This is a genomic window from Moorena sp. SIO4A1 (genome assembly GCF_010672065.1).
Lineage (GTDB): Bacteria > Cyanobacteriota > Cyanobacteriia > Cyanobacteriales > Coleofasciculaceae > Moorena.
This window is the reverse complement of record NZ_JAAHHX010000040.1, coordinates 1-57,671: the sequence shown is the minus strand read 5'-3', so window position 1 is coordinate 57,671 and position 57,671 is coordinate 1. Positions and strand designations below refer to the sequence as shown.

Sequence of the window (57,671 nt, the reverse complement as noted above, 5' to 3'; positions counted from 1 at the left end):
AATTTGGGGGGCTAGGAGGGCAAAATCATACCATCATTAAGCAACGCCAATAATCTCATGGCTGGACAATAGGGTAAGCGATTACCCTATTGTGTGAATCCACAGGTGTATTAAAATAAATCAGTTTCCTTTGAAAAAAACTCCTATAGAAAAAGATTTCGAGGAAATGAATTCGAGGTAAAACCTCTTCTAGCACTTCAAAACAAAATATCCCAACTTATCAACTATGTATACTATGATCGCCATCATAATTTCCTGGTGTGGGATATGGGGGTTACTTTGGGACATACCTATTCAACCTTTTTGGCGATCACTAATGACAATCTTTCTAGGCTTATTCCTACTCTATATTGATGATTTGAAATTGGACGAACTAAACTAGACTAACTAAGTAGTAGGACACAATTAGAAATGCTATACTGAGAATTATTAATCACAACTCAGCACTCAGGTTGAGCTAGGTAAACCTTGGTACGATACGTCAAGTAAACTAAACCTTTGTGATCACACCAACTGTTGTACAATTCCTGCAAATCAGAGATAAGTTTCTGGTGAGCTAATCCTTCCCGTGGGATATAGGAGACACTCTTAGCACGACCAATCAGACCATCTTTATCTAAGGCTTGCTGATAAGAAAAGGTGTAGGAACAGACCTTAGGAAACAATGGACTAGCGAGCAAGGGGTCTACCGAACACATACGGGACTCAGCCGGATGATGATTGGAGGCGATTTGCACTAGATGAGTATAGCCTTGGGTAAAATCATCTTGACGGTTGCGGTCATTCCAGACCACAGCTAATTGTCCAGTAGGCTTCAGGATACGGCGAAACTCTAGCAAACTTGGCTCTGGATCAAACCAATGGAAGGATTGAAAGCAAGCCACTAAGTCAATGGATGCATCAGGTAAGTTGGTCTGTTGAGCAGTTCCATCCCGGAATTCAACCAATGGATGGCTGGTAGCAGCTTGTCTCATCTGAGTATTGGGTTCGATGGCAATAACTCGAACTCCCCGTTGAGCTAGTAGCCGAGAGGAAATTCCTGTTCCTGCACCAATATCCGCAGCTACCAGTTGCCCTCTGTTCTCAAGTCCTTCCAGAATCTTGTCGATAGCTGCAGCTGGGTAACTGGGTCGGTATTTCGCATAATCTGCCACCAGTTCAGAAAATCGACTCTCTGGGTTCATCTGGTGTAATGGTGTTGTCTCAAGGTTCGTTTCGGTCATGATTAATACCAATCAGGATTTAGGCAATCACTGTACTTGTAGGGTAGGGTACTAGTTGTGTGGCCAGATTAGCAATTTTGACAAAGATTTACATAATCCGTGCATTGAGATGATTTTAGGCTTCGATCCAGGACGAGATAAATGTGGTGTAGCAGTAATGGAAAAAGAGGGTCAGCTGCTAACCCATGAGGTAGTCGCTTCAGGAAATGCGATCGCAAAACTCCAGCAACTGTGTCAACAATTCCCCATTGAAACCATTGTGATGGGAGACCAAACTACTGCCAAGAGATGGAAACGGAAAATCCAGGAGGAATTACCAGCATCAGTACCTATTGTCCTGGTAGATGAGCGCTACAGTAGTTTAGAAGCTCGCCCACGCTACTGGCAAATGTATCCTCCCAAAGGGTTCCAACGCCTTATCCCCCAAGGAATGCGCCAACCTCCTCGACCCATTGATGATATTGTGGCAATTTTGTTAATCGAGCGCTATATAATCAAAAGCAAAAGCTAAAAGGCATATCGTCTTCTTTCTTTGGGAATTACCTATTGAAAGCATGCTCAAGCCTCTTCTAATTTTCCCCTATTATCCCTTCTGAGACTATAGCATTTCTCATAGTAATGAGGTACAAATTTTTCCCATTCTCTACTCCCTACTCCCTACTCCCTACTCCCTACTCCCTACTCCCTACTCCCTACTCCCTACTCCCTACTCCCTACTCCCTACTCCCTACTCCCTATTCCCTACTCCCTACTCCCTACTCCCTACTCCCTACTCCCCAGAACAAAAGTACCTCAACGACTTGATAAATGCTATAGCTCAGCTCGAATGGTAAAAGCATAGTTTCCTCCTGGTTCGAGCTGGTAATCCCACTGTTCTAAAAATCGGCCAAGGGGTTCCTGAATCAAGGCACGGCCCAAAGAGGGGGTGACTAACAGCTGACTGACCCGAAAATGCCACTTAAACTCCCATTCATAGTCTGCGGCTTGGACTTCCCCTTCAATCTTGCCCTGTTGCCAGCAGTGCCGCGTAATTCTGACGTAGGCAGTGGTTTCAGGCAAACCCTTTGCACTCACAATGGTAAAAAATCCTAATCTGCTTTAAAGACATAGGTTAGCAGACCTGTTGGCAGATAAGTCAATAGGGATCAACCCGAATGTGATAGCAGTGTGGGTGGTTGATGACCAAGGAACCCAGGGGGTGCATGTCAGTTTTGTTAATCCCTGATTCAGATCCCCCGTTTCCCTTAATAAGGGGGACTTTTCAATCTAATTCCCCCCTTTTTTAAGGGCAGGGCTGTTTCAAAGAAAAATAAGTTAACGAGAAAAGGAGATAGGGGGATAGGGGGATAGGGGGATAGGGAAATAGCTCAAAATTTTCCGAAAAATCCCCAAATTTAGTCATTAAAATCTGACTAATTAGCCGGCTTCAATCAACTCAAATGACTAACAATTCGTGATTCGGCTTTTGAGTATGGTTAGATAAATTTGGCCAAAATCACGACTATTCGCGCTCCTTTTCTCCCCATCTCCCCATCTCCCCATCTCCCCATCTCCCCATCTCCCCATCTCCCCATCTCCCCATCTCCCCATCTCCCCATCTATTTTTGGCCAGAATGAAACAGCCCTACTTTTTTAAGGGGGGTTAGGGGGGATCTATGTACCTAATTACAAAGTTGACATGCTCCCAACCCAGGTGCTGATGGATGCTTTTTACGAGAAATTAACAAAAGCCGAAAGCCCCCTCTTTTTAAAGCGGGGATGAAGGCGAAATAGCTACTTTAGTCGCCGTTAATAAAAATATTATACCAAAGTCCGAAAATCTGATCTTATTTGATTTAGAATAAGATCAGGATATGAAAAGGTCTAAAGCGCTCCGCGTGACCTACGGTCAATGATTGTTTTAGAGTTCAAAGCATACGGCAAACAAAAACAATATTTTGCGATAGATGAAGCCATTTGCACGGCTCAATTTATTCGTAACAAATGTCTTCGCTATTGGATGGACAATAAGGGAGTCAATAAGGCTAATTTAAGCGCACTTTGTGCAATTTTAGCTAAGGATTTTCCGTTTGCTAATGAATTAAACTCTATGGCTCGACAAGCTGAAGGGGTGACGAAATAGCCTGAACAGCTTTAAATGTAAAGTTTTCACCATTTTGTGGTAAAAAAAAGATAGGTCTATTTTTTTCAACAAGACCTACCTATTGACAATCTTGCCTACATCCAAAACCACTTAAAAAGTCAACTTAATAGAGCCGAATACCTGTTCCGATACTTTTTAGCTACCAAAATCTACTTTGCAGATTTTAGCCCACTAATGCAAGCTGCTCTCGCAGCCAGGGGGTATCTCCCAAGGCCAAGATAGGTTTTGTTCCGCTCAAGGCGCATAAATCTGTGTTTAATAGAAAACGCAACCACTATCATGGTTTGCTTTGGTTTTCGGCTTCAATTCAAGGAACCAGAATGTTTTCTTTGACACTAGATTCATAATCAAAGTCTAACATATTTTTGGAGATACTGCAAGATATTTGTATAAAATCGTCAACAGTGGCTAGCCTTCTAATTCTGCTTAGTCTCCTACAGACAATTAAGGCTCTTCCGTACTTGTTATGCTAAATCAACACTTTGGCCAACGGCCTCAGTCCCTGCTCCCTTTCAAGCAAAAGACTATGTCCTAAACCATGCTTCCCTTGCTATAGTTTAATGCAACCTCGTTGAATTGACACTCCCCGCGTCTAATGACCGGGGAGTGTCTAATTGACCAGAGATTATTTAGCCAGAGATTATTTGGTAACTAATTAACCGGAATTACCTGATTTCGACATCACCAAATTTATCCAGCAGTCACGAGCTGACCTAAGACCTGCTGCACTAGGTCAACCAGTCTCTAAGCCGTCGAGCCACTTGCGGACGGCGTAGCTTACGCATGGCCTTGCTTTGAATCTGACGCACCCGTTCCCGAGAGAGATTGAACATGCCTCCTACTTCTTCTAGGGTGTAGGGTTCACTGCTGGCTAAACCATAGCGTAGAGAAATCACATCTTTTTCCCGCTCAGTCAGGACATCACTGAGAACTTCCCAAATCTCCTGGCGCATCATGGATTCATTCATCTTATCTTCGGGCAATCGTAGATCATTGTCTTCGAGCAAATCCATCAGTTCTGTGTCTTCCCCTTTACCAACTCTGTGATTCAAAGAAAGGGAGCGCCTACGCAATTCTAGTAACTGACGCAAATGGGAGAGGGAAATTTCTAGGGCTTGAGCAAGTTCTATTTCATTAGGATTGCGCTGGAGTTGCTGTTTAAGTTCCCGCTGAGCTTTTTTAAGTTTATTGAGCTTTTCTACAATGTGGATTGGTAGACGAATAGTTCGGGCATCATTGGCAATAGTACGAGTAATCGCTTGACGAATCCACCAATAAGCATAGGTAGAAAACTTGTAACCCTTATCTGGGTCAAACTTTTCTGCTGCTCGGTTTAAGCCCAACGCACCTTCTTGAATCAAATCTAGAAATGGTACACCCCGATTAATATATCGTTTAGCAATTGAAACCACTAACCGCAAGTTCGAGCGAATCATCTTGCGTTTTGCCACACGACCGCGATATAAATTCCCCTCCAACTGACGTTCTGTCATCTCGACCGCTGCAGCTACCTCAGCCTTGGTTGGTTTACGGTCTAACTTTTCGTGTAAGCTGTTGCGGAGTTGGTCGATTTCTACTAGGAACTTAACCCGACGGGCTAAATCTACTTCTTCGTCTGGCTTGAGCAATGGGTAACGAGCCATTTCCTTGAAGAATGCACCCACTGTGTCATCAGAGCCGCTTTTCCGGAAATTATGGGAAGTAGAGACCACTAGTTCATCGTCTTCGGTGAATTCGACCGCTACACGCTGTAAATCTGTTTCCTCTGGCTCAATGTGGTCAGTAACATAAAAATCCTTCTCTTCCGTAGACGGCATTGTATGAGTGTGGTTTAATTCTGTAATATTCATAGGGATGTGTGAGTTGCAAGTGTATTTTAAGTTTGTTAAAACCCTTGCCTTGAGGGATTGAGGCTGTCTGTTGCTGAAAATTGGCCGTTAATGAAAAGTCTATTATCAAAAATTGGTGTTGCTGGTTTCACAAAGAAGTTAATACTCTAGACAGAGCAGCCAAAACACGCTCCATACCCTCAAAGCTCAGTGACCCAACCTGCTTCAAGTAGTTGATGTGTGATTGACGTGATTATAAATTAATGGTTTTAAGCTTACCAGAAGCAGTTTGGCTAATTGTATCTGTAATTACGAAATGTTTAATTACATATATTTTAGTTAAACTCTAGGGTGACGGCAGGAGAGATAATTCTCTTCCCATTGCTTTTATTATTGATTTTGACTCTGGAAACAGAATCTCACATATTTTAGAATTTTCCTATCTATCAATAGTGATAGAATAGGAGCCTTCCCAAACTAAAGCTGCCCTATGTCTAATCCTCCTTTAGGTCTACTGTTAGCTGAGCCTAGAGCACTTTACTTTTCTGGTGGTGGCCAAGAAAAGTGGGTTGAAGTCCTAGTAGATTGTCCAGGAGTCCAAGGTATATATACTTATCGTAATGCATTGGATGTTTCAATCAATCCTGGAGATGTTCTGAGTGTGTCATTCGGGACTCAACAGCTAGGAGCGATCGCTATTCGGATTGTAGACTCTCCACCCCCAAACTTACCACTGGAGAAAATTAAGGACGTAGAGGAGGTGATCAGTCCCGGTTTCTTTCCAAGTTCCTACTGCCAACTGTTAGAGCGGGTGGCTCAGTACTACTGCACTCCTCTAATCCAAGTGATTCGGTCTGCTTTACCTCCAGGACTGTTAGGGCGATCGCAGCGTCGAATTCGCCTCAATTCCTCGGTCTTGCCTAAAGAGGCTCATGTCTTTGTCAATAATTCAGCAGCAAGTAAGATTTTGGAGATTCTCCAGGCTAAACCCAATGGGGATTACAGCTGGCAATACCTCCAACGTCAGGTAAAGGGGGCTAAAGCAGGATTACGTCACCTGCTCAAGCGAGGTTGGGTAGAAAGTTATCTGGAAGCTCCTAAGCCAACTCGTCCTAAGCTCAAGAAAGCTGTGACTCTGGTGGGTAATCTCAATCGGCCTGATCTGACTCGACGGCAACGGGAAGTATTGGAGGTGCTACGCCGTCGTGGAGGAGATTTGTGGTTGAGTGAACTATCACAAATTTGTAATGTTAGTTCGTCAACTATAAATTCTTTGGAAGATAAGGGATATGTGGTGATTGAGCCTAGGGAAGTATTGCGCAGTGCGACTTCACCAACCATGGCTACAGATGCCCCCAAAAACTTGACAAATGCCCAATCCCATGCATTAGACCTGATTAATAATCTCGATGGCTTTGCCCAAGTGCTGTTGCATGGGGTGACTGGGTCTGGGAAAACGGAGGTCTATCTACAAGCGATCGCACCAATCCTAGCGCAAGGGAAATCCGCTTTGGTGTTGGTGCCGGAAATTGGCTTAACTCCTCAAATTACTGACCGTTTCCGGGCTCGCTTTGGTGATAAAGTTCGGGTTTACCACAGTGCCTTGAATAAAGGGGAGCGCTATGATACCTGGCGACAGATGATCCCAGGTGAGCCACAAGTGGTGATTGGCACTCGTTCTGCTGTTTTTGCCCCTTTGCCCCAGTTGGGATTAATTGTTTTAGATGAAGAACACGACTCCAGCTTCAAGCAAGACCAACCTATTCCTACCTACCACGCTCGCACCGTTGCTCAGTGGCGAGCAGAATTAGAAAATTGTCCCCTGATTTTAGGTTCAGCTACTCCTTCGGTAGAAAGCTGGGTCAGTATTAAGGTGATGGGGGGAGCGAGAGATGGTCAGATCGGTAGTGAAATTAATCCCCTGACCTCTTCAGCTCCTGAGGTTCAACCCTTCACCTGTTCACCTCCTCAGCATCCAGAACTTAGCACTCATTACTTATCCCTACCGGAACGGATTCAATCCAGACCCCTGCCACCGGTGGAAATTGTGGATATGAGGCAGGAGTTACAAGCTGGGAATCGGTCGATTTTTAGCCGTTCTCTCCAAGACAGCTTGAGACGACTAAAGGAACAAGAGAAACAGGGGATTTTATTTATCCCCCGCAGGGGACACAGTACGTTTGTGTCTTGTCGTAGTTGTGGTCATGTGCTGGAGTGCCCTAACTGTGATGTTTCCTTGTCCTATCACTATACCCATGAAGGGGCTACTCAAGTATTGCGGTGCCACTATTGTAATTTCGGACAACTCCATCCCCGTAGTTGTCCAGAATGTAGTTCTCCCTACCTGAAATTTTTCGGTAGTGGTACTCAGCGGGTTGTTCAAGATTTGGCGAAGCTGTTTCCAGAGTTGCGAATTATCCGATTTGACAGTGATACCACTCGTACCAAGAATGCTCATCGCACTTTGTTAACTCAATTCGCTAATCGGGAAGCTGACTTGTTGGTGGGAACCCAAATGCTGACCAAAGGATTAGATTTGGCTCAGGTCACACTGGTGGGAGTGGTAGCAGCAGATGGACTACTGTATTTGTCAGACTATAGAGCATCCGAGCGGGCATTCCAAACCTTAACTCAGGTGGCAGGTCGTGCCGGTCGTGGGGATGACCCTGGTCAGGTAATTATTCAAACTTATTCCCCAGACCATCCTGTGATTCAGGCTGTCAAAACTCATAATTATCAGTCGTTTATCTCGGACGAATTGGAACAACGGGCAGCACTGAACTATCCCCCTTATGGTGATTTGATTCTGTTGCGCATAAGTGGATTGGATGCTGTGGCGGTAGAGAAGGTAGCGGAGGATTTAGCCGACAGCTTAGATACTCCTGAAGCCGAGTACGATATCCTAGGACCAGCACCAGCTAGTGTGATCCGGGTTGCTCGTCGCTATCGATGGCAGATTTTGCTTAAGTTTCCTCCTACTGTGCCCGCAAAGTTACTGAATTGGCGGGAATTACAGGATATGTGTCCTCCAGATATTAGCTTGACTATTGATGTTAATCCGTTGAATATAAGCTGAAAGGTATAAGTTAGTTGAAGGTTTAAAGTAGGTTGAAGGTTGAAGGTTTAAAGGTTGAAGGTTGAAGGTTGGTTGAAGGCTTAAGGTTGGTTGAAGGTTGAAAGTTAGGAGTTGAAAGTTGAAAGTTGAAAGTTATAGGGAACCTAAATAAATTGTGATAATTTCGATTCCCGATTACCGATTCCCGATTCCCGATTCCCGATTCCCAATTCCCAATTCTTAATTCTTAATTCTTAATTCTTAATTCCCGATTCCCGATTCCCAATTCCCGATTCCCGATTCCCGATTCCCGATTCCCAATTCCCAATTCTTAATTCTTAATTCTCAATTCTTAATTCCCTACTCCCTACTCCCTACTCCCTACTCCCTACTCCCTACTCCCTACTCCCTAATTTGTGAATACTCCTGCTCACGCCATCGTCAATCTCCTGATTTTAGGAAAAAAAAGAAAGCCGGAAAATAATTTACCAATTGTGTTCGGTGCGATCTTACCGGATTTGCCAATGGTAATTTTTTACGGATATGAGAAACTCCTCAGAGGAATTCCTGAAAACGTAATCTGGTCTGAATCCTATTATAACCAAAGCTGGCAAGTATTTTTCGATATTTTCAATTCTTTTCCACTAATACTAATAGGTGGCTTGTTAGCCTACTATTTTCGTCAAACCTTTCTGATTGCTATGTTTGCTAGCATGGCTCTTCATGGGTTAGGAGATCTTCCTCTCCATGCTGATGATGCCCACCGTCACTTTTTTCCATTGTCAAATTGGCGCTTTGAAAGCCCTGTGTCTTATTGGGATTCTCGTCATTATGGTCATATTTTTACTCCCCTAGAAGTGTTGGCTGTGATAGTGGGATGCTTTGTATTGTGGAGACGCCATACTTCGATGACCGCTCGGATTATTATTGCGATTGTACTTACTGTTTATTTTGGTTATGGAGTTTATGCTGTCTTAGTTTGGGGTTAATAGTTAAGCTATCAGTTATCAGCGGCGTTGCTGAATCAAGGGTTGGTTTTCGATTAATCTGACAGTTTTATCGAAGGGTCATAGAACCTATCCTGACAGTTCTACTCACCTTCGTTACCTCAACATCCTGACTTTGGGCAATTGATACAGGGTTAGCTGCCTTGAAAAAGTCAGAAATATTGGCTATACTTCTGACATAATATATTTCGTGAACTTTATATTCATAGCTTTCGTAAGATGCAGGGTATAGCAAAAAAAATCCAGAACAGAGTTCGTGGTCATGGTCGCGGTGGTTGGGTCTGCACACCCAAAGATTTTGTAGATCTCGGCAGTCGTGATGCTGTAGATAAAGCGCTATCTCGTCTGGTGAAACAAGGATTTTTGCGCCGCGTTGGTCGCGGTTTATATGACTATCCACGCACCAGCAATATCTTGAAGCGTCCTGCCCCACCCAACATTGATGCCGTTGTGGAAGCTCTGGCACGTCGGGATGGTATATCAATCATGCCAGATGGCATTGTTGCAGCCCACCAGCTAGGTCTGACCAATGCCGTTCCCGCCCAGAACAGCTACATAACGAATGGTTCGAGCCGAACTTTACAAGTTGGTGGGCGTACCATCAAACTACGTCATGTCTCTCAACGGTTAATGGCATGGGCTAACCGTCCTGGTGCGCCTGTGGTTAGGGCCTTATATTGGCTGGGCGAAAATATCGCTGCTGATAAAGATGTGGTTAATACCCTACACAATCGGTTGTCTTCAGACATCAAACAAGATCTCGCAGAAGGTATTAAGCTGTTACCAACGTGGATGACACCCGTTGTACGTCAAGTTAGTGAGGGTGAAGGTGTCTCCTAGTGAATCCAGCATTTGAAGAATTTCTCAATTTACCAGCACAAGACCGTAACGATGTTTTTGAGTCAACAGCCGATTCCCTCAATACCAGGTCATCCTATATAGAAAAGGATTTTTGGGTGTGCCTGGTGCTGGATATCCTTTATAATGGCTTACCCCAGGAACACCCCAGACTATTGTTTAAAGGCGGCACTTCCCTTTCCAAGGTTTATCAACTCATTAGTAGATTTTCCGAGGATGTAGATTTGGTGGTATTCAGGAGCGATCTGGGTTTTGCCGGGGATAACGACCCCTCTGCTCTTGGAATCTCTAGCAAGCGGCGAAAAAAACTAGCGTCCGAACTAAAACAAGCTGCTTCAAGGTATATCTGTGGCAAGCTTAAAGATGACTTATCACAAGTTGCTGGGGTAATTTCGCCTGAGAGTCGCATTGTACTCGATGAAGACGATCCAGATAATTCAACCCTGCTGTTTCAGTATCCGAGCTTATTTCCATCCGATAGCATTGCTTACGTTCAACCCCGTGTCAAACTAGAAGCAGGCGCACGGTCAGCGCTCATTCCCAATCAAAATCATACTATTACCCCCTATCTATCCGAGATACTTGAAGAATGGAATTTTTCCGTAGCAAATGTAACGACCATCGACCCTCAAAGAACTTTTTGGGATAAAATCATGATATTACATGGTTGGTCTTGTGGTTATCGAGACGAACAACGCCTGCCCAATGATCGCCAGAGACTGTCACGTCATTATTATGATGTAGCAATAATTTCCCGTCAGGAAGCTGGTAAGACAGCCATTGCCAATCATCAATTAAGAGAAGATGTACGCCAGTACACCAAAAAACTGTTTAATCGAAGCTGGATGAAATTAGACGAAGCGATTCCCGGCTCTCTAAAACTCTTACCGAAAGGAGAATTACTAAAAGCTCTCATTACTGATTATCAGGCAATGCAGGGCATGATGTTAGGTACTGCTCCACCCTTTGATGAAATCATAGAAGCAATTTCAGCCTTAGAAATAGAAGTTAATCAGGTATCGTGAGAACACTTTGAACTTTTGTCTTTTATAATGACAAGTTTTGACCACCCACCAAGAATTCTATTTTTATATGGTGCCCTCTCCTGTTCCCTGCTCCATGCTCCCTAACCCCTAAGCCACCACCAGCTGGGAAATACCAGTAAATAAAGTAAAATTTACGGAATTCAGTATAATCACAGTGTAGATACTGAATTAGAGTCAAAGTATCAAATTCTATTTTTCACAGGTCTTGAACTAACCATCAATGAATGCTGGACATACCCCTGGTTATCTCCTCAAAAAAATAAACGAAGCACTGTGTAATGCTTTCCCTAATAAAACTAAATTAGAAATGATGGTGCTTTATGAATTAAATATAAATCTGAACGAGATTGCTAGCGGTGGTAATTTAAAGGAAACCGTTCACAAATTAATAGAGCATTGTCAGGGTTACAATCAGTTAGAAGAATTAATTCATGGAGCACTTGAAAACAATCCAAATAATGTTCATTTAAACGCAATCCAGGAAAAGTTTAAAATTACGACTAGTTTAGTCAATATATTGGGGCCTTTAGAAAAAACCGTTATCAAACAAATGCAACAGGCTTACAGAGATTGTTGTCCCAATTTGAGAGATAAAATTCCTGGCACTTTTTATGATATTCTCAAAAAGTTGGATGATATACATCAACCAACTGATGATGAAAAAAGGATTGTAAAATTTGTCGATCGTTTATTAGTAAATGGAAAGATTCCCACCTCAGAGGCTCAGCAACTAAAGCAATGGTTAGAAAACAATGCCAATAACGTTTCTAATTTATTATCTCACCAACAAAACTTCAATTCACAACCTGATCTGATTGTCAAGCCAAATTCGAGGGAAGAAAGTTTAAAGCGAGTCAAACCCGAAGGTTTAAAGCAGTTTTCCTTTGAAGTAGTAACAGTTAACCGTAGAGGAAGAATAATCAAGCGAGAATCCCAGCAAGCGGGTTATTTCACTCAAGATCTGGGGAATGGAGTAGACCTAGATATGGTGTATATCCCACCAGGAAGCTTCTTAATGGGTTCCCCTGAAAGTGAGAAGGGGAGTTATCACAGCGAAAGACCTCAACACCAAGTAAGCATTCAACCCTTCTTCCTGGGGAAATATCCGGTAACCCAGGCGCAATGGCGAGCCGTAGCCAACCTGCCAAAAATTAAGCGGGACTTAAAGCCAGACCCTTCGAGATTTAAAGGAAAGAATCGACCAGTAGAGCGAGTAAACTGGTACGATGCGGTGGAATTTTGTGATCGCCTCTGTGAATATACAGCAACGGAATACAGATTACCCACTGAAGCGGAATGGGAATACGCCTGTAGAGCTGGAACTACTACACCATTCCATTATGGAGAGACCATAACCAGTAGATTCGCTAATTATAACGCTTCAAATACTTATGCAGAGGAAGCACAAGGGGAATATCGAGGAAAAACCACCGACGTAGGAAGTTTTCCCCCCAACGGCTTTGGCTTATACGATATGCACGGCAATGTTTGGGAGTGGTGTGCGGATCCTTGGCATGGTAATTACGAAGGAGCTCCTAGAGATGGAAGTATCTGGAGTCAATTTGATAATAATACTGATTATTATACTTTGCGGGGCGGCTCCTGCCTCGTTCCTAGGGATTGCCGTTCTGCCTCCCGCCTCATCTGTAGCGCGCGCGATCTCATCTACTACATTGTCGGTTTTCGTGTGGCTAGGGGTGTTGGGAGAACTTAGCCCTTTTTCCTTTTTGTATTTTTATACTTTTATACTTTATTTCCGCCGTATGAGATGGATTTGATAACTATATTTTAAAATCAAGGCAATATAATCCTCTCAGCAAACAAACTCTGCAATCGCTCTAACTTACCACCCTTTTGATACAATAAATCCCCCTTACCTAACAAATAAGCTGCTTCAGTATTACTGCCACCAAAAATAATCTTTGAATCCGCTTCAGAGGCTGTGCGTAAAGCAATTCGCCCAGGTAAATTAGACCGAATAATCGGAGTAACAACGTTAGCATCTGGCCGTTGAGTAGCAACAATCAAATGAATCCCAGCTGCTCTAGCTTTTGCTCCTAAACGCTTAATACTTAATTCTAAGTCTTTGCGGATTTCTTTTTCTGCCATGAAGTCAGCATATTCATCAAATATACAGACTATCCGAGGTAATGGTAAAATTTGTTTATTAATCAATTGCTGATTATAAGCATCCAGGTGAGGACACTTGGCTTGTTCAAATTTCCGGTAACGCTGCTCCATTTTGTCAACTAATTGCTCCATCAATTCGATAGCGCGATCGCTATCTTTAACGATTGGTGACAGCAACCATGGCATGTCCTCAAATTCTGGGAAAGTGACACGCTTGGGATCAACGAGAGCAATTTTGAGCTGTTGAGGAGAATGCTGATAGAGTAGGGATAGCAGAAGCGATCGCAAAAATTCGCTCTTGCCACTTCCCGTTGTGCCCCCTACCAAAAAGTGACAGGTATTGGGATCAGATAAATCCGCTTCTACCAATTTCCCCTCTAAATTTACTCCAATCCCAATCATTGGAGGATTACTTGAGTTTTGCGTAAGGCTAATATAGTCATCAAATCTAGCTACTTCTCTATCCTCATCCTTCCGTGGTAAATCCACACTGACATACCCAGCTTCGGGAGTAATCAGGGGAGGATTCTCCAGACCTAACTGTACTTTTGACACTCCCCGGTCATTAGACGCGGGGATTCTTGCTTCGTAGACTCGACTTGCTCAGCCTGGTCGGAACCAAGAAGAGTAGAGGCCAAATCTCCACAAGCGTTTCGGGGAACCCGTTCACGTAGCGTGGCCTACGGCCTCCGCTACGCGAACGGGTCAATGACCCAGGTTCCGGTATGCCCTACCGTACCCAAGGCTCTTTGGAGGATATTTATAGCGGCATTGTGGTCTCTATCTAGCTGACAACCACACTTACAGGTGTGAGTTCTAGTTGATAGAGACTTCTTTACAACCTCACCGCAATTGGAACAATTTTGACTTGTATAAGCAGGGTTCACTGCAACCGTTGCCCTGCTAAACTTAGTCCCAAAGTACTCCAACCATTTCCTAAACTGGTACCAACCTGCATCATTAATAGACTTGGAAAGACAGTGGTTTTTAACCATATTACGAACCCTCAAATCTTCGTAAGCGACCAGGTCGTTAGACCGGATTACGCAGCGCGCCAGTCTCTTGGCGTGCTCTTCACGTTGCCTACTTATTTTGAGGTGCTTCTTACCTAGTTTCTTAATGGCTTTTTTACGGTTGGATGAGCCTTTCTTTTTTCGGGAAACCCGACGTTGATAAAACTTTAAGCGTTTTTCTCCTATTCTATAAAACCTGGGGTTCGGCTCAGTATTGCCATTGGAATCTGTATAGAAGTCCTTTAGCCCTACATCTAGTCCTAGGTTTTTGCTATTAGGTTTCAAAGTCTCATTATTGTCAGCCTGAACACAAAACTGAACATAATACCCATCAGCCCGCCGGACTATGCGAACCCGCTTAATCTGCTTCTTATCAAATCTCCACAAGTCCCAAGTACCCTTGAGCTTGAGTTTCCCTATCCCTTTCTTGTCACTGAAGGTTATTGACTTTTTGTCAGGGGACAACTTCCAACCGGACTGTTTGTACTCAACTGAGCGGCAATGCTTTTGAAACTTAGGAAAACCCTTTTTTCCAGGTACTTTTTTCTTGCAGTTGTCGTAGAAACGGGCGATGGATGACCAGGCTCTCTCAGCACTGGACTGACGAGCTGTGGAGTTCAAATCATTGGCAAAGGGGAACTGTTTGGCTAAGACCTTGCAGTATTTACTGAGGTCATACTTTCCAATCCCCTTGTTATCAATCCAGAGCCTGATACAGCTGTTACGGATGAATTTGACCGTCCGAATAGCTTCATCAATGGCTGAGTATTGGTGTTTTTTGCCGTAGGCTTTGAACTCTAGGACAATCATCTGGTATCGACCTCTCCCGCTCTTGTTTTATTCTAGCACGACCAGCGACAAATTTTGGAAGTTTCTAGAATATTTTCCTCACGGCGGCTAAAGCCGCTGCGTTCACGAAGTGTCGCCTACGGCGAGCCTTCATCCCCGGTCTAAAGACACGGGGATGAAGGCTTTGGGGGATTTTTGTACATCCTTGGATCGATTCTGTATTGATATGACTTTTACCCCACGATTGGGTTTTAGCTTGATCCGGACAAATGCTGGAGCAACTGTTGCGTTGACATAATTTACACTAATTTTAAAGTCTTCTAGAGTACTCACCAATTTTTGCCCGGTCTGATCAGCATCAAGAGTTTGGCGGGATGGTGCCTTGACTGGCTTTTGTTCAATATCAGGAGTTGGTCGGGATGGTGCCTTGACGGGCTTTTGCTCAGTTTTCACCTCCTCAAAAAAGGTTTGGCAGGTCTGCTGTTGGGGACAAATGTTGCATAGGTGAGGCTGTCGTGTTGGTGGTGGTGGCTCCAGGTTGCCCTTACCCATTGCTGGAGTGCAATAGTTTTTTATAGTTTCCCCATCTCCCTCCTCTTCGACCTGGGCAGGTTTCCAACTCAGCCATTGGCGCATCTGTTGTAATTTATGGGGAATGAGCTGATGCACTGTATCCTCTAGCTCTTCCCGGGAATAGTAGTATTTTTGGAATTCCGGTAAAACACAATAAACTCCTGCATCTATTGCTACTCCTTTTTTTTGGTGGAGCATGTAACTATAGAGGGCTACTTGAGCTAGGTTAGCGGATGGATCTACGGGTTGATAGGTTTTATAGTCTACAACACAATAGCGATCGCGCTCACAGTCGAAGATTAAGCTATCGAATTTTCCATTAACTCGTTGCTTGGTACCATCAGGAAAGGTGAAGTTGTAACTCAGGTCTATTTCTTGAGCAACGAAGGTTTTACTAATTACTTCCTCTGGCTGACAATAGCCTCGATTAGTAACTAGCAGTTGAGTCCAATGGGGGATTAGTGATTTTAATCCTTGCCACAGTTGAAGTAAGATCGAGGCTATATCTGGATTGGTATTGATGTTGGGGAAAACAACTAGCTCATACAGTAGCGCTTGCATCTTAGAGCTAATTTGGCTTTGGTCTAGCTGACTTGCTGTGGGGGAAAATAAGGCTTGAAATCGGGAATCTTGCTGGAGTTTGTCAGTACACTGTTGACATAGCTTATGGAATACTTTCCCAATACCTGGTGAGTTGGATGGTGGTATAAATAGGGTTTTTCCACCAAAGTGATGACTCAAATAAAATAAACGAGGACATTCAATGGCTACCCTAACTTGGGTAACACTGAAGCAAGGGGATTCCGATTGTTGCGTCCGTGATTGTCTTTTGACCATCTGCTCTGGATTCCAGCTATTTTTATCACTAATTTCTAGTAAACGGCGATGGACATGGGCTAGATAGACTGTGTCCATTTTTGCATACTTTAGCTGTTTTTGGCTGAGCGGACGTTTGCCCCAATCACTGCTTTGCTCTTCTGTATCGACATTAGCGAAATTGCATAGTTCTATCGCTAGGGTTTTTAGTTTATGGTTTGATACCTGTAATGGATTGGGTAGTTTCTTGTTGGTCAGCTTTCTAGCTATTTGATAGGTACAGGTGATATTCTTAGCTTGCTCTTTCCCCCCTAGATAGCGTAAATCAAAGCTAGCGTTGTGAAAGACTTTTTCAATGTTAGGATTGACTATAATATGGTTGACAAAGTATTGCACTACTTCCGGTTTGTCTAATACATCTAAGATGTAAGCTTTGTCACCATTTATATCTGTCGAATCAGCCAATACCTGAATCAGAGATAATCTGGGATTAGGGGTATTCCAGTCAGCCACTTCTGTATCTAACCACAGAATTTTGGCGGCTGATAAATTAAGGATTAACTCTCGGATCTGGGCTGGTTGATTCAGGTACATTGGCGCTTGTTATCCGAATTGTTACTATGGTAGAATGATACAGCAGTTTTCAATCGGGTTAGGTACAAATTCTTGGGTTTTAGGGAACAGGGAACAGGGAACAGGGAACAGGGAACAGAGCTTGTAGCTTGTAGGGTGGGCAAAAACAGTTTGCTTGTTTTGAGCATTCTAGATTATATTACTTTGCCCACCCTACTGTGATGTAGTTCATTAGCTTGTAGGGTGGGCAAAAACAGTTTGCTTGTTTTGAGCATTCTAGATTATATTACTTTGCCCACCCTACTTGAATTGGCCTGATTGCTGATTGCTGATTGCTGATAGCTGATAGCTGATAGCTGATAGCTGTTCGCGTAGCGTGCGCGTAGCGCTTATGCTGATTGCTTAAGGTACCAAATATACTGATTGTGTTTCTGGGGAACCATCCACAGGGATAAGTTTTAGTTCATTTTCCTGACAAAGTTCCTTAATCTGTTGTTTAATTTCTATTTCTTTGAGCCGATTAAATTGACGGTGAGTAGTTTCAATTAAAACCTTAAGACCAATTAATTGGTCTTGTTTGAGCACATTTAACACAAATTCTTTAACCGGATTAAGGGGGACTTTATTATCTGCTATCGAAAAAATATTCAAATCCTTTAGTAAAGGACAATCCTGCAAAATTCCCGATTTTAGGATTAGATCCTTTAACTCTTCCAGTGTTATTGTTTTATCAGCAAGAACTAAGTCTTGGGAACAAGCCCCATTAACTAAGGTATGATAAGTGGCTAAGTAATGGACAGAGGAGATATCGTCTAATTTGAGGTGATGATGGTCATAACCATTAAATAGTTGGCTGTAGAGCTTGTACCCTTTAGTATCACGTTTTATGCTAATTTTTGTATGGCGAATTAGGTATAAGGTTTGGCAGCGATTGCTTTTTATAGCGTTATCACAGGCATTCATCAGATGATAGAAACTGCGACCATTACTAGTTTCTCCCCAGACTACTCCGATCCGTCCCTGGGATGATGGCAGCTGGTAACTTAGGGAATAACTGGCAAAGGTTTTGCTACTGGACAAAAATTTTGGTTTAATCCCCCTAACCTCCAGAGCTTCTAATGCCTCTGTTAACATCCCAATCAATTCCGATTCATCAATATCTTGGATGCGGATAATTGTCGTCTGGTCAGTTTTTTTAAATTCCTTCTGCCATTTCAATTTCAATGAGGCTAGGATTTTTTCTTCTATTGGTATTGATTCGCCAGCGGTATCATTTTCGGGAGTTGAGTCAGTGGTTGATAACTCTGAGTTAACTCCCTGAGTTTTATACCTTTGAATTAGCTGATTTCCTAGTTTCAAGGTCTGGCGGGGAGTGGTTTTGCCACCAGGAAATTCTTGTTCTAAGTCTTGCCGAGTTAAAGGGTAAATCGGTGAGGTGGATTTTGGTTCAGCTTGCTGATGTAACGGATAGAGTATGCTTGCCCAGAGGGATTCCGCTTGCTCTAGGGTAATGTTTTTGAGCAGAATTTTAGGATTAAGTCTAGCGATATCAGCCTGTTGAATTTTTTTATGATTCCTTCTCCAGGTATTAGTGACTATGCTAATAATAATCAACAAGTTATTGGGAAAGCGAGTATTAAGGGTAGAGTTGACATTAAACAGCGCTTGTAGATCCAGAGAACCATCGGGCAAACGAGGAATATTATCCAATTGATCAAAACACAGCACAATCGGCTTGGTGGATGACGAAATTCTCCCGAAGTTGATTAAGATGTTCTGAGCATCGTCTTCGTTATCTATAGACCCTCTGACCCCAAGGGTTTTCAGGTCCTCTTCATCTAAATCTTCTCCCCTTAACCATTGATAAGCTAGGTGATACAGTTCTGGATTAGTGAGGTCATAGAGCACTCCAAAAAACTCTTTACTGCGATGAATTCCCCCTGGATAGCTAGCTCTGAGGTCAGCAATAAACCGTTTTCGCTCATTCAGCAGCCAACCGGTTTTTTTAAAGGCCGGGAGACTCTTTAGCCACAGCAGCAACTGAGACTCTTGTTCTCCTTCTGGGACTTTTAGCATACTGTCAACAGTTTCCCTAAGGATATAGCGCCAGATGCGATCGCTATTTGCCCAAGGACCGATATAAGCAAAGAATGCTTGTTGATTGAGCTGCTGTTTGAGCCGTTTTAATAGATAACTTTTCCCCGAACCCGAATCACCAGCCAGTAAGATAGTGCGGGGTCGATGGTCTTGAGTCACCGCACTGAGGGTGCTGGTTATCTGATTAATTTCATGTTGATGAATCGATTCGACATCCTTAAGGGCTGAATTTTCTGGATCTTCCCAAAAATTACCCGTAGCAAAGGTCACGGGGTCAAAGGGATTTAGGGCTTGTTTAATTATTTCCTGGATCGTTGCCATCTCTTTAATTCCATCTTCTATAGAGTGGACAAGGATAGAGGATTAACAAAAAGGCAGCCTCAGGTTATTGTATGATACTATCAATTATCCTATCTTTAGTATCATAATTTACTGCACCATAATGAAAAATAGCCTAGCCCCGGTATTTTGAGGAATACCAGCTTCAATTTGTTCCTCTGTATACATGTTAGCTTCTTGCAAAGCACTCATATCAATTTTATCCTCTGCTTGCAAGCTATACAGTGCTTTATCTAATTGTTCCCGAGACAAAGGCGGTTGTAACTTTTGGCGCAAATGAAACAGTGGCAAATAGTTTTCCGTACCCAGTTCCTGGTCTAAATTCTTGATAATTTGTAATATTTCTTCATGATTAGGGGGATTGACTAGAGCGGCAGTCGAATTTCCATCTGATTCTGAGATTGTACTGGTTGAGTTTGGCAGCTGTTTCCGCAGGAAATCGATGTAATCCGCTAACATGGTTTTAGACAGATTGATATTGCCACGACCAACGGGTTTATAATTATTTAATAGGTACTCAATACCGGTTTCAGTAATCCAGACATCTTTGAATTTAGTTTCTGCTACTGTGATATAACCCCGTTCTATCAAACCTTCCATGATTTCCTTGCGGGTCTTAGCAGGCTTAACGTTTGTTTTGGCGGGAGTAGTCGGTTCTGTTTCACAGGCTTTGATAATTTTGCGTTCTTTCGTGCTCATTGGTACTTCAGCCTGATCTTGGTTGAGGAGTTCCTTGCCTGCATCAGTGATCTGAATTTTGGTGATTTCTTGATTAGAGTCAATCAAATTGCGATCGCATAACTCCCGACAAATTCGATCTCGTTCCCCCGCTGAGGTTTTAGAATTGGGTTTCGCTTCGGTAATCAATGCCCGATAATCCGGTTTGCTCAGTAGCTTCAGTAAAAATTTTAGTTGGCTGACTTCCAGTTCAATAGCTTCCATGTTGATTGTCTTTACCTCACTTTTGTTCAAGATTAACCTAAATCTATTCCCTATAACCACTTAGTAGTCAAGGATTTTCGCAATAAATTCTACTTTCAGCCCTCAGCGGACGGGCTCTGGACCCTCAACTATCAGCCCTGAGCAGAATTCTTATTATATAAGCCTTTCGCTTTTTTCAATAGTATCTTGTAAGCATTCAGCTATCAGCATTCAGCTATCAGCTCTTAGCTCTCAGGTTATGCGCTACGCACACGCTTGGCCTTGGCCTATGGCCACGGTAAGCTCTTGGCCACGCTAGGGGAACAGTTTTTGAATAAAATAAGCTGACGGCTGACCACAGAAAGCTGACGGCTGACGGCTGACCGCTGAATGCTTACAGTATCTTTATTTCCGTCGTGCCGTACTAGGGTCAATCCTTACCGATATTTAGACTTATCTCAAGTCTGGTTGAATACCCATAATTAAGGAGGCGCGGGGAGGGTAGGGAGGCTGGGAGGTGTGGGGAGATAGGGAGATGGGGAGATGGGGAAATTTTTATTAAGGGTAATTATCGTGAGATCATATCAACTGAAAGTCGCTAGTACATGAGTATTCACGGAAAACTCTCAAAACGCTGATACCCGAAATGCTGATAGCTAAGCTACAGTCAATTTTATTACCCCTACTCCCTACTCCCTACTCCCTACTCCCTATTCCCCTAATAACGTCGAGTTTTCTGAACCCCGTAAACTAGTCCTGTACCAATCGATAACAAGATCAGTAGCCACAGGATACCACCAGGAATAAAGGTAAGAATACCAAAACCTCTGAGCAAGTAAACCATAACGGTGATAGCGAGAAGAGCGCCAAAAAAGTAGGCAATTATCAAAGTTTCAGATTGAGAATAGGAACTCATATATAGCAAAGGGAGTAGGGATTAGGGAGTAGGGAGTGGGGAGCAGTAATAATAAATATCTCCTATTTTTGATGTTATCAGAAATCAGCAAGATTGTTCATGAGATATTTATAAGTGCTACTTTAGGTGCGAGCTTTTGAATAAAACAGGTAAGCATTCGTTTAATCTCTGTTAGGTCTGCTGTCAGGAATTCATAAAGCTGACAGCTGACAGCTGACGGCTGACTGCTTACAAATGCTAGCTCAATAATCAATTATCACTAAAATACCCCAACATAGAGTTTGCTAAAATGGCTGCTTGAGTGCGATCGCGTACATTCAACCGACTCAAAATATGAGTAACGTGGTTTTTCACTGTCTTTTCAGAAATATACAACGTCTGAGCAATCTCTCGGTTGCTAGCACCGGTAGCAATTAGTCGTAAAATTTCCTGCTCTCTGGGAGTTAGTTCCTCCCAACCCGGAGGTGGACTCGGAGTTGGGTCTCGCATTTGAGTAGCGACTTTTTTGCCTATACCAGGGCCTAACTGAGTATAACCTTTTTGGACAGCTCGAATTGACTGGGCTAATTCTTCGGGAGGGGTATCCTTCAGCAAATATCCGGCTGCTCCGCACTGTATGGCTTGGGTAACGTACTGGTCATCATCAAAAGTAGTTAGTACTAATACCTTTGTATCTGGGAATTGCTGACAAATTTCCCGAGTTGCAGCCACGCCATCCATCACAGGCATCCGAATATCCATTAGTATAACATCTGGCTGTAAAGTTTTTACCAAACTAATTGCCGTTTGTCCATTCTCGGCTTCACCGACTACCTGTAAGTCTTCTTCTAACTTCAGCAAGGCTTTTAATCCACGCCGAATTAGACTCTGGTCATCTACTAGTAAAATACGAATCATCAAGGATGAATAATTATATAGTAGTTGTCAATTCTGTGAGGTACTTATTTTTAGGGATTAGGGAGTAGGGATTAGGGAGTAGGGATTAGGAAAAAAATTAGCAAAATTCATCTATAATTGCTAGATATAGCGTTTGTATTTGAGATGTAAACCTGTATGATATTTTTTGATTTTTAAATAAAAATCAGGACTCTTTACCCTGTTCCCTGTTCCCTGTTCCCTGTTCCCTTTGCGATATGGTTACATCTCAACTGAAAACGCTATAGCTTAAACCTTTGGTAAAGGAAAATGAGCGATAATTTTGCAGCCAGCTCCTGGTGCTGTTTCAATTTTAAAGGTTCCTCCTAAGGCTTGGGTGCGTTCTCGCATTCCTTGTAAACCAAAACCGCTTGTGTTCTGGTTTAGGGAAAATCCAATGCCATTGTCTTTAATAATTAATTGTAAATCTGTTGCTGTCTGAATTTGGATGTCTACTTCAGTAGGTTTAGCATATTTAAAGATATTTGTCAACCCTTCTTGGACAATACGGTAAACTGCGATTTTGATGTCGCCAGGGATTGAACGCTTTAGGTTAAGATGGTATGTAGGTGAGATAGCTGTGGACTTTTGGAAGTCGTCGATTAGGGATGCGATCGCATTTTCTAGAGATTGCTCTTGTAACGGATTTAAACGCAAGGAAGCAACGGATTGACGTACATCCTTCAGAGCAGTTTTCCCGAGTTGTTTCGCTTCTAAGATAAATTCTTTGGCTTCAGCAGGGTCAGATTGTAATAGTCTTAAAGCCGCTTCCAAGTGTAAATTGAATACAGTTAAAGAATGTCCTAAGGAGTCATGAATTTCCCGAGCAATACGGTTACGTTCTTGCAGCGTAGCAATATCTTAAATCCGAAGGGCATAGTCACGCAGTTGAGCATTAGCCTGTGCCAGGTCTTGCCGACTTTTTCGTTCTGAAAGTACAGTATCCACTAATAGCTGCAAAACGATTAAGACCAAGACAAATATCAAGACAGAACTCAACAAGATAAATAGTAATCGCTCCGGAATCAACCCTGTCGGTGGTTCTCTGAACACAGGAGGTGGTCTAAACCGAGGACGATGCCTCATAGCATGATGCTGAAATCGAACCATTTGCCTCATTAGGAATAATATAACCGCAAATCCAGTCATCACTAAGCGACCTTGGAACTCAAAGATAAAACAGTTGCGAACAACTAATATAATTAACATCAGTTGCAACAGCCGAATGTGTCCCACCATGGACGCTAATAGAATTACCCCAATTTCGGCGGCAGTGTAAAGTATCTTATAAATAGGCTGATTTGTTGGTAATCTCAATCCCATTAACCCAAATACTCCCAGGCAAACTAAATTGAGTAGTGGCGACCTAGGTAGCGGGGGAAAAGGAAGTTTTAGTAATTCCACCAAAGCGGTAATGATCAGCAGTATCCACTCCAGGTAGAGCAAAAATCGAATTGGGTGGTTAGTAATTTGAATAGGATGGCGCATTCACAATTGTTGTAAACAACCAATAACAAACAACCAACAACCTTAATCCATGTGTCAAAGGTAAAGCAAGACCCATTGGTCATATCTAGCCTAGGACTAAAGTCCTAGAGGAATTCAGGTCTTTTGCCTCATGTGGTTTCACCCTAGCCCTTTTTAGGATAGAGACATCAAACAGAAATCAGCTCACGTCAAAACAGTTAAAAATAAAAACAAGTGAACATCATGAACATCAAGCCCTTTTCTCTACTTGCAGGTATCGCAGCAATTACCCTCACTAGTTTTCCCATGGCAGTTAACGCCGAAGAAATGCCTCCATTTTTCTCCAAACTTAACATCACTGACCAGCAAAAAGAGCAGTTTGAAAACATCCGTAACAATACTGAAGCTAAAATTGAGGATATTCTCACTCCGGAGCAACAACGGCGGTTCCAAACTATAAAAACACTGCGCCGTCAACTCCGAGAAGCAAGGGAGGGTATGAATCTCTCTCAAGAGCAGCGAGACCAAATGCGCGAGATTCGCAAGTCAGCACGAGAAGAGATGAGGGGTATTCTCACCGAGGAACAGCGCCAACAAATTCGTCAAGAAATGCGCTCACGTCGAGGTAAGCGCGGATTTGGAAGGTGATTTTTCTAGGACTAGATTATCTCTTGGAATACAAATTACCAACTCTCTCGATCTAACTTGTTAATTGTCAATTGTTAATTTCAAAACCATTAACAATTGACAAGTTTTCTTGTAAGCATTCAGCTATCAGCCGTGAGCCTTTGGCTCACGCTTCGCGAACAGCCGTCAGCACTGATCCTGCTCTGGCGGACAAAGCAAGTTCCGCAGTTCTTCGGGAATCTCCTCAAAATGCTCCAACAAAAAATCCATCAGAGCCAGATGACGCAAGTCCGATGGTTGAGGCCGCAGATAATTACGACCCCGGCTAAACCAGCGCCCCACTGTCGCCACCGAACGGGAGCAAATCATGGCCATCATTGAGTGAGTGACTGGCCATTTGCTGTAGAATTGCCTTGGTGTCATCCCGAGTTGACAGGAGCTGTATTGTTTAATTAGCTCTTGCTTGGCCTGAGTTAAAGAAGAATCAGGTTTGCTCATGATGCTACCTCCAGCGCTAAAGAAACCAAATTGTTTTCCCAGGCTATATCTGTTACTGTCCAAAGGGCACTTGGAGATTCAGAATCCAGCACAATCAGATAGCACCACATCCAGCAACAACAATGATTTGCCCAGCTGTAGAATTTGCCAATAACGATACCGAAGTCAGTATCACTGTCAGCTAGGGGTTTCCAATAGATCCGTTCGCCAATATCAAAACAGGAAGCACGAGCATGATCCCTAAACTCTTCTGGCAGTGCTGTTGACTTTGGCAACTGCTTGAGTGTTAGAGTAACTAGGTCACTGAGGATGTCTCCTTGGTGATGTTGAAAACCATGGAAATAGGGAGCTAGCCAGCTAGGGTTGAGACTGGTAGTGAGTTGCTGAATTAGTACTGCAGCAATGGCATCAGCTTCAATGGGCTGGATCGGGAGCCGGGTATGGAAGCCAGTTTCACTGCAATCCCTGAGCTTCGCGAGTAATTCAGTGATGCCAAAATCCCTAAGAGCTTGCTGATATCCATCGACCTGGGCTTTGGCACAGCTTTGGTTGTGTGTCTGTGGATCTTTGTTTAGATTATTTGTCATTATATAAATGGCCTTCTTGATTGCAAGAGCCAGTGGCAGACCTTGCCGGGCAAAGCTATGGGTCTGCCATCTCGCTCCCGGTTGGTTACGGCTCGTCTCGGTGGACTTGCTGTATCAACCTATTTATGATATTATGATAAGTTTAACCATTTGTCAAGTGGTTGGATAAATTTACTATAGCGCCACCCATTTAAATTATCGGTGCGCCAATGCAATAGTTTTTTGGAAACTTGGAACTAGGGTAATGGCTGGAATGCGAGCACTGCTACGACCTAGTCATTAATAGGATTAGCCAAACCTATCGCTAACCACTGAACTTATTGCTGCGCTAATGCAATAGTTTTTTGGAAACCTGGAACTGAGGTGAGTTCAAATCATGCGATCGCACTATATAGCACTACGCATTAAGCTTAGGACATTCCTAAACTCAGCAAACTTAGTCATAGCTTACTTCTGACTTCTGACTTCTAACTTCTGACTTGCGCGTAGCGCTATACAGAATTTTTTCCCTATTCCCAGATCCGCTGTTCCCTCCTCACCCAATTGAAAACACACCTAGTAATTAATACTTAAAATGTCATCCCTTGCATCTTCCCCAAAATTCTGTTAAAATAACAGTATCGTTAACGCAATGGTTAACTAGCCATGATGATTTCCACCGCACAAGCCGCCGATTTACTAGGTGTTTCCGCCACTCGCGTTCGTTACCTTCTGAGCAAAGGCAGAGTTAAAGGAGCCTATAAAGTGGGTAGAACTTGGGTGATTCCTCTGTTTGATGGCATGCCAGTAGTCACTCCCGGCACTCGCGGTCCAAAGCGGAACTGGTCAAAGCGCAGAGAGTACACTAAAGCTGTGATTCATGTTAACCAGAGGGTAATTCGCAACAATCTCAAGACAGGGGAGCGCAACCCTGTGATTACCGTCAAACGAGGCTCTAAAAACACTTATGGTCATACCGTGGAAGTCAATGGACCATGTCGAGTCATGTATCGCCCCGATGATCCCCTTAAATGTGGAGCAAGGGTGTGGATTGAGACTATCTCTGATTTTAAAGTAATTTGATCTATACAAACATCATCACTGCTATTCTAAAGACTAATGGAAAGACCAGGGAAGTCGAAAGAGTATAGGTGATCGTATGAAACGCTTTTATTTATATTCAAGTTTGTTGGTTGCTAGCTTCTTTCTACTATTGCTTGGGGAGGAGGGATTAGCACTTATTGTCAAAACCAATCGTCGATTGTCAGGTTTTTCCGTAGATAGCCGCAACTATATTTATCTCGAAAGTGCTAGAAACCATGTCACAAAGGTTCCTACCGCCAAAATCCAAATTTTCGATGTAGCCACTAACGCTTGTGTCAAGAAGGGTTGTCTAGAAACTAACTATAACTACTCGGATTCCAATCTCACTCCTAAAGACGCTGAAGAGAGTTTACTCAGGAAAACCCAAAGAATAAGACAGAGCTTAGGACTCAATCAACTAAAAGTAGGACTAAAACTGCCAATTATTGAGCGTTCCATTCAACCCAATGGCACTGAAACCGTTAAGGTTTTGGTGGATAAAGAAAAAGACCCACTAGAGATTCGTTTAGAACAAATTTATATTCCCTCAGTTTTGTCTGGAGGAATGTCTAATATAGACCGGGCTTCAATGCAGCTAGTCATTAATTACAATTATCGCCAACTCACCCTAGGTAAACTAAACAATTACCGTGAAGCTATCAGGAAATATTCGATCAGAGAAGTTCGCTTATCCCCCAATAGACAGCACATAGTTGTACTGATCAATCTCCACCAAGCCACCTATAACGCTGACTTTCAGACAACCTTCATTCAGAGTTTTCCCATCTAAACTACTTTAGCCAATAGCCATGCATGCCTTTTGCCTTGCTGTGTAAGCATTCAGCTATCAGCTATCAGCTATCAGCTATCAGCTAATGCGCTACGCGCACGCGTGCGCGTTCAGCTTATGGGCTATGCACATGCTTATTGATGAGGAAAGCATTTGAATAAAACAGGTAAGCATTAGAATAATGCTGAGTTAAGTCGGCTGACGGCACCTCAAGTAGCGTGAGCTTTTAGCTCACGGCTGACGGCTGAATGCTTGCCTTGCTATGATGCATTTTTAATGGACAACAGCTTATACCAAGTTGCGCTCAAACGTACAACTTTCTCTTCCCCCAATCTCCCAATTTCCCCATCTCCCCATCTCCCCATCTCCCCATCTCCCCATCTCCCCATCTCCCCATCTCCCCATCTCCCCATCTCCCTATCCAACCAATCTACTATCTTTGAATGCAACTCGGTATTAGTTGTGAAGCGTGCCATCAGGCATAATTGCCCCACTGATAAAGCTATTGCTCAAATCAACATCACTCAGGTCTACGCCAGTCAGTTTAGCATCCTTAAGTTGTGCCCCATGGAGATTAGCACCACTTAGGGTTGCCTTGGTTAAGTCAGCACCAATTAAATTTGCCCCTAACAGATAAGCACCTGTCAAATTAGCCCCTGCCAAGTTTGCCTGACTGAGGTTTGCCCCCCAAAGGTCAGCTTGACTGAGATTAGCCCCACTTAGATCAGCTTGACTTAGGTCAACTCCTCCTAAATTGGCTCCACTCAAATCTCGCCCTGACAGGGAAGCAAGAGGCACAATGCAATATGCTCCCAACTTCCTAGGGTCAAACCCTTCCGGAAATTGAGTAGTGTTGTTATAAAGCGATCGCTCAAATTTAGCATCTTCGAGATTAGCACTGCGCAGATCGGCACCAAGCAAATTGACCTTACTAAAGTTAGCTCCCCCCAGATCAGTCCCACTGAACTCTTGATCTGAAAATGATACACCGGGGGCAATTAAGTACGCTCCGTGTTGGCTGGGGTCAAACCCTTCCGGAAATCGAGTGGCTTCGTCGTAGAGTGCTCCAAGCAAATTGACCCCCTCCAGGTTAACCGAGAAAAGATCTGCCCCGAACAGGCTAACTTTACTCAAATCTGCCATACTCAAGTCAGCTCCTCTGAGGTCAGCTCCCTGAAGATTTAGCCCACACAGAGACACATCGGGAGCAATTAGATATGCGCCATGGGCTGTGGGGTCAAAATCTTCAGGAAATTTAGTCTCTTGGTTATAAATTGCTCCTTTGAGGTTAACCCCTTCGAGATTAGTGGCGGACAGATCTACTCCAAACAAGTGAACTCTGCTTAAATCTGCTCCCCTGAAATCCGCGCCACTAACTAAGCTTAACCATAAGTCCGCTCCCCGCAAATCCGCTTCCTGTAGATCGGCTTCTCGTAGATCCGCTTCCCAGAATTGAACTCCTCTTAAATTGGCTTTCCTTAAATTAGCTCTGAGCAAAGATATACCGAAAAAGTGACCCTGACTTAGGTCAACTTGGGATAAGTCTGCTTCACTTAAATCCACGCCACTGAGGTTTGACTGACTCAGGTTAGCCTTTGCTAGAGATACACCAGGAGCAATTAAATGTCCTCCTGCCTTCACTGGGTCAAAATCTTCAGGAAACTGAGTGCTTTCGTCGTAGAGTATAGCGCTCAGGGTTGCATTTAGAAGCTTAGCATCCTTCAGGTTTGCCCCCATCAGATTGGAGCGGCTCAAATTAGCTCCTGTTAGGTCAACATCCTGCAACTCAGTCCTAATTAAGCAAGCTTGATTAAGATTAGCTTGTTTGAGATCAGCACCTTTGAGGTTAGTTTTCCAGAGGTCAGCTCTGGTCAAATTCGCACCCTTTAAATTGGTATCACTGAGATCTACCCCACTCAAGTTAGCTTCCGTTAGTAAAGCCTCCGGCGCAATTAAATAAGCTCCTGCCTTGGCAGGGTCGAAATTGGGGGGAAACTTAGTGGAAAAATTGTATAGTGTAGTATCGAAGTTAGTTAAGTGTAGAATAGCATCGCTCAAGTCTGCCTCACCCAGATTAGCACCACATAAAACAGCTTGACTTAAGTTGGCTTCTCTCAAATTAGCTCCCCAGAGATCAGCGCTACTGAGATTAGTCCCAGTAAGAATTGCCTGACTGAGGTCGGCTCGCCATAAAATTACCCGTTCCAGGTTTACCTGGCTGAGGTTGACTTGACTTAAGTCAGCTCCACTAAAATCTCTTTCCCCAAGGGAATATTGTGACTGAATTTCCTCAGTATTCATATGTTGTCCAACAGTTTTAATTTAAAAATCATCAAAATTAATTATTAGATAATACCTCCGGTTCCCAATTCCAAATTACATACCCTTTATCGATATGAGTAATTACTATTTTATCGAGCTGATCAGCTACCTTAGACAAAATAGCGATAAGTTGTTCTTGAGTTTTTTCTAATCGTAAAAAACTGTAGTATTGACCATCAACGTTAATGGCTAATAAGCGTCTGCTTAAATGAGGTACGTTAATCCAGCAGATTTGGTAATCCTGACGGGATTTAATAATATGACTGGAGGATAATTCCAAATCCTGAAGGAGAGCAAGAGCAGGAACAGGGGAAGACCTCAGTTGAACTGAATTATTGTTTTGGGATTCAGGGTAAAACTTAAGTTGGTTGACATTTACAGCCATCCCTGTAGTTTGAGCTATTCTATTGCGTTTAAACTCAATAACATTATTGCTATCAACAACACCATGGGGTTGTTGAACAGCAAACGATTGAGTGTTAGGAGGAGTTAGTCCTCGATACCGAAGCAAATCATCCTTCTGGGTAAGAGCTATTGCAGAAACATCCGGTTGGTATTCTGGTTCCGATTCGCCTTGGTTGAGGGATTCGATCTCCTGGAGGAGTTGTCTCTTTTTTTCTCTGACTGATGCTTGGTATTTTTGCCATTGCCTTCCCACTTCAACAGTGCCAAGACCAGCTAACACACTCACTAGGATGGCAACGCCAAGATAAGGAATTGCTAAATCCTTATGGTCTTCATGGAAGATGGGTTGAACTTCGAGGCTGAAAAACGGTTTGACTCCAACTTCTATTGGTTTTGATTTGTTGAAAACAAACGGTAAGGTCAAACTGGAAAATATAGTGCTGGAGATAACTACAGCTGGTAATAAGATATTAATTAAGGGATAATTGGTCATCGGTCATCTTCAACCGCTGCAAGCAAGAAATTGGGTAAAGCGATGCAGCATAGCTATTGGGGTAAATCCCCATGAGCAACTGCATCAGGAGATGAAGCTTGAATCTCCAACAAATGGAGCTTGACTCAAGCTTGACTATGGTGATCGGTTAAATTCCGGTAGTCTTGCTGCTTACTGAAGAGGGCGGCTATGTTGCTAGCAAATCGCCTCAAAGCAGGTGATTAAATCGGGATATAATAATAAGTTGGTTATTATATCATTTAATACAAATTATGGTATATGGGGTCAGACCCACCATTAATTTTAGCAGCGGTCTCTTATAATATGTCAATTTAATTGACAATTTAATATATCTTAATATTTTAAGTCCAGAGCAAGAGTACTCAGCTTACGCCCTACACACACTGCTCTTGCCAGCACTGACCAGGGCATTGCTGACTATCGTTTGGGATATCAAGTAGAGTTGGGTCAGTTACCAATTACCCATGACCCATGACCAATTACCTATTACCCTTAATCATTCCACAATTGGGGAACGCTTTATTTTGCTCTAATTCTTTGCAAAACAGTAATGCCTAACAGCAAAATGATACCCCCTGTCGTGGCATAAATCACCCGAGGAGTCATCTCTTGCAGTTTCATGGCTAGCCAGTTAGACACTAAGGTAATGCCCCAAAGGATAAGGGCGACATAGCGCTGGGAGAAACCAAAGGCTAGCAAGCGGTGATGTAGGTGGTCCTTACCTGGGGTAGTTAAAGGGTTTTTACCATTGATCAACCGCCGCACAAATACCTGAGTAGTATCTAGGACTGGCAATAGCAAAAATACTACTGGGGGGACTAGGGCAAATACCGTAGTCACTTTTAAAGACCCTAAAATGCTGCTGGCAGCTAGTACATAGCCGAAGAAGTACGCACCTGCATCTCCCATAATAATGTGGGAAGGATGGAAGTTATGGCGCAAAAATCCCAGAGCTGACCCCCCTAGAGCTGCCAGCAGCAACGTTGCTGCCGCACGACTGGGAAACTGAGCTGAAACCGCTAACAGGCTCATAGCAGTAATAAAGCTGACGCCTGCTGCTAAACCATCCATCCCATCCATAAGGTTAATGGCATTAGTAATACCCACAACCCATAGAACCGTAAGTAACATGGAGAGTTGGACATCAATCGGAGTCCCGAAGGTAGCTTTAATCCCGGCACCACTAGCCACTAACAGCAGGGCAGCAATAATTTGAACCGACAAGCGTACATAGGCAGGCAAACCAAATTGATCATCAATAAAGCCTACCAGTACCAGAACCGAGCCCCCCAGGAGAATAGTCAGCACTTGAGCTAACACCCCTTCGATGACAATCGGTCTCAGGAGGGTAGCTAGTACCAGTGCAGCTACCACTCCGGTATAGATAGCTAAGCCTCCTGCATTGGGTAAGGGTTCTTGGTTAAGCCGTCGCGCATTGGGTTGGTCAGCCCAACCAACCTCCAGGGCAAATGAGCGTAAAGTTGGCATCAAGCATCTAGTCACTGCCCATGCCAATCCGAAAGTTAATATGACTGCCAGCCAGCCACTTCCCCTAGGGTTGGCAATTCCGAGGGACTGTAGGAAGCTGTACACATCTATCTCCCAAGTCACGTCCACACTGCAAAATTGTAATCGCTATGGATAATATTAAGCTCATCTTGTAAATAAGGTACATGGGTAGAAGCACATCAGCAGGAAAAAGCGATTAGCACTTAGGGGTTAGGAGGCTTTAGGGGTTTGGATTTTCCTCCTGAACTAACTCAATGTACTGACTATCGATCAGAAATGCTCCTCTAGAAAAGCGAACGCCCCAGTATCCTCCTGGACGTCGGTCGAGGATTACTCCCTCTTCCCCAACTTTAATCACATCAGGAGGTCGCAGCATTGGCATTGGTTCAGCAGTTTTGACGTAGCGTGGTAATGTAATTACTCTTACGCGATCGCCAACGTTAAAGTCTTGAGACATTGGTCAGTCAAAAAAGGTTATGGGCTTGGAGGTTGAAGGTTATGGGGTTGAAGGTTGTTCGCGAAGCGTGGCCAATAGGCCAAGGTTAACAGGTTGAAGGTTATGGGGTTTAAGGTTATGGGGTTTAAGGTTGTTCGCGAAGCGTGGCCAATAGGCCAAGGTTATGGGGTTTAAGGTTGTTCGCGAAGCGTGGCCAATAGGCCAAGGTTATGGGCTTGGAGGTTGAAGGTTGAAGGTTATGGGGTTGTTCGCCTTTGGCGTTCAGTGTAGGGTAGGTTCTTGGGTTGAATGTTGTTCTTGCCCAGGGGTCCCTTGTAGTATAGGTTGGAAGTTGTCTGGATTAACCTTAAACCTTCAACCTTCAACCTTCAACCTTCAACCTGTTAACCTTCAACCTGTTAACCTTCAACCTGTTAACCTTCAACCGGCCAACCCTAGGGTGCTTGCCAAATACGCTGGTGGTATTTTTCCAAATCTTGATAGGGATCTGGGGTATTGTGATTAGGCTGGTGAGAGTGGTGCTGGTGATGGTCATGCCCGTGGTGATGGTGGTGGGAGTGTCCGTTGTGAGCACCATTATCAATGGCTGCTAACCGGAACTTACACATCTCACAATTCATCTGCACTTGCCCCAACTGTGCCTCGATTTCTCGGTCCCTGAGCACAGATAGCAGCTGAGGCTGAATTCCCATTTCTGGTAAACAGGTCAAGGGAATCTCTGGATAAAGTTTCTGCTGCTGAGCTGTGATATCAAAAATCTTTTTTACTAAAGCCCCGGTAAATAGGAAGTAAGGAAGTACTATAATATGCTTAGGTTGGTATAGTCGGGCGCGACGGAAGCCTTCTTCTAACCGAGGATGGGTAATGCCAATAAAGCAGGTTTCCACAGTTTTATAGCCACTGCCTTCCCAGAGCATGCGAGCCATTTTGTAAACATCACCATTAGCATCAGGGTCACTAGACCCACGACCAACAAATAGAAGTACTGTGTCCTTTCTTAAGGCTAGAGGTTGTTTTGTTGAAGGTTCTAGATTGGACGCTTCCCCCTTCAACTGGCTAACGGCTAACTCTGGTTGGGGTTGGTCAAGTTTGGCAAGCCGTTGCCGCCATAAATCCAGAATTCCAGTAGTAATTCCAAAATGACGCCCGTAGTGAAACTTGACTTGGGGATATTTTGCCCTGGCCCGGTCTAACTCGTTAGTAACATCAAATTTATTGTGGCGAGCTGCAAACAGTAAAATCGGTAATACAGTTAGTTCCGTATAACCCTGCTGAACACAACTCTCTACTCCCTCTTGAATAGTTGGACCAGTCAGTTCTAAAAAACAAGGTACTACTGGTCGAGAATGGTTCAAGGTTTGATAGCTGTGGGCAAAATCTAGGAAAGTCTGACGCCCATCGGGGTCTCTAGTGCCGTGACCAACCATTAATAACGGGCGTTTTAGCGGTAGGGGAGATAGGGACAATGACTCATCTGTGACATCGATCTTCATACTTCATCCTTGATCATTCATAGGTCATACTTCTAGGTAATACTTACATAGTTAACTAACTTATTAAATACTTAATTTCCTCAAGGGCATTTTACTGGTAGGGAAGGTAAGGACAATAACTCAGGGGTAGCATCGATCTTGCTCCTGAATACTTCTATTATTAATACCTCATTTGTATAATGGCTTAATCTCTTGATTACCGACCCTTTACCTTATTGCCTTAAGGTAGGGAAAGTATCCACGCCTTGTTGCCCCTATGCACCAATTTTCGAGAGCAATTCTAGAGAGAAAGCAGCAAGAGCCAAAGGTTAAACGCCGATTGCATTTCTACGCTAGGGGTGAGCAGATCCCTCTAGTAGCACAGGGTGTTTGGGAGGTAGACGAGGGCCGAGTCCAGCTGAGTACCCTTTCCCCAGAAGGGGAGGAGATATGGTTGGGTTGGGCAGAGTCTTCTGCATTCTTTGGTAATTGGTTTTCTGTCCTGTCAAGTTATCAGGCAATCGCCCTAACTGATGTCCGTCTCAAATGGTATTCTTTAGCTGAAATCAACAATTCTCCCTATATAGCTCAGACTATATTACCCCAACTAGTGCGTCGGATGCGACAGACAGAGATCCTGTTAGCAATCTCGGGTCAGCGCCGGGTTGAGGTACGCTTACAACATTTACTATTGCTATTAAAACGGGAAGTTGGTGAGCCAGTACCAGAAGGGATTCGGATTGGCATGCGTCTTACTCATCAGGATTTAGCCAATGCAATTGGAACGACGCGGGTTACAGTTACCCGACTGCTCACCAAGTTCAAGAATGAGGGAGCCATTACTGTTGATAGCGTTCGCCACATTATCCTAAAGCACGACAGCTTTACAAATGTGGCAGATTGGTGATACGATTCTCAGACTAACAGATATCTTGGGCTGAAACCAGAAAAGCGCGCCATAAAGTAAGTTAGCTATTCGGCTTATATTTTAGTTGCAGCCCCGATTAATTCCCCAAACCCACTCCCTAGGGGAGAGCGTCAATGTTCGCTAGTTCAGCCCATCTATCTGGAATGCTGATCACTTGTGTTCTTCAGGAGTAAGAGGCCTGTCTCTCGAAGCGATTTCAATTCCACCAGCAAACGGTCAACGACCAGCACGATTGGTCGTAGCGTTACACGGTTGGGGTGCTAATGCTCAAGCTGTGGCATCTCTAGTGCCATCGTTAAACTTGCCCAACACCCAATTTTTAATTCCCGATGCTCCTTTTAGTCACCCTCAGGTAACTGGTGGCAGAATGTGGTACGACTTGGCAAGAGACGACTATCGGGGATTAGAAGAAAGCGAAGAGCGCTTGAGCTACTGGCTCAATTCTCTCCAAGGTTTTACAGGTATTCCCCTGTCCTCCACAATTTTGTGTGGCTTTTCTCAAGGTGGGGCAATGGCTCTAGATGTAGGGTTAACCTTACCCCTGGCAGGTTTAGCCTCCTTGAGTGGCTATATGCATCGAACCCCTCAAAAGGTTGATTCATCGTTGCAGTCCATTTTAATTGTGCATGGTAGACAAGATACGGTTGTTCCTTTAAGTGCTGCTCACCGGTTACGAGATTATTTGCTCAACTTGGGAGCAGCAGTGCAGTACAGAGAATTAGATATGGGTCATGAGATTTCATCAGAGCTTTTAGAATTGCTCCGGGAATTTATTTTATTCAATAGATAGTCAAAAGAGATGGTCAATATCCTAACTTCTCTGGAATCCCTTTAAAATAGAAATAAAATTATTCCCTCCTTGGTCTGATCAGTAATTCAGAGGCACAATAGTGGTGCTCAAACCATAACTACTGAGTAATTTAAGAACCCGATCAATATTTTCGAGGGTTGTGAACAATCCCGCTTGCATCACAGTTCTTCCTTCAAAGGAGGTCAGGAAAGAATCGGGAATTAGCGATCGCATTAAATTTTGTTGCTGCTCACTCTCAGCATTTACCAAAATCCGGTAACCCCGACTGGGTAGAGCTGAAGTCGGATTATTCCCTTGAGGTCCCCTTTGTTCAGAGTTTGATTGGGTACTTGTAGAAAACACTGGAATTGAGCTACCTGAATTAGAGCTAGCACTAGTATTTCGATTACTAGTATTTTGATTAACCGGTGTACTGATCTGACTAGACATTGACACCATAACGTCCAGGTCCTCAGTCGAGGGTTCTTCTGGTGTCGGTTTTGACCTGTCACTTGACGCATCAATCACTTCCTGTGACGGTGAAGCCGGAGTAAAACTGCTAGAATCCTCTCCTGGTTTGGGTGGTGATGTTGGTTCCTCAAAAGATGACTGCTCCTGATTTTGAATAACTTTCAGAGTCAGGGGTGTCAGGGGTTCAGAATGTGAACGTTGAGTGCTAGCATCAGAAGGCTGTTGAGTTTGAGAGGTTTCCTGACTTTCAGTTTGAGACCTTGCTGCTGGTCTAGAAGATTCAGTACTTGCAGAATTATTTAGTCCTGCGTCTTTGCCGATGTTATCAGTCGAGGTAGATGGCTGAGGCTCCAAACTTGATGGAACAGGAAATGAAGCTGCTGAGACCTCAGCAGATGTCGATTCCTTTGTCGGTTCCTTCTCGGCAGGCGGTTGGGATGGGACGACTTGGCTGGGGGTGGTGGGATTCTCCTGAGAATTAGGCGTAGTCTTCTGTGAGTGATTAGAGTTTTCTGCCATGACAACGGCTTGGTTGTCAGAAGCATCAGGTGTACTAGCTGGTTTACTAACAGCTGGTTTACTAACAGCTGGTGTTTCAACCTCCGACTCTTGAATGATATCCTTTTCAGTCTCCCCTGAATTAACCTCACTGTTAGTTTCCTCTTCTAGCTGATTACCAAAAGCAATCAGAGTAGGCTCAGACTCCTGATTGTTAATGTCAAACCGCCTATTACCTCGAAATATATTGTTTGATTTATTGTTTAATGTATTGTTTGTTGATTCTGTTGAATTTCCCCAATCCGGATTAGCTCCGACCTTGAGGACTAATCCATCCAGTTGGGAATTTTCAATGACGTTATTCTGGAAAAATGGTTGAGCATTGGTTTCAACCACTACCCCATTTTTATTGCCAGTGATGCGATTATTAACGATATGGGGTGCAACGTTTTCGGCAATCAGAATTCCTAAGTCATTATTTTCAAATACATTGTCATCCACTTGAGTGTTTGAGGTTCCGTAAATGCTGAGCCCATTTCCTTTATTCTTGTAGAAGTAGTTACTGCGAATTGTTGGTGTACTATTTCCCTCCACAGCAATCCCGCTTTTGCTATTCCCAGTTAAGGTATTGTCTTCCACTAAAACCGAACCGACTTCCAGCCACAAACCATAACCTTCTGGATTAGTATTGTTAAGGGTTACGCCAGAAATAATCGTTTGGTCAGCACCTACGATTAGGACATCGTGACTAGCAGCCGTGGCACTAACAAAGGTACCACCGCCGCGAATCACCACATCGTGACCTCTAGTGCGGGGGTTGCCCTGTAGCTTGATACCGGGTTTCAGAAGTAGGGGGAAGGTTTCACCCATTTCACTGCTGTAGATACCCCTAGAGAGTACAATCACAGTATTGGTCTGGGCAGCTTGTAGCGCCTGAGTGATAGTTTTCAACGGTGAATCCTGGGTGCCATCACCACTACTGTCGTTTCCGGTAACTGGGTTTACAAACAAAAATTTGCTTTCTATGGTATAATCCATTTTGATTCCCCGATCATCCTGAGTTGATTGGGCTAAAGCTGTGGTTCCTCCTAATCCTAGTGGCACCATTTTTGAAGGGATAACTTGGCTGAAGATGCTAAAGGTTAATCCCAGCAAAATCGTTGTTACTGGTAACCCAAGATCAAAGGGTCTAGGCTGATGTTGGTGATGTTGGTGATGGCAGTGGGAATGATTGGCCTTGGGCCACGCTACGGGATTGGCCTTGGGCCACGCTAAGCGAAGGTAAATAGTTAATTCTATAGTGTTAATTATGATCAAACTCATGGCTGTTCTCCTTTAGTCCAATGTTCATGGAATTTGACATAAAAGTTGAGTTGAATGTCAAGCTTGATCGTATCCATAAACTAGGATAGTTGTAATCTATTTGTAATCATTTATCACTTGAAATGTGTCCGTTGCTAAAGGTTACTGACCACAGAAACAAGCTTTCCATCCACTGTTAGGATAGATAATAATGGAGTAGTTAGTAATGGAAGAGCAAGACAGCGGCATTATGGTTCAAAAAGCGGCGATTTGCCGAATTTTGGATGCAAATTTAGACCGAGCTAGAGAAGGCTTGCGAATTATTGAGGAGTGGTGCCGCTTTGGTCTCAACAGCGCCCAGATGGCTGGGGAGTGCAAGGAAATGCGCCAGGAATTAGCCCGTTGGCACAGCTCGGAAATCAGGATCTTCCGAGATACCTCAGGGGATCCAGGGACTGGACTAACTCATCCCCAGGAAGAACGACGTTCCAGCATTCAGCAGCTTTTACAGGCTAATTTGTGTCGGGTGCAAGAAGCACTACGGGTGTTGGAAGAATATGGTAAACTATACGACGCTCAGATGGGGATCGCCTTTAAGCAGATGCGCTATCGGGTTTACAGCCTAGAAAGCAATTTACTGGGATATCAGCGTCATCAGTTGCTAGAGCGATCGCATCTCTACTTGATTACATCCTTATCAGACCAGTGGTTTGCCAAGGTAGAGGCTGCCCTCCAAGGTGGACTAACCTTGGTACAGTACCGGGAAAAACAAGCAGATGATGGGGACAAACTAGCTGATGCTCAGAAATTGTGCCAGCTGTGCCATCACTATGGTGCTTTGTTTATTATGAATGACCGGGTGGATTTAGCTCTGGCAGTGGAGGCTGATGGGGTTCATATCGGACAACAAGATGTACCAATTTCCTTAGCACGGCAGCTACTGGGCTCCCAGCGTATTATTGGTTGCTCGACTACTAACCCTGATGAACTACACCGGGCAATTGCTGAAGGCGCAGATTATATCGGTGTTGGACCGGTTTATGAAACCCCTACTAAACCCAATAAGCAAGCAGCTGGTTTGGATTATGTCAAGTATGCTAAAGAGCATGCTACAATTCCATGGTTTGCAATTGGGGGAATTGATCCAAACAATTTAAACTATGTCTTGGATGCAGGAGCTCAACGAGTGGCGGTTGTGCGGGGGATCATGGAGGCGGAACAACCGACTCTAGTTACTCAATATTTTCTGTCCCAGCTCAAACGAGAGCACACTCTTCGATCTCTTGAAGCTGGGGTTTCTAAACCCTAATGTCCTAAAACTAGATAATAGTTAGACATGTTAGGTAATAAGTAATAGTGACTAATTTTGAATAGCTTGCTGGTAAATATTAGCTGATGATATCTAACAACACAACTCAAATTACCCTTGAAGTTAATGGTGAATCCCGGACCTGCTCTTGTGACACTAAACTACCCCAGCTATTAGAACAGCTAGGCTTAAATCCGCGCCTGGTGGCGGTAGAATACAATGGTGAAATTCTCCATCGGCAGTTTTGGAACCAGACTCAAATGCAGGAGGGAGACCAGCTGGAAATTGTCACAATTGTTGGCGGCGGTTGACTTTAAAGGAGATATTTTAAAATCTCCCCATCAATCTTCTTGATCATGGGTATTCAACTGGACTTGATATCACCAAAGCCAAGGTTAAAACACAGTCAAACACAAATTAGCTCAGGAGTTAAACCTAGATTGTTGCATAACTGTCGAATCTCTTCTTCATAGATAGGGTTCATCACAATAACCAGATCAGGTTGGTAATCCTGGAGAAATTCTGGTGGAACAATTTCCTGTCCTGTTCCAGCAACGTACTTCCCCTGTTTGCGGGGATTGAGATCTACGATGTCATCAATCACATCTTGGCACTTGAGCAGATTCAAAAAAGTAACCCCTTTTGAGCCAGCACCCCATGCTACGGCTTTTTTATCAGTTTGAGCGATGGTTGTCAGTTTGTGCTGCCAGCTTTCTAACTTCTCCTGAAACCTAGCGGTAAAGCTGGCAATATCGCGAGTCAATACCTCGATTTCATCCGGTTTTCCATAGCTGTTCGGGATTTCCCCATGCACTGGCTTTGCTTCCAGGCACAGGAACTGACCACCAAACGCCTCCTTGATTTCACTAACTTGAAACCCAGCATTGACAAAAGCTTGCCCTAGAGAAGTGGGGGCGAAATAGCAGCAGTGTTCATAGATAATGTCCCACACTGCTAAATGGCGAAAGGTATCTAAGGCGTTGGGGACTTCAAACAAAACAATGGTATTAAGGCGAGAACCGATCGCCTGTCGTAGTGGCTTGAGCAAATCTGCGGGATTGGAAATGTGCTCTAGGGTGTGCCGACAACAAATTAGATCGGCTTGATACTCTTGGTAAAGCTGTGAATAGAAATCTTGAACAAACTTGACTTGAGTCTGGAGTTGTTGATGCTCTGACCTAGGAACATAGCTGGGGTCAAAACCTACTCCTCGGTTATTACCTAGTTCACACAGACTTATCAGAAAATCCCCTTTGCCACAACCAATTTCAATAATGTCTTTATTGTAGAGATGGTGGCGCTTCACTAATCCAGCGGCAAGGGATTGGGCATAGTCCTGAAATCGGGCAGAGTAATGTAAGGAGTTTTCATAGTCCTGGGAATAACCTAATTTAGTAGGGTCAAACGCTAGGTTGCTAATAAAACCACAGCTAGGACAGAACCCTAGTTTGATATCTCCCTTGGAACAGTTTTGAGCAGTTTGACGCGATCGCCACAGGAGATTACAGTACACTGGCACCGCCAACATTTCAAAAAACACCTCTAAATCGGCAGAGGCACATACAGGACAGTTGTGGTTAGATAAGGTGTTCATTTCAAGTTTTCACTCCATGAGACTAGTACAGGGAAAGTACAAATAATCAGCTATCAGCTGACGGCTGATAGCTGACGGCTGATAGCTTTTAAGGAAACTTGGGTCAGATCACCCTTTCGAGAGTTTTCAGTGTCGGGATCTCACTAGCGATCGCATTACCAATCTCCAAAGAAGCCGTAGCACCAGGAGAGGGAGCGTTACACACATGCATTGCTTTAGGACTATTGACAATTAAAAAATCATCCACCAACTTGCCATCATTTTTTAAGGCTTGAGCTCTGACCCCAGCATGGGTGGGAACTAAGTCATCTGCTTGGATTTCAGGAATCAGCCGTTGCAAACTCTTAACAAAGGCAGCTTTACTGAAGGAGCGGATGATTTCCTGAATTCCTGCGTCTCCATGTTTGACAGCTAGTTTCCAGAAACCGGGATAGGTCATGACCTCCACAAAATCTCGCAGGTCAAAATCAGTCTTTCGATAACCTTCCCGCTTGAAACTGAGTACAGCATTGGGTCCAGCATGGACACTGCCATCAATCATGCGGGTGAAATGAACCCCTAGGAAAGGAAAATTTGGATTAGGAACTGGATAAATTAAGTGCTTGACTAGGTAGCGTTTCTCTGGCTTGAGTTCATAGTACTCACCCCGGAAAGGAACGATTTTAGCTGGAGGCTCAGCATCACCCAACTTAGCAATGCGATCGCTATGTAGTCCAGCACAGTTGATCACAAAGCGAGTGGGATAGTTACCATTGTTGGTTTCCAGCACTAGACCATCCCCAGTTTCCAGGATCTTTTCAACCTTACTATTGAGACGTAAATCCCCTCCCTGGACACGAACCAGTTCAACGTATTTTTCACAGACCTGCTTGTAGTTTACAATCCCAGTCGAATAAACTCGAATTCCAGCTAAACAACGGACATGGGGTTCAATTTCCTTAACCTCTTCACCAGTAATCTTGGCAATCTCTATACCATTTTCCAAACCCCTTTGGTAAAGAGTATCCAGTAATGGTAGTTCTTCTGGTTCAGTTGCTACAATTACTTTGCCACAGATGTCATAATCAATGCCATGCTTTTGGCAGAATGCCACCATCGAGCGATTTCCTTCGTAACAAAATCTAGCCTTGAAACTCCCTGGTTTGTAGTATATTCCAGAATGAATCACACCACTGTTATTGCCAGTTTGGTGAGCCGCCCAACTGCTCTCTTTTTCCAGTACCATAATTTTGGCATCTGGATAACGTTGACCCAATGCCATGGCTGTGGATAAGCCAATGATTCCTCCTCCAATAATCGCCAAGTCGTACATGGTTATTTTTATTACTGAAACTATTAATTTTAACTTTAAATGTTGAATGTTGAATGTTGAATGTTGAATGTTCAAAGTTGAATGTTGAATGTTGAATATTAAAAGTTAACCGTATCCCTGAGAAAGGTATAATAATGGAGAATATAGTGTTTTTTTGTATGGTGAGGTACATTTTGAAGCTAAAAATGTTTTCATTGAGACTTATGGTCTACCTCCTTATTGGAGGATAAACCGCTATAAACAATTAATTAATCATCAAAAAAAATTGGTAAGCCTATTCACTTACCATACTTTTTTTTACCATAAAACTTATTGGTATATTTGCAATTTTGGCCTGAAGGGGCGACCAAATAATAAACAATGACAAATGACAAATACTCTTTCCCCCGCAAGAATCCAATCCTTCGGTTATTGCTAAACTTTGCTGGGTGCTTTCTGATGGAAAAATTTTTTCCAAGTCTGTGCAGAAAAAACATAGTTCCCAAGTACACCTAAACAACTCCAGTAAACAATTTATGAGTCATAAGTCTTTAATTTTTGACTCATGACTCATAACTCATAACTCATGACTGATATTTATAGAGATATTACCTCTGTAGTTACTCCCATCTTATCCAACATTTGCTGAATTTCATGACAATATATCGAATTCATGACAATCACCTGATCAGGTCTGTATTCCTTTAAAAACTCTGGTGCCATAATTTGTTTACCAACGCCAGGGATAAATTTCCCATGACGATGGGGATTAATGTCTACCACGTATTCAATTTTGTCTGTGGTATCAAGAGTGGTTAGAAAAGCCACACATTTGGAACCCGAACCCCAAACTACAACACGCTTGCCTTGAGCATGCATCTGCTCTAAGTGCTGCTTCCAATTCTCCAGCTTCTTGCTAATCTCGTTGGTGAAGTGTTTGACATGCTGGGTCACTTCCTCCAGACTCTCTTCCAGAGGATGTACTTTGTCAGATGGGATGGTGACAGGTCGGGTTTCAATTAACAGATATTGTTCACCATAAGCTCGATACAGGTCAGTCACTTCAAAACCACAGTTGCGGAATAATCGCGCTAGGGATCCAGGGGTGAAATAGGAGCAGTGTTCGTAGTAAATGTCTTCAAAAGCTAAGTCTTTGAGTACTCGTATGGTATCTGGGATCTCAAAGACCACAACAGTATTGAGGCGATCGCCAATGGAGCGGCGCACGGTACTAATAAACTCAGCGGTAGGATAAATATGCTCTAGGGTATGGCGACAACAGATAAAATCACCTACATACTCAGCATAGCGCTCTGAGTAATAGTCTTTAATAAAGGTGACCCGGTCAGCGGCTTCACTTTGAACTCGTCCTACTACAGCAGATGGGTCAATACCAACACCACGATTATTACCTAATTCGCACAGCAGCAAGAGAAAATCTCCTTTGCTACAACCAATCTCTATAATGTCTTTGTCATGAAGGTCGTATTTGTCGATCAGATGATTGGCTAGATCAAGGGCAAACTGATTGAAGGTTGGAGAAAAACTCTGTTGGTCTTCATAATTGGGGGCGTAAGCTGACCACCTGGGGTCAAAGGAAACATTAGTGATAAAGCCGCAGTCTTCACAAAACCCCAAAACCACATCACCGCAAGGGAAGTCTAGAGCTGCTTCCTGGGTTGACATCATTAAGCAACTGTGAACTGGTACGTTGTGTACTTCATAAAATAGGGACAATCCTTGGTGTCCACAGTTGGGACAAATATGTTCTGATAATGAAATCGGTTGTGTGTGAGCAAAATTTTTGGACAATGCTTGTTGTATCATTTTGAGTAACTTTACTCTCTTGCTTGACCGTAAACCATACACTCTAAACAATCTTTGGTTGTGGAATCGGAATAATAAATTTACCTCCTTGTTGTCGATACTCTTCCTGTTGCTGCAAAATCTCATCAGCAAAATTCCAAGCTAGCAGCAAGACATAATCTGGTTTATCCTCTAATAGTTTTGATGGTGGGAAAATCGGTAAATGATTAATGCCCATGTAGCGACCATGTTTGAACGGATTTAAATCGACTACATAATCTACCAAGGTTTTATTAATTCCAAAATAACTTAGCAGAGTAGTTGCTTTAGCTGCTGCTCCATAGGCTGCCACCTTTTTACCCTGTTTCTTCAAATCCCAGAGGATATCTAGTAAAGAAAGCTTAATTTCCTGAACACGGTTAGCAAAATCACGATAGTAATCAATGCGGTCAACTCCCCGCGCTACTTCTTCTGCTAATAGAGATTTTACGGATTCCTTAACCTGTTCCTTAGGCTCCACAAAGAGCCGTAACGAACCTCCATGGATTGGAGTACGTTGGATGTCATTTAGGAATAAACCATGTTTCCTAAACAACCGATCCAAAGCAGTTACTGAAAAATAACATAAGTGCTGATGGTAGATAGTGTCAAATTCACAGTGATCTACCAAGTCAACCACATAGGGGACTTCAATCACTGCTACACCAGTCTCTTTCAGCAGAACCCCAATTCCTGCTACAAAGCCATTCAGATCTGGCACATGAGCCAAGACATTGTTAGCAAGAAAAACATCAGCTTTCCGTCCTTCAGAGTGTAGCTCTATTGCCAAATCTTTGGTAAAGAATGTACAAAGAGTAGGAATACCTGCTTTTTGGGCAGCTTCCGCAGGTCCAGAGGCTGGGTCAATTCCCAGCACTGGAATTCCTTTTTCAACAAAGTTCTTGAGCATATAGCCATCATTACTAGCTGCTTCAATCACTAGACTGTTGCTGTTGAGTTGTCTTGACTCAATGATGGCTTTGGCACTATCTACAAAGTGTTTTATTAACGATTTTGATACAGAAGAAAAATAGGGGTAGTCTCGACAAAATAGTATTTCCGGGGGGACACTTTCGGTGATTTGGACTAAACCACTGCTAGGAGAAAACGCCAGATCCAATGGAGCAGTATATTCAGGTTTATCTAACTGGTTTTTAGTAAGTAATCCATCAGCTAATGGGGTGTAACCGAAGGAAATAATTAACTCTAAGTCATCAGTGCTGTTAGCACGGCAAATAGGCATTGAATTAGACATTATTATTTTAAAAAAAATATGACTGTTAATTGTTAACTGTAAACTGTTGGCAATTAACGGTTAATCAGCAACAAAAAAATATTCATAACAATAGCAAAGTAAACTTTTTATTAAAGTCAACTAATTCTCCAGGGTGACTGCAACAAATTTTTCCGCCCTTTTGGTAATTGGTAATTGGTAATTAGAGTAGGATTACCGATTACCGATTACCGATTACCCAACAACTCCTAAACACTCATGGGTTGTATTTTAGGAGATGTAGGTAGCTGGGTACGCCAACGCAGGGTTTGATCTAATCTTCCAGTGCTAAGTAATTGTTTGATGTGAGCAATACGCTGATACCTTGGTCCTTCAAACTCTTCCAAGGTTAAGCCTACAGTTTGATAAGCCTGGTAGAGTTCTTGAGCTCCCCGACGGGCATTCCATTGGGGTTTGAATTCGGGTAATGTCTGAATGATCCTACTACAATCAACGCGATAACAGCGCTTATCCGGTCCAGCATCTTTAGCGTATTCAATTTCGCAGCCTGGGACTGTTTCTTTGACAATTTCGGCTAACTCTCGAATGCGATAGTTGTCCTCATTCCGTCCCACATTAAACGCTTGATTGTGTACCACCTCACGAGGTGCTTCCAACACTGCAATAAAAGCTTGAGAAATATCTTCAATATGGACAATGGGACGCCAAGGGGTGCCATCGCTCTTGATATACACTTGACCCGTGGTAAATGCCCAAGCGACCAAGTTATTGAGTACTAAATCAAAGCGCAAACGCGGCGAAACACCGTAAGCCGTAGCATTCCGCAGAAACGTAGGACTAAAGTTATCGTCCGCTAACTGAGTAACATCTTGCTCGACACGAACTTTAGAAATGCCGTAAGGAGTGACAGGGTTGAAGGATGATTCCTCAGTCAACCAGTCATCACCACCAGCACCATAGTTACTACAGGACGATGAGAATACGAAGCGCTCGATGCCTGCCGCTTTGGCTAACTTAGCCAAATGAACTGAAGCAGCATGATTGATCTCATAGGTTAAGTCAGGATTCAGATTCCCCAGAGGATCGTTGGAAAGCCCTGCTAAGTGGATTAGAGCATCAAATCCTTCTAGTTCTGTTGCCGTAACGTCACGGATATCCTTTTTTAGCTCTGGAATTTTTCGAATTCCTTCACCAAAAGTACTCTTTTCAAATAAGTCGCTATCAAGACCAAATACATCATACCCTTGAGCTAATAGCATTGGCACCATGACTGTGCCGATGTAGCCCTTGTGACCAGTTACTAATACTCGCATTATTTTCCTCCCAAATTTTCCAAGGTGCATTGCCACTGTTCCACAGACTTTCTAACCTGCGCTTGTCGCGCAAGGTATCCATGCATTGCCAGAATGAAGTGTGGTGATAGGCCATCAGTTGCCCATCTTTGGCGAGTCGCTCCAGTGGTGCTTTTTCCCACTGGGTGTCATCGCCATCGATATAATCAAAAACTCCGGGTTCTAAAACAAAGAAAGCACCGTTGATCCAGCCTTCTCTGGTTTGAGGCTTTTCAGAGAATTCCGTAATCTGGTTTCCATCTAGGTCTAAGTAACCAAAACGTGCAGGTGGACGTACTGCAGTTAAGGTAGCTAATTTGCCATGAGAGCGATGGAATTCCAGGAGCGCATTTAAATTGACATCAGAAACTCCATCTCCCCAAGTGAGCATAAATGTCTGATTGCCTACGTAGGGAGCGAGCCGTTTAATCCGACCGCCTGTATTGGTGTAAATACCAGTATCAATTAAATCAACTGTCCAATCCGGTGCTGCAGCACCGTGCTGGATGACTTTGCCATTGTTAAGGTTGACCGTTAAGTTACTATTAAGTGAACAATAGTCCACCATGTATTTTTTAATAACTTCTGCCTTATAACCTAGGCCAATCACAAAATCTTGGAAGCCATAATGGTAATAATGCATCATGATATGCCAGAGGATTGGTCGCCCTCCGATTGCTACCATTGGCTTTGGTTTTGTGTCGGTTTCTTCCGCTAGACGAGTACCGAGCCCCCCGGCAAGAATTGCTACTTTCATATGACTGTTGAGACCAAAATCACTAACAACAAAATTACTAACAGGTTTTACTTAAACTCAATCATATATTTATGAATTCAGTCATCAATAAACCTATCGATGTATCCTATAAAATTCGGTTAAATAATGATCATAATTCCTGAGGGTAATTGGTAATTGGTAATTAGTAATTATTAGTTGGTAGTTAGTAATTACTAATTGCTAGTTGATGATGAATCATCACCCATTACGCATTACCAAAAATTCAGGGATTATTGGCAAAGTAATTAACCGGACTTGATATCATTCAGTATTTTCAATTAAACCCAAGTTGTACTTAGATCTGTTGCCAGATTGGCTTGAATTAAATTTAACAAAAATTAATTAATTAAATATTAAATATTGTGATTTTTTTGACATCAAGTGGTATTTTAAAAATGCTAAAAACACGATTAACTAAGAACTGCTACCACTGGATGATCAGTAAAGGTTTTGCAAAAACAATTATTTAAATGTTGTTTATTATACATATCAAGTATAAATATCAATTCCAAAGACTTAAAAATCTAGTAGGCATTCCTCTGCACCTAGCTAAGCTCATGCTCTTCTCCCTAAGCCTGTGCAGCCTACTATTGGTGATCGGGCTTACCTGCTAGCTTTTCCACCTTGGTCAGTTCTTCAGTAGCAACGAATCCCCTCTATCCTTTGGATGCGAACATGGTGAATGTGCGGGATTACGGTGCCAAAGGTGATGGTATTACCGATGACACAGTTGCCATTCGCCTAGCAGTTCAGGATAATCTCACGAAACATTACACCCTGTTCCAACAGGAACCTATTTGGTTAGTGATTCAATTGAGTGGAAGAATCAGAAGCGTGTGTTTGGGCATTTCTGACTTGGCAGGGTGAAGGCACTGACAAGACTATGAGCAAGCTTCAGGAGAAAGCCAAAGGTTTTGGTAATCCTTAGCAGCCCAGGGAATCGGCTTAGAATGGTTGTATGGGCTAGTTCAAGAGCCAAGTAGACTCTCGAACCGCTACTACAGTACCATGCCGCCTTTTATCTATCTGTCTTTAAAGCAACTGTTTTTAGAGAGTTTGTTGATAAAAATAATATGAAACAGTTAGCAAATAAATTATTAGGTTAAGAACTAAAACTAAACCTGGATAAACACAGGAAAAAATTCGCTTTATCTGTGTTATTGTTGAGTTGTTTGCCGTTTCAATAAACCCTAGGTAATAATTATAAGGGCTAAGTCGAGGTTATAGCAACTTTCATGCTTGATGAAGTAAACTCGTCCTCAATGACTTACTCACACACAGCCAATGAACATAATCACTCTCATTTTATTTATTGCTGGCTTTGTACTTTTAGTTGTTGGGGCGGAAATCTTGGTGAAGGGCGCATCACAGTTGGCGTTGGTAGCAGGTGTCTCCCCCTTAGTGATTGGGCTGACTATAGTCGCTTACTGCACCAGTGCCCCAGAATTAGCCGTAGCATTGCAGTCGAGTTATGACGGACAAGCGGATATTGCCCTTGGTAACATTGTTGGCAGCAACATTGCCAATATTTTGCTAATCTTGGGAATATCGGCAACTATGTTACCTTTGGTTGTATCCCGGCAGTTGGTGCGATTAGATGTACCTTTGATGATTGGCATATCATTCCTACTCTTGTTTATGAGCTTGGATGGCCAACTGGGTAGAGTCGATGGCAGCATCCTGTTGGCTGGCGCGATCGCATATAGTTTATTCACCATTATTCAGAGTCGCAAGGAAAATCAGGAAATCCGAGACCACGATACCCCTCAAACCAAATCTCGCCAGTCTCGTACTAGCCTTAAAAAGATAGTTACTCAGTTAGGGCTGATTTTTTTCGGCTTAGGAATGTTAGTACTAGGTTCCCGCTGGCTGATTAATGGGGCTATTGCTATGGCCAAGATGTTTGGCTGGAGCGAGTTAATTATTGGCTTAACCATTATCGCTGTTGGCACCTCTCTTCCAGAAATTGCCACCTCCATTATTGCCAGTGTCCGTGGTGAGCGAGATCTTGCCGTAGGTAACGCTATTGGCAGCAATATTTTTAATATCCTGTTGGTGCTGGGGATGTGTAGCTTGATTGTGCCTGATGGTATACAGGTGTCAACTCCTGCCCTAAACTTCGACATTCCAGTAATGATTGCAGTAGCGGTGGCTTGTCTGCCAATTTTCTTTACTGGCTATCAAATTTCCCGGTGGGAGGGATTTCTCTTTTTAAGCTATTACGGTGCCTATACCTTGTATTTGTTCCTAAACGCCACACAACACCAAGCTTTATCACAATTTAGTACTATCATGATGACATTTGTCGTACCTCTAACGATAGTTACCCTAGTCATTTTGGTGATGGGCAGTATACGGACTAGCATCAAGTCTGGTTGAATAATTGCCGAATTGCTGAATTGTTCCGATTGAGCAATTCAGCAATTGTATTTGTTAATTCTTGATTGAGGTAGTGCTAAGCTCAATTTGTCGAGCAGCTACCATGTATCGAAAAATATAATCAGCTAACTCCAAGTAGATCTGGGCACGTTCGGTGGAAGACGCCCAAACAGTTATACCGTGGTTCCGAATTAATAGGATATTGACTGATGGCGATGCAGCCTGAAAGCGATCGCATATCTCACTACTAATGCGAGAAACATCTAGATGGTTGACAAATACTGGTACCGTGACTTTAGGGTTCTCCTCCCGTACTCCAAAGCCCTTAAGCATTTCTAGCGGCGGCAAAGGCAGGGTATCGTCTTTAGTGAAGCCAGAAACTAAATTCGACTCAATGGTGTGAATATGATAACAGGCTTTAGCATCTGGGAATAAAGAGTAGATACTTTGATGAATGCTTGTTTCAGCTGAAGGACGAGATTCAGGTGATGGTTTTTCTACTACTGTGCCATCAGTGGCTATGCGAATAAAGTCTTTGCTGCCTAGCTGCCCTTTATGGCATCCACTCGCAGTAATCCAGAAGCTGCCATCGGGCTGTTTAGCAGAGAGGTTACCGGCTGTCCCCACCATCCAACCTAATTGATAGAAGTGACTAGCAGCAGTAATTAAGGTTGGTCTTGGATCAATAGCTGATAGTAATTGGTGGTGATTTCGGATTGAGGAGCCATGATTAACCATTGTTCCACCGCTGGGATAGCTTTTGTTGTACATCAAAAAAATCATCCCACGGAATGTAGGGCTTTTGGCGCTCCTCCAGGTATTTGCTGAGGCGATCGCGGGCGAATACTACCGGGGCTTTCAGGCTCATATTCAAGTCCGTTACCGAATCGCCAATGGCGATCTGCTCTTGAGCCGGGTGTTGTGCCATCACCCGCACTTTAGACACAAGTTCTGTCTCTCCTTCAAACTCAGAGGTTACCTTTAGAAAATCCCCGGTAGTTTCCACATCAACAGCATAAATAGCTGCTACCCGCTCAAGTAAGGATTTTTTCCCCGTGCTTCCCTGACTGAGAACCGTTTCCACCATGCAGCGCAAACCACCGGAAACGACAATGAAAGGGACATTTTGAGTATCAAGAAAGTCTAACAATTGCTCTAAACCAGGCCGAATCGGTTTGGATTGAGCGTAGGCAATAATGTCAGGATAGCTAGCTGAAGGAATTGACTCTAACATCTGGCGCACACCTTCCCTCAGAGTCAGCTTCATACTGTACAGCTGGGGCATAATTTGGGCGGACAACTCGGGAGCAAAGTGTTTGAGCATGCCCACAAAGGTTTCAACGGCGGTAATGGTACCGTCGAAGTCGCAGAATACAACTCGATTCACAATAGTATTTAGTCTAAGAGTGCTGAGTTCTGAGTAAGAACTGTCGCTGTTGATGATATGTTCACGATCAATAGTATTACTATATGCATTACTATAGTATTTTTCAAAACTGTGAGGTACTTACGTCCTTGGAGTTAATGGAAGTAAGTATTACGTAGTAAAGATTACGGACTATGGTAAAGAAACAATAATGTATCTCATTATTATGAAAAACACTATCTTGTCATTACCCCATAACCTGATTACCCGATTACCTCATAATGAATGTATGGCTTCAAAAAATGCTTTAACGCCACCAGCAGGACCATCGGGATGATCCATAATGCCAGTGCCAGCATTAAGAATGACCTGTTGTCCGTAATCTGCTACAACCTTAGGCACAATCCCAGCATGAATGCCAGCGGAGGGCACAGGAAATACATTACGCGATCGCAAACTATCTCGAATTCGCTTTTCTTCCTCTGGGTCAAAGGGTAAACTACCATAATGGGCGGGATATAGCACCGCATCTGCCCCACCATGAGCCATCAGGGTTCCCAAAACCACTGAGTAAGCCATCCCGTGGTTAGGGGCTCCACACAGGGCTCCTGCTAAGGCCGGATGGGCAAAAATCGGTACATTAATCTCTGGATCAGCAGCTAGGGCTTCTAAGACAGAGAAACCGTAGGTCAAGACATTCAGCAGCAGGGCATTTGCCCCTTCCTTTACCAAGGTGTGAGCTTTCTCAAGCAATTTGTCAGCCGAACCAGTTACATTAACGGCATAGAGTACGGTGCGCCCAGTTTGCTGTTTTATTTCATCAAGTACCTTACGGCAGACTTCTAGACGTTTCAGGGTTGGTGCTATCTCCAAATCCCCCAGAATCTCATCATCTTTAATAATGTCAAGTCCAGCTCCAGCAACCTCTTGTAAAATCTTCCCATGGTCTTCCGCTGAGAGTCCCAACGCTGGCTTAAAAATTGCCATAATCAGGGGACGGTCAACTACTCCTAGTCTTTCCCGAATCCCGGTAATTCCGAATTTGGAATGCCTACCGTAGTGTTCTGGCAAGCGAACTGCCATCACTTTAGCTGGTCCTGCCATGGAGTATTTGCCAAAGATCATGGTTAGTAGAGTAGGGATATCGTTTTCCACATTAGCTTCGGGAAAACGGATGGTAGCCAAACCAGAACCATCAGGGTTAATGACACCTTGAACAACAGTACCAAGATGGGAGCGAAACACATTTTCGAGATGGGCAAAACGAGCATTCCAGGTGCCTGCGGTTTGCCCAACAGCAATCACTTTCGCTTGTTTTTCCACATCAACACCGGGAGGAAAGCGGTAGTCAACTTCAATGGACATATTAAATAAGTTATCAACTGGGATATTCTCAAACGGCTACTACTGGCTTCATCCGAATTTCCGTACCCGTGTATACCGGAACCCAACCTTCAGTAGTGATAAAGTAGCGCACAGCTTTAACCCGTCGTGATGGTGTCAGATAAAACCAATGTTCAGTATTCGCTGGCACATTAATGTACTCCTCGGGCTGCACAGTCAACTCCATTTGGCTGCCATCAGGACGTACAAACCCAAAAACCCCAACTCCTGCAATTATGTAGCGCACTTCATCGTCAGTATGGTAGTGACAATCCTTAAATTTGGAAAGGAGGGCATCAAGATTAGGTATGTCTGGATACAGTACGATTAAGTCACGGGATTGATAGCCAGCGGTTTCCTTAAGTTGTTCAAAGTAGCTATCTAAAGCTTGGAGTACTGTTTCCTTTTCAATATCACTAAGGGTGTCTTGCTCTAGAAGCCTGTGAATTTCTGGGTTGTCCCCTACAGACCAGTGATTTAGCTCAACCTTCAGAGGTGCTAATTCTCCGGCAATATCACTTAGCTCGGTATAGGTTGTACCATCTTCAAGTCGCAAAACCGCCATCATGTCCCTCCTTTTGGCTGTTCGGTATCCAAAGTCTCAAATTATAATATTAAGCATTGCTCTAGGTCAACCCACACCAGCCATCGAAACACTATTTTTAGGCATCACAAGGCATAAAACGCTTCCAGAAAGGCTGTTTTAGGATAAAGTCCGCCCAGTTTTCCTCAGAAAGGTTAACATAAATTAATATAAGAAGCTAAATTCTATATTTGCCACATCCTCGAATCTATGGAGGTAACAACGAGTGAATAAAAAGTGGAGAAACGCAGGGCTGTATGCACTCCTAGCCATAGTGGTGATCGCCCTTGGTACAGCATTTTTGGACAAACCGTCCCCAAGTCGAGATACGTGGCGGTACGACGAGCTGATTAGCAAAGTCGAGAGCGGCAAGGTGGAAACCGTTAGAATCAGTGCTGACCGCAGTAAAGCGATCGCGATCGCTCAAGATGGTCGTCAGGTAGAGGTCAATCTCCCCAATGACCCACAACTAATCAACCTTCTGAATAATAACGGTGTAGATATTTCAGTTCTACCCCAGAGTGATGAAGGCTTCTGGTTCAAGACCTTAAGCAGCTTCTTCTTCCCAATTCTGCTATTGGTGGGATTGTTTCTATTACTGCGGCGTGCCCAGAATGGTCCAGGTTCCCAGGCCATGAACTTTGGCAAGTCCAAGGCTAGAGTCCAAATGGAACCCCAAACTCAGGTAACTTTTGGGGATGTGGCAGGTATTGAGCAAGCCAAGCTAGAGCTTAACGAAGTAGTAGACTTCCTCAAAAATGCTGACCGCTTCACTGCTATTGGGGCTAAAATTCCCAAGGGAGTCCTACTCGTCGGACCTCCAGGAACCGGTAAAACTCTCTTAGCTCGTGCAGTAGCTGGGGAAGCAGGTGTTCCCTTTTTCTCCATCTCTGGTTCTGAGTTTGTCGAGATGTTCGTAGGGGTTGGTGCTTCTCGGGTGCGAGACCTATTTGAGCAAGCCAAGAACAATGCTCCATGTATTGTATTCATTGATGAAATCGATGCTGTCGGACGTCAGCGGGGTGCCGGTTTAGGCGGTGGTAATGATGAACGGGAGCAAACCCTCAACCAGTTGCTGACTGAAATGGATGGGTTTGAAGGTAATACCGGTATTATTATTATTGCTGCTACCAACCGCCCAGATGTTCTTGATGCTGCCCTACTACGCCCTGGTCGTTTTGATCGACAGGTAGTAGTAGACCGTCCTGATTATTCCGGACGTTTGGAAATTCTCAACGTTCATGCTCGTGGTAAAACCCTCGCCAAAGATGTGGATCTCGAGAAGATTGCCCGTCGGACCCCTGGTTTCACCGGAGCAGATTTATCCAACTTGCTCAATGAAGCAGCAATTTTGGCAGCCCGTCGCAACTTAACCGAAATCTCTATGGATGAGGTGAATGATGCCATTGACCGGGTACTTGCAGGGCCAGAGAAGAAAGACCGGGTAATGAGCGAGAAACGCAAAACCCTAGTAGCGTTTCACGAAGCAGGTCACGCCCTTGTGGGTGCCTTAATGCCTGATTATGACCCAGTGCAGAAAATTAGCATTATTCCTCGGGGTCGTGCTGGTGGTTTGACTTGGTTCACCCCTAGCGAAGACCGGATGGATTCAGGCATGTTTTCCCGCTCTTACCTGCAAAATCAGATGGCAGTGGCCTTAGGTGGTCGGATTGCTGAAGAAATTATCTTCGGTGAAGAAGAAGTGACCACAGGTGCTTCCAATGACTTGCAACAGGTGACTCGGGTGGCACGGCAGATGGTGATGCGCTATGGTATGAGCGATCGCCTTGGCCCAGTAGCCCTAGGACGGCAGAATGGCAGTATGTTCCTAGGTCGGGATATTGCCTCAGACCGGGATTTCTCAGATGCCACAGCATCAACCATTGATGAAGAGGTTCGCAAGCTAGTTGATGAAGCCTACGAACGGGCTAAGAATGTAATTCTTGGCAATAAGCACATCCTCGATAAGCTTGCTGAAATGCTGATTGATAAAGAAACCGTAGATGCTGAGGAACTCCAAGAGATTCTAAGCACTAACGATGTCAAGATGGCTGCGATCGCTCTTTAAAACAAGGCGATTTGGGCAATCACCTAGGTAAATACAATGGTGAATACAATAGCCTCTAGCTATTAATCATCCGTAACAGGATACAGCAACAGGACAGTGTAACTAAGCACTGTCCTGTATTATTTTGAGATTAAATCTTAAACAAGCATAACGATATAACTATTCCGGTTCAAAATTCCATAAGCTAATCTCAATAATCTTGAATTCTATAGATTACCCACTTGTGAATCAATCCCAAGGAGGGCGATCCTATAATCCGACTGATTTTATTTGTGATAGTATAATCAAACCAAAGCTAGGGGTGCCTGAGCAACCAGGCTGAGATTACACCCTTAGAACCTGAGTCCGGTTAATACCGGCGGAGGGAAGCTGTCATCGAGGAAATTAAATATGCGTATTGAATGGGTTGCCAAGCGCCGTGGTCAGAGCAATGTGACTCAAATGTACTATGCTCGCCAGGGTCTTCTGACAGAAGAGATGCACTACGTAGCCCAGCGGGAAAACCTTCCCGTTGAGCTGATCAAAGATGAAGTGGCACGGGGGCGAATGATTATCCCCGCCAATATCAACCACACTAACCTAGAGCCAATGTGTATTGGTATCGCCTCCAAATGTAAGGTGAATGCCAATATCGGTGCCTCCCCCAACTCTTCTAATATTGATGAAGAGCTAGAGAAGGTTAACTTGGCAGTGAAGTACGGGGCCGATACCGTAATGGACTTGTCTACAGGTGGTGGCAACTTGGATGAGATTCGTTCCGCCATCATTAATGCCTCACCCGTACCCATTGGCACAGTACCAGTGTACCAAACCTTGGAGAGTGTCCACGGCAAAGTGGAAAACCTTACTGCCGATGACTTTCTCCACATCATTGAGAAGCACGCTCAGCAAGGAGTTGACTATCAAACCATCCACGCTGGCATCTTAATTGAACATCTGCCTTTGGTCAGAAACCGGCTAACCGGCATTGTTTCTCGTGGTGGTGGGATCCTGGCCAAGTGGATGCTCCATCACCACAAGCAAAATCCCCTCTATACCCACTTTGACGACATTATCGAGATTTTCAAGAAATACGATGTCTCCTTCAGCTTAGGGGATTCCCTGCGTCCTGGCTGTACCCATGATGCATCTGATCAAGCGCAGTTAGCAGAATTGAAAACATTGGGGCAGTTGACTCGTCGTGCTTGGGAACATGATGTACAGGTGATGGTAGAAGGACCTGGTCATGTGCCAATGGATCAAATTGAGTTCAATGTCAAAAAGCAGATGGAAGAGTGTTCAGAAGCACCTTTCTATGTTCTAGGACCACTCGTGACAGACATTGCTCCTGGATATGACCATATCACCTCCGCCATTGGTGCAGCTTTGGCTGGCTGGTACGGTACCGCCATGCTTTGCTATGTAACCCCGAAAGAACATTTGGGACTGCCCGATGCTGAGGATGTGCGCAATGGCTTGATTGCCTACAAAATTGCTGCTCATGCGGCGGATATTGCCAGGCATCGTCCAGGAGCACGAGACCGGGATGATCAACTCTCAATTGCTCGCTACAACTTCGACTGGAACCGCCAGTTTGAACTTTCCCTTGACCCCGAACGAGCTCGGGAATACCATGATGAAACCCTGCCAGCAGATATCTATAAGACAGCAGAGTTTTGTTCCATGTGTGGACCAAAGTTCTGCCCCATGCAAACTAAAGTTGATGCTGATGCCTTGACTGAACTAGAGAAGTTCTTGGCCAAAGAACCTGCCCATCAAAGCTAATTCAATTATCAATAAGCTAAACGTTTTAAAAACCCGGTTTCCTAGCAGAAGCCGGTTTTTTTTGACTTTTACTGCCACTTACCTATTAGAGCGCTACGGGCTGGGAATCGGGAATCGGGAATCGGGAATCGGGAATCGGGAATCGGGAATAGGAAATACCAAATAGGAAATAGGGAATACGCAATAAGGAATACGCAATTGGGAATAGGGAATAGGCAAGAAGCAATAGAAAAGCCAGGGTAAACGCATCTTATTTGATATAAATGGTAACAGAAAAAAAAATGATTAACTCAATTTTTTGTTAAATTCGAATAAATCCCATCCTAAAAGCAGTTTTTTTTGTTCAAAGTCAACAAATTTTCCGCTGACTTTAAACAAGAATCAAAGTCGGATTTCCGTACGAAACCAGAATGTAGAGTACTCTCAAATCGACCTTGGATAACACAGCCAATATAGCAGAAGTCAGAAGTCAGAAGTCAGAAGTCAGAAGTCAAACTCTTGCGCTTACTTAGGTTTGAGACTTTTGTCATGTCCTAACTGCCCTGGCGACTGCTATAATTGAGAATAAGTGGCGCTTATTGAGAATCAACCGGGTAATTCTAGATTTTTGATACTATTGTTTAATTTTTAACTGTTAATTTTGATACAAATTTAGATGCGTTTACCCTGGAATTATACCATAGGCAATCAACCCAAACCCCAAGCTGACAATAATGACAAAACCCAAGCTCCTGGTTTGGTTTTTTTCTACCCAGCTTCTCCTTGAGCAAAGGCTAGTTCCTAGAATCAGGATTAGTGCATTGA

At 43.6% G+C, this 57,671-nt stretch carries 50 protein-coding genes, 2 pseudogenes and 1 riboswitch; of the genes and pseudogenes, 19 read left to right on the top strand and 33 right to left on the bottom strand.

Features of this window, described 5'->3' with window-relative positions; genetic code table 11:
• Positions 1–440: 440 nt before the first annotated feature.
• Positions 441–1,223, bottom strand: coding sequence for a class I SAM-dependent methyltransferase (locus F6K53_RS23580; RefSeq protein WP_293069248.1), 783 nt, complete (start codon positions 1,221–1,223; stop codon positions 441–443).
• 109 nt (positions 1,224–1,332) lie between these two features.
• Here F6K53_RS23580 and F6K53_RS23575 point away from each other — a divergent pair, with 109 nt between their 5' ends.
• Both F6K53_RS23575 and F6K53_RS23570 read left to right on the top strand, forming a co-directional pair.
• Positions 1,333–1,734, top strand: a complete 402-nt coding sequence (locus F6K53_RS23575; protein ID WP_293046285.1) for a pre-16S rRNA-processing nuclease YqgF — start codon at positions 1,333–1,335, stop codon at positions 1,732–1,734.
• Between the two features lie 107 nt (positions 1,735–1,841).
• Positions 1,842–2,027 carry a hypothetical protein gene (locus tag F6K53_RS23570; RefSeq protein ID WP_293069249.1) on the top strand — a complete coding sequence of 62 codons (186 nt, stop codon included), beginning with the start codon at positions 1,842–1,844 and terminating at the stop codon, positions 2,025–2,027.
• 6 nt (positions 2,028–2,033) lie between these two features.
• Here F6K53_RS23570 and F6K53_RS23565 read toward each other — a convergent pair whose 3' ends face one another.
• Together F6K53_RS23565 and F6K53_RS23560 are read right to left on the bottom strand one after the other, a co-directional pair.
• A complete protein-coding gene (locus F6K53_RS23565) occupies positions 2,034–2,297 on the bottom strand; it encodes a DUF3146 family protein (protein ID WP_075896297.1) in 264 nt (87 codons plus the stop codon).
• Positions 2,298–2,698: 401 nt separating this feature from the next.
• Positions 2,699–2,821, bottom strand: a complete 123-nt coding sequence (locus F6K53_RS23560) for a hypothetical protein (RefSeq protein ID WP_293069250.1) — start codon at positions 2,819–2,821, stop codon at positions 2,699–2,701.
• A 293-nt stretch (positions 2,822–3,114) separates the two neighbouring features.
• Between F6K53_RS23560 and F6K53_RS23555 the strand changes: the two are divergent.
• Positions 3,115–3,327 (top strand): annotated as a pseudogene (locus F6K53_RS23555) (RNA-guided endonuclease TnpB family protein); the annotation flags it as partial.
• A gap of 767 nt (positions 3,328–4,094) precedes the next feature.
• Here the strand turns inward: F6K53_RS23555 and F6K53_RS23550 are convergent.
• Complete coding sequence (locus F6K53_RS23550) at positions 4,095–5,216, bottom strand: RNA polymerase sigma factor, RpoD/SigA family (protein WP_293047778.1); 1,122 nt, start codon at positions 5,214–5,216, stop codon at positions 4,095–4,097.
• 469 nt (positions 5,217–5,685) lie between these two features.
• Here F6K53_RS23550 and priA point away from each other — a divergent pair, with 469 nt between their 5' ends.
• The 5 genes from priA (at position 5,686) to F6K53_RS23525 (ending at position 12,875) form a co-directional block, all read left to right on the top strand.
• Positions 5,686–8,271 (top strand): primosomal protein N', encoded by a 2,586-nt coding sequence (gene priA / locus F6K53_RS23545; protein ID WP_293069251.1) that lies wholly within the window; start codon positions 5,686–5,688, stop codon positions 8,269–8,271.
• Positions 8,272–8,666: 395 nt separating this feature from the next.
• A complete protein-coding gene (locus F6K53_RS23540; protein WP_293069252.1) occupies positions 8,667–9,239 on the top strand; it encodes a hypothetical protein in 573 nt (190 codons plus the stop codon).
• Positions 9,240–9,476: 237 nt separating this feature from the next.
• On the top strand, positions 9,477–10,097 hold the full coding sequence (locus F6K53_RS23535) for a DUF6088 family protein (RefSeq protein WP_293069253.1): 621 nt from the start codon (positions 9,477–9,479) through the stop codon (positions 10,095–10,097).
• Entirely contained in the window at positions 10,097–11,140 is a 1,044-nt protein-coding gene (locus F6K53_RS23530) for a nucleotidyl transferase AbiEii/AbiGii toxin family protein (RefSeq protein WP_075895865.1), read from the top strand. The genes F6K53_RS23535 and F6K53_RS23530 overlap by 1 nt, the downstream gene beginning before the upstream one ends.
• Before the next feature lie 241 nt (positions 11,141–11,381).
• The gene (locus F6K53_RS23525) at positions 11,382–12,875 is read left to right on the top strand and encodes an SUMF1/EgtB/PvdO family nonheme iron enzyme (RefSeq protein ID WP_293069254.1); all 1,494 of its coding nucleotides are present in this window, start codon (positions 11,382–11,384) and stop codon (positions 12,873–12,875) included.
• An 80-nt stretch (positions 12,876–12,955) separates the two neighbouring features.
• Here F6K53_RS23525 and F6K53_RS23520 read toward each other — a convergent pair whose 3' ends face one another.
• The 10 genes and pseudogenes from F6K53_RS23520 to F6K53_RS23475 all read right to left on the bottom strand — a co-directional run bounded on the left by F6K53_RS23520 (position 12,956) and on the right by F6K53_RS23475 (position 23,731).
• Entirely contained in the window at positions 12,956–13,846 is an 891-nt protein-coding gene (locus tag F6K53_RS23520; RefSeq protein ID WP_293069255.1) for an FtsK/SpoIIIE domain-containing protein, read from the bottom strand.
• A pseudogene (locus F6K53_RS23515) lies at positions 13,828–15,114 on the bottom strand (transposase). Before F6K53_RS23515 ends, F6K53_RS23520 begins: the two are co-directional and overlap by 19 nt.
• Before the next feature lie 129 nt (positions 15,115–15,243).
• A complete protein-coding gene (locus tag F6K53_RS23510) occupies positions 15,244–17,076 on the bottom strand; it encodes a DNA translocase FtsK (RefSeq protein ID WP_293069256.1) in 1,833 nt (610 codons plus the stop codon).
• The gene (locus tag F6K53_RS23505) at positions 17,067–17,243 is read right to left on the bottom strand and encodes a hypothetical protein (protein ID WP_293069258.1); all 177 of its coding nucleotides are present in this window, start codon (positions 17,241–17,243) and stop codon (positions 17,067–17,069) included. The genes F6K53_RS23510 and F6K53_RS23505 overlap by 10 nt, the downstream gene beginning before the upstream one ends.
• Before the next feature lie 214 nt (positions 17,244–17,457).
• Positions 17,458–19,473, bottom strand: coding sequence for an AAA family ATPase (locus F6K53_RS23500; RefSeq protein ID WP_293069260.1), 2,016 nt, complete (start codon positions 19,471–19,473; stop codon positions 17,458–17,460).
• 108 nt (positions 19,474–19,581) lie between these two features.
• Positions 19,582–20,433 (bottom strand): hypothetical protein, encoded by an 852-nt coding sequence (locus F6K53_RS23495; RefSeq protein ID WP_293022020.1) that lies wholly within the window; start codon positions 20,431–20,433, stop codon positions 19,582–19,584.
• A gap of 266 nt (positions 20,434–20,699) precedes the next feature.
• A complete protein-coding gene (locus F6K53_RS23490) occupies positions 20,700–20,846 on the bottom strand; it encodes a hypothetical protein (RefSeq protein WP_293082366.1) in 147 nt (48 codons plus the stop codon).
• Between the two features lie 731 nt (positions 20,847–21,577).
• Positions 21,578–22,225 carry a response regulator transcription factor gene (locus tag F6K53_RS23485; RefSeq protein ID WP_293022019.1) on the bottom strand — a complete coding sequence of 216 codons (648 nt, stop codon included), beginning with the start codon at positions 22,223–22,225 and terminating at the stop codon, positions 21,578–21,580.
• 267 nt (positions 22,226–22,492) lie between these two features.
• Positions 22,493–23,074: a sensor histidine kinase gene (locus tag F6K53_RS23480; RefSeq protein WP_293069292.1), complete on the bottom strand. Its 582-nt coding sequence runs from the start codon at positions 23,072–23,074 to the stop codon at positions 22,493–22,495.
• 30 nt (positions 23,075–23,104) lie between these two features.
• Entirely contained in the window at positions 23,105–23,731 is a 627-nt protein-coding gene (locus tag F6K53_RS23475; protein ID WP_293069262.1) for a hypothetical protein, read from the bottom strand.
• A 222-nt stretch (positions 23,732–23,953) separates the two neighbouring features.
• Between F6K53_RS23475 and F6K53_RS23470 the strand changes: the two genes are divergently transcribed.
• The gene (locus F6K53_RS23470; RefSeq protein ID WP_293022017.1) at positions 23,954–24,358 is read left to right on the top strand and encodes a Spy/CpxP family protein refolding chaperone; all 405 of its coding nucleotides are present in this window, start codon (positions 23,954–23,956) and stop codon (positions 24,356–24,358) included.
• A 165-nt stretch (positions 24,359–24,523) separates the two neighbouring features.
• Here the strand turns inward: F6K53_RS23470 and F6K53_RS23465 are convergent, their stop codons facing one another.
• Together F6K53_RS23465 and F6K53_RS23460 are read right to left on the bottom strand one after the other, a co-directional pair.
• Complete coding sequence (locus F6K53_RS23465; RefSeq protein ID WP_293042693.1) at positions 24,524–24,835, bottom strand: helix-turn-helix domain-containing protein; 312 nt, start codon at positions 24,833–24,835, stop codon at positions 24,524–24,526.
• Positions 24,832–25,422, bottom strand: coding sequence for a hypothetical protein (locus F6K53_RS23460; RefSeq protein WP_293069265.1), 591 nt, complete (start codon positions 25,420–25,422; stop codon positions 24,832–24,834). The genes F6K53_RS23465 and F6K53_RS23460 overlap by 4 nt, the downstream gene beginning before the upstream one ends.
• A 645-nt stretch (positions 25,423–26,067) precedes the next feature.
• Between F6K53_RS23460 and F6K53_RS23455 the strand changes: the two genes are divergently transcribed.
• A complete protein-coding gene (locus F6K53_RS23455; RefSeq protein ID WP_070390764.1) occupies positions 26,068–26,484 on the top strand; it encodes a helix-turn-helix domain-containing protein in 417 nt (138 codons plus the stop codon).
• Positions 26,485–26,560: 76 nt separating this feature from the next.
• Positions 26,561–27,274: a DUF2259 domain-containing protein gene (locus tag F6K53_RS23450; RefSeq protein ID WP_293042686.1), complete on the top strand. Its 714-nt coding sequence runs from the start codon at positions 26,561–26,563 to the stop codon at positions 27,272–27,274.
• Between the two features lie 456 nt (positions 27,275–27,730).
• Here F6K53_RS23450 and F6K53_RS23445 read toward each other — a convergent pair whose 3' ends face one another.
• From F6K53_RS23445 to F6K53_RS23425, 5 genes are all read right to left on the bottom strand, one after another.
• Positions 27,731–29,575: a pentapeptide repeat-containing protein gene (locus F6K53_RS23445; RefSeq protein WP_293082363.1), complete on the bottom strand. Its 1,845-nt coding sequence runs from the start codon at positions 29,573–29,575 to the stop codon at positions 27,731–27,733.
• Between the two features lie 37 nt (positions 29,576–29,612).
• Positions 29,613–30,494 carry a TetR family transcriptional regulator gene (locus tag F6K53_RS23440; protein ID WP_293069272.1) on the bottom strand — a complete coding sequence of 294 codons (882 nt, stop codon included), beginning with the start codon at positions 30,492–30,494 and terminating at the stop codon, positions 29,613–29,615.
• 540 nt (positions 30,495–31,034) lie between these two features.
• Positions 31,035–32,003: an MraY family glycosyltransferase gene (locus tag F6K53_RS23435; protein ID WP_293022005.1), complete on the bottom strand. Its 969-nt coding sequence runs from the start codon at positions 32,001–32,003 to the stop codon at positions 31,035–31,037.
• Positions 32,004–32,244: 241 nt separating this feature from the next.
• Positions 32,245–32,481 (bottom strand): regulatory protein SipA, encoded by a 237-nt coding sequence (gene sipA, locus F6K53_RS23430; RefSeq protein WP_008182949.1) that lies wholly within the window; start codon positions 32,479–32,481, stop codon positions 32,245–32,247.
• A 434-nt stretch (positions 32,482–32,915) separates the two neighbouring features.
• Positions 32,916–33,974: a sirohydrochlorin chelatase gene (locus F6K53_RS23425; RefSeq protein ID WP_293069276.1), complete on the bottom strand. Its 1,059-nt coding sequence runs from the start codon at positions 33,972–33,974 to the stop codon at positions 32,916–32,918.
• 256 nt (positions 33,975–34,230) lie between these two features.
• Here F6K53_RS23425 and F6K53_RS23420 point away from each other — a divergent pair, with 256 nt between their 5' ends.
• Together F6K53_RS23420 and F6K53_RS23415 are read left to right on the top strand one after the other, a co-directional pair.
• On the top strand, positions 34,231–34,860 hold the full coding sequence (locus F6K53_RS23420) for a Crp/Fnr family transcriptional regulator (RefSeq protein WP_293069278.1): 630 nt from the start codon (positions 34,231–34,233) through the stop codon (positions 34,858–34,860).
• A 199-nt stretch (positions 34,861–35,059) separates the two neighbouring features.
• Positions 35,060–35,671, top strand: coding sequence for an alpha/beta hydrolase (locus F6K53_RS23415; protein WP_293022029.1), 612 nt, complete (start codon positions 35,060–35,062; stop codon positions 35,669–35,671).
• A 78-nt stretch (positions 35,672–35,749) separates the two neighbouring features.
• Here the strand turns inward: F6K53_RS23415 and F6K53_RS23410 are convergent, their stop codons facing one another.
• Positions 35,750–37,963 carry a DUF1565 domain-containing protein gene (locus tag F6K53_RS23410; protein ID WP_293082359.1) on the bottom strand — a complete coding sequence of 738 codons (2,214 nt, stop codon included), beginning with the start codon at positions 37,961–37,963 and terminating at the stop codon, positions 35,750–35,752.
• A gap of 205 nt (positions 37,964–38,168) precedes the next feature.
• Here F6K53_RS23410 and F6K53_RS23405 point away from each other — a divergent pair, with 205 nt between their 5' ends.
• Positions 38,169–39,251, top strand: a complete 1,083-nt coding sequence (locus F6K53_RS23405; RefSeq protein ID WP_293039545.1) for a thiamine phosphate synthase — start codon at positions 38,169–38,171, stop codon at positions 39,249–39,251.
• Positions 39,252–39,337: 86 nt separating this feature from the next.
• Positions 39,338–39,562 carry a sulfur carrier protein ThiS gene (gene thiS, locus F6K53_RS23400; protein WP_075895832.1) on the top strand — a complete coding sequence of 75 codons (225 nt, stop codon included), beginning with the start codon at positions 39,338–39,340 and terminating at the stop codon, positions 39,560–39,562.
• A gap of 95 nt (positions 39,563–39,657) precedes the next feature.
• Here the strand turns inward: thiS and F6K53_RS23395 are convergent, their stop codons facing one another.
• The 6 genes from F6K53_RS23395 to rfbF all read right to left on the bottom strand — a co-directional run bounded on the left by F6K53_RS23395 (position 39,658) and on the right by rfbF (position 47,303).
• Positions 39,658–40,845 carry a class I SAM-dependent methyltransferase gene (locus tag F6K53_RS23395; RefSeq protein ID WP_293069282.1) on the bottom strand — a complete coding sequence of 396 codons (1,188 nt, stop codon included), beginning with the start codon at positions 40,843–40,845 and terminating at the stop codon, positions 39,658–39,660.
• A gap of 103 nt (positions 40,846–40,948) precedes the next feature.
• Positions 40,949–42,157 carry an L-2-hydroxyglutarate oxidase gene (lhgO, locus tag F6K53_RS23390; RefSeq protein WP_293069284.1) on the bottom strand — a complete coding sequence of 403 codons (1,209 nt, stop codon included), beginning with the start codon at positions 42,155–42,157 and terminating at the stop codon, positions 40,949–40,951.
• A gap of 576 nt (positions 42,158–42,733) precedes the next feature.
• Positions 42,734–43,963, bottom strand: coding sequence for a class I SAM-dependent methyltransferase (locus F6K53_RS23385; protein WP_293069286.1), 1,230 nt, complete (start codon positions 43,961–43,963; stop codon positions 42,734–42,736).
• Positions 43,964–44,006: 43 nt separating this feature from the next.
• Entirely contained in the window at positions 44,007–45,236 is a 1,230-nt protein-coding gene (locus F6K53_RS23380; protein WP_293082356.1) for a class I SAM-dependent methyltransferase, read from the bottom strand.
• Positions 45,237–45,463: 227 nt separating this feature from the next.
• A complete protein-coding gene (locus F6K53_RS23375) occupies positions 45,464–46,528 on the bottom strand; it encodes an SDR family oxidoreductase (protein ID WP_293082353.1) in 1,065 nt (354 codons plus the stop codon).
• Positions 46,452–47,303 carry a glucose-1-phosphate cytidylyltransferase gene (rfbF, locus tag F6K53_RS23370; protein ID WP_293082350.1) on the bottom strand — a complete coding sequence of 284 codons (852 nt, stop codon included), beginning with the start codon at positions 47,301–47,303 and terminating at the stop codon, positions 46,452–46,454. The genes F6K53_RS23375 and rfbF overlap by 77 nt, the downstream gene beginning before the upstream one ends.
• Before the next feature lie 645 nt (positions 47,304–47,948).
• Here rfbF and F6K53_RS23365 point away from each other — a divergent pair.
• Together F6K53_RS23365 and F6K53_RS23360 are read left to right on the top strand one after the other, a co-directional pair.
• Complete coding sequence (locus F6K53_RS23365; protein ID WP_293039533.1) at positions 47,949–48,191, top strand: glycosyl hydrolase family 28-related protein; 243 nt, start codon at positions 47,949–47,951, stop codon at positions 48,189–48,191.
• A 417-nt stretch (positions 48,192–48,608) separates the two neighbouring features.
• Positions 48,609–49,703 carry a calcium/sodium antiporter gene (locus tag F6K53_RS23360; RefSeq protein WP_293039531.1) on the top strand — a complete coding sequence of 365 codons (1,095 nt, stop codon included), beginning with the start codon at positions 48,609–48,611 and terminating at the stop codon, positions 49,701–49,703.
• Positions 49,704–49,757: 54 nt separating this feature from the next.
• Here F6K53_RS23360 and mtnB read toward each other — a convergent pair whose 3' ends face one another.
• The 4 genes from mtnB to F6K53_RS23340 all read right to left on the bottom strand — a co-directional run bounded on the left by mtnB (position 49,758) and on the right by F6K53_RS23340 (position 53,017).
• On the bottom strand, positions 49,758–50,441 hold the full coding sequence (gene mtnB / locus F6K53_RS23355) for a methylthioribulose 1-phosphate dehydratase (RefSeq protein ID WP_293039550.1): 684 nt from the start codon (positions 50,439–50,441) through the stop codon (positions 49,758–49,760).
• On the bottom strand, positions 50,434–51,090 hold the full coding sequence (locus tag F6K53_RS23350; protein WP_075895812.1) for an HAD-IB family phosphatase: 657 nt from the start codon (positions 51,088–51,090) through the stop codon (positions 50,434–50,436). The genes mtnB and F6K53_RS23350 overlap by 8 nt, the downstream gene beginning before the upstream one ends.
• Positions 51,091–51,345: 255 nt before the next feature.
• Positions 51,346–52,434, bottom strand: coding sequence for a RuBisCO large subunit C-terminal-like domain-containing protein (locus F6K53_RS23345; protein ID WP_293082347.1), 1,089 nt, complete (start codon positions 52,432–52,434; stop codon positions 51,346–51,348).
• A 28-nt stretch (positions 52,435–52,462) separates the two neighbouring features.
• Positions 52,463–53,017 carry an acireductone dioxygenase gene (locus tag F6K53_RS23340; RefSeq protein WP_293072038.1) on the bottom strand — a complete coding sequence of 185 codons (555 nt, stop codon included), beginning with the start codon at positions 53,015–53,017 and terminating at the stop codon, positions 52,463–52,465.
• Between the two features lie 244 nt (positions 53,018–53,261).
• Between F6K53_RS23340 and ftsH3 the strand changes: the two genes are divergently transcribed.
• Together ftsH3 and thiC are read left to right on the top strand one after the other, a co-directional pair.
• Positions 53,262–55,103 carry an ATP-dependent zinc metalloprotease FtsH3 gene (gene ftsH3, locus F6K53_RS23335; protein WP_293039526.1) on the top strand — a complete coding sequence of 614 codons (1,842 nt, stop codon included), beginning with the start codon at positions 53,262–53,264 and terminating at the stop codon, positions 55,101–55,103.
• Positions 55,104–55,390: 287 nt separating this feature from the next.
• Positions 55,391–55,487: riboswitch (TPP riboswitch) on the top strand.
• Between the two features lie 6 nt (positions 55,488–55,493).
• Complete coding sequence (thiC, locus tag F6K53_RS23330) at positions 55,494–56,867, top strand: phosphomethylpyrimidine synthase (protein ID WP_071102233.1); 1,374 nt, start codon at positions 55,494–55,496, stop codon at positions 56,865–56,867.
• Positions 56,868–56,960: 93 nt separating this feature from the next.
• On the opposite strand, the gene F6K53_RS23325 is transcribed toward thiC, so the two are convergent.
• Positions 56,961–57,116 (bottom strand): hypothetical protein, encoded by a 156-nt coding sequence (locus F6K53_RS23325; protein ID WP_293020951.1) that lies wholly within the window; start codon positions 57,114–57,116, stop codon positions 56,961–56,963.
• Between the last annotated feature and the right edge of the window lie 555 nt (positions 57,117–57,671).

What these genes read in the sequence shown, in the direction of transcription:
- F6K53_RS23575 (WP_293046285.1), top strand. Translation starts at nt 1,333, where the DNA reads ATGATTTTAGGCTTCGATCCAGGACGAGATAAATGTGGTGTAGCAGTA.
- F6K53_RS23470 (WP_293022017.1), top strand. Translation starts at nt 23,954, where the DNA reads ATGAACATCAAGCCCTTTTCTCTACTTGCAGGTATCGCAGCAATTACC.
- F6K53_RS23460 (WP_293069265.1), bottom strand. Translation starts at nt 25,422, where the DNA reads ATGACAAATAATCTAAACAAAGATCCACAGACACACAACCAAAGCTGT.
- rfbF (WP_293082350.1), bottom strand. Translation starts at nt 47,303, where the DNA reads ATGAAAGTAGCAATTCTTGCCGGGGGGCTCGGTACTCGTCTAGCGGAA.
- F6K53_RS23440 (WP_293069272.1), bottom strand. Translation starts at nt 30,494, where the DNA reads ATGACCAATTATCCCTTAATTAATATCTTATTACCAGCTGTAGTTATC.
- priA (WP_293069251.1), top strand. Translation starts at nt 5,686, where the DNA reads ATGTCTAATCCTCCTTTAGGTCTACTGTTAGCTGAGCCTAGAGCACTT.
- F6K53_RS23340 (WP_293072038.1), bottom strand. Translation starts at nt 53,017, where the DNA reads ATGGCGGTTTTGCGACTTGAAGATGGTACAACCTATACCGAGCTAAGT.
- F6K53_RS23550 (WP_293047778.1), bottom strand. Translation starts at nt 5,216, where the DNA reads ATGAATATTACAGAATTAAACCACACTCATACAATGCCGTCTACGGAA.
- F6K53_RS23325 (WP_293020951.1), bottom strand. Translation starts at nt 57,116, where the DNA reads ATGCGTTTACCCTGGCTTTTCTATTGCTTCTTGCCTATTCCCTATTCC.
- F6K53_RS23435 (WP_293022005.1), bottom strand. Translation starts at nt 32,003, where the DNA reads ATGCCAACTTTACGCTCATTTGCCCTGGAGGTTGGTTGGGCTGACCAA.
- lhgO (WP_293069284.1), bottom strand. Translation starts at nt 42,157, where the DNA reads ATGTACGACTTGGCGATTATTGGAGGAGGAATCATTGGCTTATCCACA.
- F6K53_RS23450 (WP_293042686.1), top strand. Translation starts at nt 26,561, where the DNA reads ATGAAACGCTTTTATTTATATTCAAGTTTGTTGGTTGCTAGCTTCTTT.
- F6K53_RS23420 (WP_293069278.1), top strand. Translation starts at nt 34,231, where the DNA reads ATGCACCAATTTTCGAGAGCAATTCTAGAGAGAAAGCAGCAAGAGCCA.
- F6K53_RS23465 (WP_293042693.1), bottom strand. Translation starts at nt 24,835, where the DNA reads ATGAGCAAACCTGATTCTTCTTTAACTCAGGCCAAGCAAGAGCTAATT.
- F6K53_RS23360 (WP_293039531.1), top strand. Translation starts at nt 48,609, where the DNA reads ATGAACATAATCACTCTCATTTTATTTATTGCTGGCTTTGTACTTTTA.
- F6K53_RS23395 (WP_293069282.1), bottom strand. Translation starts at nt 40,845, where the DNA reads ATGAACACCTTATCTAACCACAACTGTCCTGTATGTGCCTCTGCCGAT.
- F6K53_RS23385 (WP_293069286.1), bottom strand. Translation starts at nt 43,963, where the DNA reads ATGATACAACAAGCATTGTCCAAAAATTTTGCTCACACACAACCGATT.
- F6K53_RS23375 (WP_293082353.1), bottom strand. Translation starts at nt 46,528, where the DNA reads ATGCGAGTATTAGTAACTGGTCACAAGGGCTACATCGGCACAGTCATG.
- F6K53_RS23380 (WP_293082356.1), bottom strand. Translation starts at nt 45,236, where the DNA reads ATGTCTAATTCAATGCCTATTTGCCGTGCTAACAGCACTGATGACTTA.
- F6K53_RS23500 (WP_293069260.1), bottom strand. Translation starts at nt 19,473, where the DNA reads ATGGCAACGATCCAGGAAATAATTAAACAAGCCCTAAATCCCTTTGAC.
- F6K53_RS23535 (WP_293069253.1), top strand. Translation starts at nt 9,477, where the DNA reads ATGCAGGGTATAGCAAAAAAAATCCAGAACAGAGTTCGTGGTCATGGT.
- thiS (WP_075895832.1), top strand. Translation starts at nt 39,338, where the DNA reads ATGATATCTAACAACACAACTCAAATTACCCTTGAAGTTAATGGTGAA.
- F6K53_RS23405 (WP_293039545.1), top strand. Translation starts at nt 38,169, where the DNA reads ATGGAAGAGCAAGACAGCGGCATTATGGTTCAAAAAGCGGCGATTTGC.
- mtnB (WP_293039550.1), bottom strand. Translation starts at nt 50,441, where the DNA reads ATGGTTAATCATGGCTCCTCAATCCGAAATCACCACCAATTACTATCA.
- F6K53_RS23425 (WP_293069276.1), bottom strand. Translation starts at nt 33,974, where the DNA reads ATGAAGATCGATGTCACAGATGAGTCATTGTCCCTATCTCCCCTACCG.
- F6K53_RS23345 (WP_293082347.1), bottom strand. Translation starts at nt 52,434, where the DNA reads ATGTCCATTGAAGTTGACTACCGCTTTCCTCCCGGTGTTGATGTGGAA.
- sipA (WP_008182949.1), bottom strand. Translation starts at nt 32,481, where the DNA reads ATGTCTCAAGACTTTAACGTTGGCGATCGCGTAAGAGTAATTACATTA.
- F6K53_RS23510 (WP_293069256.1), bottom strand. Translation starts at nt 17,076, where the DNA reads ATGTACCTGAATCAACCAGCCCAGATCCGAGAGTTAATCCTTAATTTA.
- F6K53_RS23475 (WP_293069262.1), bottom strand. Translation starts at nt 23,731, where the DNA reads ATGCGCCATCCTATTCAAATTACTAACCACCCAATTCGATTTTTGCTC.
- F6K53_RS23525 (WP_293069254.1), top strand. Translation starts at nt 11,382, where the DNA reads ATGAATGCTGGACATACCCCTGGTTATCTCCTCAAAAAAATAAACGAA.
- F6K53_RS23570 (WP_293069249.1), top strand. Translation starts at nt 1,842, where the DNA reads ATGAGGTACAAATTTTTCCCATTCTCTACTCCCTACTCCCTACTCCCT.
- F6K53_RS23560 (WP_293069250.1), bottom strand. Translation starts at nt 2,821, where the DNA reads ATGGGGAGATGGGGAGATGGGGAGATGGGGAGATGGGGAGATGGGGAG.
- F6K53_RS23495 (WP_293022020.1), bottom strand. Translation starts at nt 20,433, where the DNA reads ATGGAAGCTATTGAACTGGAAGTCAGCCAACTAAAATTTTTACTGAAG.
- F6K53_RS23455 (WP_070390764.1), top strand. Translation starts at nt 26,068, where the DNA reads ATGATGATTTCCACCGCACAAGCCGCCGATTTACTAGGTGTTTCCGCC.
- thiC (WP_071102233.1), top strand. Translation starts at nt 55,494, where the DNA reads ATGCGTATTGAATGGGTTGCCAAGCGCCGTGGTCAGAGCAATGTGACT.
- F6K53_RS23410 (WP_293082359.1), bottom strand. Translation starts at nt 37,963, where the DNA reads ATGAGTTTGATCATAATTAACACTATAGAATTAACTATTTACCTTCGC.
- F6K53_RS23485 (WP_293022019.1), bottom strand. Translation starts at nt 22,225, where the DNA reads ATGATTCGTATTTTACTAGTAGATGACCAGAGTCTAATTCGGCGTGGA.
- F6K53_RS23445 (WP_293082363.1), bottom strand. Translation starts at nt 29,575, where the DNA reads ATGAATACTGAGGAAATTCAGTCACAATATTCCCTTGGGGAAAGAGAT.
- F6K53_RS23580 (WP_293069248.1), bottom strand. Translation starts at nt 1,223, where the DNA reads ATGACCGAAACGAACCTTGAGACAACACCATTACACCAGATGAACCCA.
- F6K53_RS23505 (WP_293069258.1), bottom strand. Translation starts at nt 17,243, where the DNA reads ATGCTCAAAACAAGCAAACTGTTTTTGCCCACCCTACAAGCTACAAGC.